Consider the following 48862-nt stretch of genomic DNA (forward strand, 5'->3'; position numbering starts at 1 on the left):
CCGCGGCAGGAGCCGCCCAGAAGCGTCCCGGAGCGCCAAGCCTGAGTGCTCGGCGGCGATGGCGGTGATCGCCGGCCTTGGTCTGCGCGCAGCGGCGTGCCCTGCCCGGTAGTCCTGGTTCGATGTGGGGGGAGCTCGCTCTGGCGGCGACTGTCGCCCTTGGTCTGCGCGCCGCGGCGTGTCCTGGCCGGTGGTCCCTGTTCGATGTGGGGGGAGCTCGCTCCCCCCACGGCCCCCCAGGAGCGCCTGTGCCATCGTGCTGGGGGAGCCGCGGGTGCACCAGGACACGCTCCCCCCACGGCCCCCCAAGAGCGCATGTGCCATGGCCCGGGGGATTCCGCTACCACGGCCTCCCAGGAGCGCCTGCGCCATGGCGGGGCGGATCCCAAGAAGACAAGGGATGTCCCGGTGAGCAGCGCCCTTTATGCGGGGTTGACCGGCGGTATGGGATACCTGAGGCTGCAATCGAAGCGTTACTCACCGGACATTGAGGGTGTTGCAGCCGTGGGTTACCCTGCCCTTCTCCGACGGTATCGGGTGGTCTGCCCGGCTCGTCGGTCGGTCGCGCCGAGCGTCGTCCGGGTAGGGCGCGCCTGATCGACCAGGTTAGGAAGGACCGTCATGGCCACCACGTCATGGGACCTTCAGGTCGGCTGGCAGTACCGGGCCGCCTGCAAGGGACTACAGTCGCACCTGTTCTTCGCGCCGAACCACCTCGAGCGCAAGGACGAGCGGCTCACGCGCGAGCGAGCAGCGAAAGCCATCTGCCACGAGTGCCCCGTGCTCGCCGAGTGCCGCGAGTACGCGCTCCTGGTCCGCGAGCCGCACGGGATCTGGGGCGGCCTCAACGAGTACGAGCGACGCCAGCTCCTGAACCGTCGCGCGGGCTGAGCCCGGACGTCGACGGGGGCCGGGTCGCAGCGACCCGGCCCCCGTCGACGTCCGGTAGCCTTCGACCGTCCGCGCCCGTCGCGAAGGAACCCCCCGAGGACCAGGGCGGGCGCGGGACCACCTCACGTGACGAGGGGACCACCTCACGTGACGAGGAGATCACCTCGCGTGACGACAAGGAGCGCCGATGACCAAGTGGGAGTACGTCACCGTCCCCCTGCTGCCCCACAGCACCAAGCAGATCCTTGACAACTGGGGCGAGGACGGCTGGGAGCTCGTCGCGGTGCACACCGCCGAAGTGGGCGGCATGCTCGCCTTCTTCAAGCGCCCCAAGGGCTGACCCGCCGGCGTCAGCAGCGGCCGCGGCCGGGCGACCCGAGGTCACGGCCACTCCACCCCGCCCACCGCACCTCCCTCCGCGTTCAGGCAGCGCAGCGTGCCGTCAACATCTGAGCCCAGGTCGCTGTCCCATGTCCGGCCGCTTCGATAGCGTGTCCGGCATGGATCTGGATGCGGCGTTCGCCAGCCTTCGGGGCCTCGCGCCCAGGGCGGTGCAGCAGGACATGGCCAGGGCGGTCGCCGCGGCGCTCGACGAGCGGGCGCCGCTGCTGGTGCACGCGCCGACCGGGGTGGGCAAGTCGCTCGGCTACCTCGTCCCCGTGGTGGCCGCCGGCCGGCGCGCGATCGTGGCCACCGCCACCAAGGCGCTGCAGGCCCAGCTCGTCGAGCGCGACCTGCCCCGCCTGGCCGACGCCTTCGGCACCACTTCCGCCCTGCTCATGGGGCGAGGAAACTACCTGTGCCTGAGCAGGGCGGATGGCCTGGTGGCGGCGACCCGGCTGGCCGCCACCGCGCAGGAGGAGGCCGCTCTGGAGCTGGTCGACTGGGCGCTCGAGTCGGAGACAGGCAGCCGCCTGGACGCACCGCCCGGAGTGCGGGACGACGTCTGGGACCTCGTCTCCACCTCTGGCGAGGACTGCCCGGGACAGAAGGGGTGCGCCTTCCACCAGCGCTGCTTCGCCGAACGAGCTCGCGAGCGGGCCCGCGACGTCGACGTGGTGGTCACCAACCACCATCTGCTCTTGCTCGAGCTCGAGCTGCGCCAGCTCTCGGACGCGCCAGGGGTGATGCTCCCCGAGGCCGACGTGGTCGTGGTCGACGAGGCCCACCGGCTGGCCGCGCACGCGGCCGACCTCTACGGCGTCTCAGTGACCGCCACCCGGGTTTCCAGGGCCGGGGCGGCCGCCGACGCCGTGGCCAAGGCGGCCGGGGTGCGTTCCGACTGGGCCAGGCGGCTGCGCGCGAGCTGGGAGCGCCACGCCGGCGAGCTGCGTCCCGGCGCCGTCGTGCCCGGCTCCCGGGCCTGGCTCGGCCTCGGTCGGGCCCTCGCCCCGGTCCTGCGTGAAGCCGAGGAGGCCCGGAGCTCCCTCAAGGACCTGAGCGGCCTCGACGAGGAGCTGCAGGGCGGCCTCCACGCGGCCAGGCGCCGCCTGCACGGCCTCTGCCGCGACCTCACGCGCCTGATGGAGCCCGAGCCGGGCCCCGGCCGGGACGACGGCGACCCCGACGCCGAGCCGGGTGACGGCTCGACCGGGAAGCCGGGTGACGGCCAGGCCGGCCGTGACGGCCGGGTCCGGTCCGGTGCGGGCGACCAGGGTGGGCCACGCGACGAGCCCGCGCGGGAGCTGGCGGTCTGGGTCGAGGAGCGGCGGGACGGGGGGCGGGCCATCAGGTCGGCGCTGGTCGAGCCCGGGCCGGTCCTGCAGGCGGTGCTCTGGGCCCGGGTGCCGGCGACCGTCGCCTGCTCGGCGACCCTGGCCGTGGCCGGCAGCCTGGACGCGGCCCGGGCCGCCCTCGGGGTGGCGGACGCGGCCGGGCTGGTGGCCGAGTCCCCGTTCGACTTCCGGCGCAACGCCCTGCTCTACGTCCCCGGCTCCGTGCCGGCACCGTCCAGCGACCGCTTCCAGGCCGCCGCCGAGCAGGAGCTGCGCGGCCTGGTCGAGTCGTCAAGCGGCCGGGCCCTGGTCCTGTGCACGTCGTGGCGGGCGGTCGAGAGCTTCGCGGCCGCTCTCGCCGACCTCCCCTACGAGCTGCTGGTCCAGGGCGACGACACGCCAGCCCGGCTCGCCGCCCGCTTCCGCGACGAGGTCGCGAGCGTGCTGGTGGCCACCCGCACGTTCTTCGAGGGCGTGGACGTGCCCGGACCGAGCCTGTCGCTGCTGGTGCTCGACCGGCTGCCGTTCCCGCGGCCCGACGACCCCCTGCTGTCCGAGCGGGGCCGCCGGGTCGAGCGACAGGGAGGTTCGCGGTTCTCGGCCGTGTGGCTGCCGGAGGCGGTCGTCTCGCTGCAGCAGGCACTGGGCCGCCTGGTGCGCTCGGAGTCGGACCGGGGCGTGATGGCCGTGCTCGACCGGCGCCTGGCCGACGCCGCCTACGGCGCGACCCTGCTCGCGAGCCTGCCCCCGGCCCCCCTGACCCGCTCGCCCGCGGACGTGCGAGCGTTCTTCGCGGCAGGAGCGGGGCGGTAGGCTTGGCCCCCGCCCGCAGGCCCCGCCCCTGGCCCACCCGCCCGCAGGCCCCCGCCCGAAGGAGCCGCCATGCCAACCCCCGAAGAGCGACTCGAGGAGCTCGGCATCACCCTGCCCGAGCCGGTCCCGCCGGTCGCAGCCTACGTTCCCTGCGTCCGCACCGGCGACCTCGTGTACGTCTCCGGCCAGGTGCCCCTCGTGGACGGTCGGCCCGGCTGGACGGGCCGGCTCGGCGCGGGCGACCTCACCCTCGACGACGGGGTCCAGGCCGCCCGGCGCTGCGCAATCAACGTCGTGGCAGCGCTCAAGCAGGAGCTGGGCGACCTCTCCCGGGTGCGCCGGGTGGTCAAGGTGAACGGGTACGTGGCGAGCGACCCCGGCTTCACCGACCAGCCGAAGGTCGTCAACGGGGCCAGCCTGCTGTTCGGCGAGGTGTTCGGCGACGCCGGCCGCCACGCCCGGGCCGCGGTCGGCGTGGCCGCCCTCCCCCTGGGCGTCCCCGTCGAGGTAGAGGCGATCGTGGAGGTCGCGGGCGGGTAGGGCGGCGCTGTCGCACCCGTGGGCGAGACTCGTCCGGGTCGCCGGGCTGGTGGCTTGAACGGTCCGGATGCGGGGGACAACTACACAGAAGGCGGCCACAGCAACACAGAAGGCGGCTACAGCGAAGGTGGCGGACCCCACGCCACCACGGGAAGGGAGCCGCGCCGTGCGGGTGCGACCAGCGGTCAGGCCGGCGACCGGCCCGGGACGACAGGCGCTGGTACCGAGGCGGCACCGCCACCGCGACCGGCGCCTGGCCTGGGCCCTCGTGCTGGTCCTTGTGCCTGCTCTGGTCCTGGGCGCCTGCGACGGCGGGCAGCTCGGCGGCGCCTTGGGCGGTGACGGCCCGGGCGCGGCCGGCCCGCCACCGTCCGGGTCCTCCACCAGGCCGCCGCGCGACGCCCAGCGCGCCACCGTGCTCAGGGTCGTGGACGGCGACACCGTCGAGCTGCGGGGCACCGGCAAGGGGCCGCTGCGCTCGGGGTTCAAGACCACGGTCCGCCTGCTCGAGGTGGACACCCCCGAGACCAAGCTCGGGGTCGAGTGCTACGGGCCGGAGGCGGCCGCCTTCACCAAGAAGCTGCTGGCGCCCGGGTCCACCGTGCTCGTCTCGCCTGACCGGGAGCTCCGCGACCGCTACGGGCGGACGCTGCTCTACGTGTGGACCGCCAAGGGTGTGTTCGCCAACCAGGAGCTGATCCGCACCGGCCATGCGACCGCGGTCCTCTACAAGCCGAACGACCGCTACATCGGCCTCATGCGCCGGACCGAGGCGGCCGCCAAGGCGAAGAAGCTCGGCCTGTGGGGCCGGTGCGGCGGCAACGCCCCCAACCGCCCGAGGGGCGGGTCGGCGGGGACTGGCGCGCGCACCCAGCCGAGCGGCCCCGGGCAGGCCGCCCCCAGCGGCAGGAACACCTGCCCCGCCTCCCACCCGGTCAAGGGCAACATCGGCGAGAACGGCAAGATCTACCACGTGCCGGGGAGCAGGGACTACGCGCGCACCAACCCGGAGCTGTGCTTCGCCGACGAGGCGGCCGCCAAGGCGGCCGGCTTCCGCCGGGCCGGGTAGCTCGGCTTCGCCGACGAGGCAGCCGCCGAAGCCGCCGGCTTCCGCCAAGCCGGGTAGCGGGCTAGCCTGCGGTGCCGGGGCGCCCACCAGCCGGGGAGGGCGCGGGCGGGTCCGACGGAGCGGTGGACATGGACGGGACCGGTGGGCCGAGGGGCGCGGGGCCGCTACGCCGCTTCGCGCTCGCCCTTGCGTGCCTGACCAGGATCCCGGGGCCGCGGCTGGAGGTCGGCCCGGGCGACCTGCGCCGGGCGTCGCCCCTGTTCCCGGCCGTCGGGCTGGTGGTCGCCGGGCTCGGCGTGGCCGTCCGGGCCGCGGTCGCGCCGGTCTGGGGCGGCGCGGTCGCGACCATCCTGGCCGTGGCCGCAATGATCGCGGTCACCGGCGCGCTCCACGAGGACGGGCTGGCCGACTCGGCCGACGGCCTGTGGGGCGGGACCGACCCGGCCGGGCGCCTGGCGATCATGCGCGACAGCCGGCTTGGCACCTACGGCATCGTCGCCCTGGGCACCGTCCTCGCTCTGCGCACCGCGCTGCTGCTGCCGCTCGGCCTGGCCGACTTCGCCCGCGCCGCCGTCTGCGGCCACGTGCTGGCCCGCGCCTCGGCCCTGCTCGTCGCCCGGGTCCTGCCGCCCGCCGCGGCCGGCAGCGGCGCCGAGATCGCCGGGCCGCTCGGCCCCGGCGAGGTGCTGACCGCCTCGGCGGTGGTGGCCGCGACCCTGGCCGCCGCGGCCGGGCCCTGGGCCCCGGTCCCGCTCGCGGCCGGCCTGGCCGCCTGCCTGGCCTGCATCCGGCTGTTCCGCCGCCGCCTGGGCGGCTTCACCGGCGACAGCCTGGGCGCGGCCAACCAGCTGGTCGAGCTGGTCACCGTGGCGGCGGTCGCCGCCCTGGCCCGCGCCGGTCTCCTCTGACGCCGGCGCCGGGACGAGTCGATCCGGACGGCGACGGGCGGCGGCCGGCGGCAGGGCCCGGTCAGGCCGACAGCGTCTCGACCAGCAGCTCCTCGAGCCAGCCGAGGTAGGCAAGCAGGTGCATGGCGGGCGCGGACGGGGCGGACTCGTCGACGTGCCCGTCGAAGTCGTCCTCGATGCCCAGGCGCACCCCGAGAGCAAGGCGCAGGTCGTTCAGCACGCCCAGCCATGCCATCGCCTCCTCCTCGCTGAGGTCGACCGTCCAGCGCCGCCTGCTGACCGAGCCGCGCGCGAGGCTGCTGGTCATCAGGTCGAGGTTGGCGAGCTTGGCGCTCAGCAGGTCGTCGTGGACGAGGGTGTGGTACTCCTCCTCCCGCTCGCGGTCGCCCGCGTCCCGGTAGGCGGGCGGGAACAGCCGCGCGGTGACCGGGTCGGGCTGTCCGCCCGAAAGCTGCTCGGCGGTGAGGACGCCGCGGAGCTGGTCGGGCAGGTTGCGCAGGACCTGGGCCTCCTGCGGGCTCAGCCTGACCCGGACGCGGCCGCCGACCCGTTTGAACGCGCCGGCCACTCAACGGTCCTTCTGCATCGTGGCCCACAGCCCGTGACCGTGGAGCCGGAAGACGTCGAACTCGGCCTTCTCGCGCGGCCCGCTCGACACCACCGCCTTCCCCTTGTGGTGGACGTCCAGCATCAGGCTGGTGGCCTTCTCCTTGGAGTAGCCGAACAGCTTCTGGAACACGAAGACCACGTAGGACATCAGGTTGATCGGGTCGTTCCAGACGATCACGATCCACGGGATGTCCGGGTCGACGATCTCGTCGTGCTCTTCGGTGCGCTCGCGCACCGGTGCGGTCGTGCTCATGCCGGTATGGTCGCAAATCTGGCTGTGGAGTGGGAGCAGGGGGAGCCAGCCCGAGCACCGACGAGGTCATCCGCTCCATCGCCTCGCAGGTCGCAGCGGAGTGGGGGCAGAGGGAGCCGGCCCGAGCACCGGGCGCGTGCCGCGGCGCGGGCGCGGGGCCCACGGTAGGATCGGCAACGTGAGCAGCGCGGGCGATGGCAGCATGGGGATCGTCGGGGGTGGCGTCCTCGGCTTGGCCGTGGCCAGGCACCTGGCGCTGACCAGGCCGGGGCTCGCGGTGACCGTGCTCGAGAAGGAGGCCCAGGTCGGGCTGCACCAGACCGGCCGGAACAGCGGGGTCGCCCATGCCGGGGTCTACTACGAGCCGGGCTCGCTCAAGGCCCGGCTCTGCCGCCGGGGCATCGAGCTGCTGCGGGGCTACTGCCAGGACAACGGCGTGCCGTACGAGGAGTGCGGCAAGGTGATCGTCGCCGTCGACGCCGGGGAGCTGCCGCGCCTCGAGCGGATCGCGGAGCGCGCCGCCGCCAACGGCGTCCCCGGCATCCGCAGGCTGGACGCTGGCGAGCTGCGCGAGGTCGAGCCGCACGCCCGGGGCGTGGCCGCGCTCCACTCGCCGAAGACCGCGATCGTGGACTTCGCCGCCTACGCGCGGGCGCTGGCCAAGGAGGTGGAGGCCGCCGGGGGGCAGATCCGCACCGCGACCGAGGTGCGCGCCATCGAGCAGCGGGCGGGGGCCGTCCGGGTCGAGACGACCGACGCCGAGGTCCTCGAGCTGGGGCGGCTGGTGGTCTGCGCCGGCCTGCACGCCGACCGGGTCGCGGCGCTCAGCGGCGACGACGCCGACCCGCGGATCGTCCCCTTCCGGGGCGACTACTACCTGCTGCGGCCGGAGCGGCGCCACCTCGTGCGCGGCCTGATCTACCCGGTGCCCGACCCCAGGTACCCGTTCCTCGGCATCCATCTGACCCGGCGCATCGACGGCGAGGTCCTGGTCGGTCCCAACGCCGTCCTCGCCTTCGCCCGGGAGGGGTACCGCCTGTCCACGGTCGACCGCCGTGACCTGTGGCAGACGCTCGCCTGGCCGGGGTTCCGGACCATGGCCAGGCGGCACTGGCGCACCGGCGCGCGGGAGCTCTGGCACTCGGTGAGCCGCGCCGCGTTCGTAGGCGAGGCGCGCCGGTACGTGCCCGAGCTGCGCCCGGCCGACGTGGTCCGGGGACCGTCCGGGGTGCGGGCCCAGGCCGTGGCCCGCGACGGCGCCTTGGTCGACGACTTCCGGATCACCGCCCGAGGCCGGGTCGTGAACATCCGCAACGCCCCGTCGCCCGCGGCCACGTCGTCGCTGGCCATCGCCGAGGCAATCTGCGAGCGCCTGTAGCCCAAAGCCCGGGGCGGGCGGCCTTCCCCCGGAGCGGGCGGCAGGCCCCGCCGGCCGGGGGCCCGCCGGCCCGGGGGCCCGCCGCCCCGCCGCCCCGGGGCCCGCCGGCACCCGGGCCCGCCGGCCCGGGCGTGGAGCTAGCCGGGGGTGGCCAGGCGGCGGTGGTCGCCCTGCCGGACGGTGATCCCGCTGCGGTCGAGGTGCTCCAGCAGGGGGATGGCGGTCTTCCGGGTCGTGCCCATCGCCTCCTTCGCCTCGGCGGCGGTGAACGGCCGGTCGCCCGGGAACGTCCTGCGCAGGGACCCGACCGCCTGGGTGAGCGCCTCGGCGCCCACGTGCAGGCCGGGGCCGACGTTCACCAGGACACCGAGGCGGACCAGGGCGGCGAGCATGCGCCGGTCGGCGCCGAGGGCGGCCAGCTGGTCGTCGCTCAGCACGGTCACCCCGCCGGCGGCCAGGGCCACCTCGACCGCGGCGCGGACCGCCCGCTGACCAGGGTCGAGCCGCACGCCATGGCCGGGGAGCCGCACGGCCGGCCCGTCGACGACCAGCCGCCCGGAGGCGACCAGGGCCTCGACGACCTCGGCCCCGCCCGCCTTCCAGGCCGCCTCCGCGCCCCCGAGCGCGCGGGCCGGCGCCGCACCCCGCGCGGCGAGGCGGGCCAGCTCGGCCGGCATGCCCGGGACGAGCGGCTCGGCCCGGTGGTGGGCGGCGACCGCTTCGAGCACGTCCTGCCGCGCCCGCTGCCAGGCCTCGGGTGCCCAGGCCACCGCCCGGCCGCGCACCAAGCGGCCGTCCTCGGCCGCGGCAGCCAGCTGCGCGGCGAGCGCCGGCTCCCCGGCGCCGGCGAGGGCGGGCAGCTCGCCCCGGCTGGCCAGCCCCCGCTCGGCCAGCACCCGCTCGAGCAGCCCGGCCCGGCCAGCCGCCTCGCGGGCCTCCAGCTCCTCGGCCCGGCGCACCCGCCCGGCCGTGCCATGCACCCCGGGGAGCGGGAACGGGTCGAGAACCCGTCCGCCGCCCACGGTCTCGTCGCGGCCGCTGTCGCGCAGCACCAGCGGCTCGAACACGTCGAGCACGAGCTCGCGCTCCAGGTGGAGGCGGACGAGGCCGTCCTCGCCGGGCCGGATCTCGTGGGCGTCCAGGGGCTGCAGGCGCACGGCCGTCTCGGCCGCGCCGGCGTAGAGCAGGTAGGCGCCCTTGGGCCGGAGCGGCGCGGGAGCCCCGGCCAGGCAGCGGAGGCGGCAGTCGGCCGCGCGGGTCGGCGCCCACTGCCGGGGCAGCACGAGCACGTCGCCGCGGGCCACGTCCCCGGTGGCCACGCCGGCCAGGTTGACGGCCAGGCGCCGGGCGGGGGCGGCCCGCTGGAGCGGTCTCCCGTGCCCCTGGAGACCGCGGATCCGCACCTCCCGGCGGGCCGGCAGCAGCACCGCGCGGCTGTCGGCGGCCAGCGTGCCGCCGGAGAGGGTGCCGGTCACCACCGTGCCGCTGCCCCGGATCGAGAACACCCGGTCGACCGGGAGCCGCGGCCGGCCCCGGTCCGGCGGGTCGGGGGTGCGGTCGAGGGCCCGGTCCAGCTCGGTCCGGAGCTGGTCGAGTCCCGAGCCCAGCGGCGCCGCCGTGGCCACCACGGGCGCGCCGGCGAGCGTGGTGCCGGCCAGCCGCCCGGCCACCTCCCGGGCCACCCGGTCCCGGGTGGCCGCGTCGACCAGGTCCACCTTGGTGAGCGCGACCACGCCGGTGGCCACGCCGAGCAGGTCCAGGATGGCGAGGTGCTCAGCCGACTGCGGGCGCCAGCCCTCGCTCGCGTCGACCACGAACAGGGCGCAGTCCACCCCGCCCACGCCGGCCAGCATGTTGTGGACGAAGCGCTCGTGGCCGGGCACGTCCACGAAGCCGACTTCGCGGCCGGACGGCAGGGTGGTCCAGGCGAAGCCGAGGTCGATCGTCATGCCCCGGGCCTTCTCCTCGTCCAGCCGGTCCGGGTCGGTACCGGTGAGCGCCAGCACGAGCGCCGACTTGCCGTGGTCGACGTGCCCGGCGGTCCCGACGACATGCGCCATCAGCGAACCCGTCCCCTGCCGGGGCCGCCCACCCCGCCGCTCGGACCCATGGCGCCTTCTCTTCCAGCCGGTCCTGAAGCCCCTGCGGTCCAGGGGCCCCCCACCTCGCCGCTCCCGCCCGCCTCGCCGTTCCCGCCCCCGGTGTCCTCGTCCGGCCCGGGGGTGGCCGCGCCTGGGCCCGCATCTGCGGCGCCTTCACCAGGCCTGGGGGTGGCCGGGCCTGGGCCCTGCCGGAGGGCGGCGGCAAGGGCGGCGGCAAGGGCGGCGGCGACCAGCTCGTCGGCGTCGGGGGGGACCGTGCGCAGGTCGACCACGACCCGGCTGCGCTCGGCACGGGCGATCACCGGGAGGTCGCCGCCCCGCAGGCGGGCCAGGACGGCCTCCACCGGCACCGGGGTCGGGTCGACCTCCACCAGCACGCTGGGCAGGCCCTCGCCGGGCAGGCTCCCGCCCCCGGCCACGCTGGCGCCTTCCCGCAGACAGGCCGGTGGCCCGAGCCGCGCGGCCAGGGCGGCGGCCCGCGGCCGCAGGTCGTCGGGCCCGAGGGTCAGCGCACGCCAGACCGGCAGCTCGTCCCGGAGGCCCCTGGCGTGCGCCTCCAGGGTTGCCTCGAGCGCGGCCACGGTGAGCTTGTCGGCCCGCACGGCCCGGGCCACCGGGTCCTTCGACAGGCGCTGCACCAGGTCGGCCCGGCCCGCGACCAGCCCGGCCTGCGGGCCGCCGAGCAGCTTGTCACCCGAGAAGAGCACGAGGTCGGTCCCTGCGGACAGGCTGCCGGCCACCGACGGCTCGGCCCCGAACGACCCGGCCAGCAGCCCCGACCCGAGGTCATGCAGCAGCGGCAGACCGTGCTCGTGGGCCAGGGCGGCCACCTCGGCCAGCGCCGGGCTGGCGGTGAAGCCGACCACACGGTAGTTGGAGGGGTGCACCACCAGCACGCAGCCGGTGCGCTCACCCAGGGCCCGGGCGTAGTCGGCCAGGTGGGTGCGGTTGGTGGTGCCCACCTCGACCAGCGTCACCCCGGCCGCCTCCATGACCGACGGGAGCCGGAACTCGCCGCCGATCTCGATCAGCTCGCCCCGCGAGACGACCACCTCGCGGCCGCGGGCGAGCGCGTGGAGCGCGAGGAGCAGGGCGCCGGCCGCGTTGTTGACCACCAGGCCGCCCTCGGCGCCGGTGACCTCCCGGAGAAGCGCCGTGGCGGCCGCGCCCCGGTGTCCCCGGGTCCCCGCGGCGAGGTCGTACTCGACGGTGGCGTAGCCAGCGGCCTCGGCCACCGCGGCCCTGGCCGCCTCGGACAGCGGCGCCCGGCCCAGGTTGGTGTGCAGCACCACCCCGGTCGCGTTGATCACCGCGCGTGTCCGGCCCCGGGAGAGCGCCTCGACCGCGCCCGTCACCCGAGCGGCCAGCTCGTCCATGCCCGGCACGCGCTCGCCGGCGGCGGCTGCCTGCCTGCTGGCGTCGAGCGTGCGACGCACCGCGCCCAGGACCCGGGCCCGGCCCCAGGTCGCGGCGCAGGCCGCCACCTTGGGGTGTTCGAGGAGCGTGTCGACGCCGGGCACGGCGCGGCGGGGGTCGGAGGCCATGGCCCATTCTGTGCCACCATCGGACCGGACGCAGGCCAAAACGGCGTGGTGCGGCTTGGAGCTGGCTTGGAGCTGGCCTGGTAACGGCCGGGTAAGCGGCCGGAAACGGCCGGGTACGCCTTGGGGAGCATGCGCGTACGACCGGTTCTGCCGGGTGCAAACCAGGCTAACCCAGTCATCCGCTGCCATTTTGCTCAGTCGTATTAATAGGTGAAACCCCTTCGAGCTCGTCCCTCCGGGCAGGTGAGTTGTCGAGACGCGAGATATTTGCGTACAGTTCTCGTGGCAAGAAGCTTCCCCCATCTTGTGTCTCGAATAGTGAGATCGGCATGATGTCAGCGCACGACGCAATGCCCAATGCACGACTCCGCCGCCAGCGGCGCCAACGGGGATGGTCCTTGCAGCGGGTGGCGGAAGAGCTACAGAAATTGTGTGAGCTCGAGGGCCGTCGCGTGGGTGTGACCGCCAGCATGGTCGGCAAGTGGGAACGGGGGTTCAAGCGGCCCAGCCCGTTCTACCAGGAGAAGTTGTGCGCGCTCTACGGCCTGTCGGCCGAGCAGCTCGGGTTGGTGGATGACGCAGAGCAGGCGTTACCGGCGTGGTCCCTCGATCGCGACACGCTGGCTGAGACCCTTGAGTCGTGGAGACATGACGTGGAACGCCGAGCCTTCCTTCGCCACATGACCAGCGTCGCCGGGGTCGCCGCGCTCGCGCCGGCGCTCGATACGGTGGGAGCCGAGCCGCATGAGCGGCTCGCCCGGGCGCTGGACCGACCCAGCCGGGTCGACGACGCCACCATGGGGCACCTGGAGACGGTCATCAGCGAGTGCCGTCGCCTCGACGACCGCATCGGCTCGCGCGACCTGCAGGGTCCGGTCACCGGCCACCTGCAGCTCATCACCTCCCTGCTGCAGGGCTCGCAGTCCGGGCCGGTGCACCGCCGGCTGTGCACCGCAGCGGCCCAGGTCGCCCAGCTCGCCGGCTGGCTCGCCTTCGACATGAACGATCACCGGGCCGCCAGGCGGTACTACGAGGTCGCGCTCAGGGCCGCCCAGGAGGCAGGGGACCGCGCCTTGGCCGCCTACGTGCTCGGCTGCATGAGCGTGGTCGCCACCTACGGCCAGGACGCCTACGCCGGCCTCCAGCTCGCTCTCGAGGCGCAGAACAGGGGGAGAGGGTCGGTGACGGCGACCACGCTCGCCTGGCTCTGCCGGGTCGAGGCGCTCGCCCTGGCGACCCTCGGCGAGGCGGGGCCCTGCGCCTCGGCCCTCGACCGGGCCGAGGCCGCCATCGCCCAGGCGTCGTCGGCGTCCGACCCGCCCTGGATCTACCATTTCGACCGCTCCCAGCTCGCCGGGCAGAAGGGCGCCTGCTACGTGCGGCTGCACCGGCCGCACGACGCGCAGGCGTCCCTCGGCGAGGCGCTCACGACGCTGAGCACGGAATTCGTGCGCGACCGGTCGCTGCACCTGACCCATCTGGCGAGCGCGTACGCCCAGCAGGGGGAGATCGAGGAGGCGTGCCGCCTGGCCGGCGACTCCTTGACCAACGCCATGTACACGGGATCGGCCCGCGAATTGCGGCGCATCCACGAGTTCCGCCGTGACCTCGACCGGTGGAACGGGACGGCGGCGGTGAAAAACCTGGACGCGCAGCTGCTCCTGGCCTAGCGTCTACGTAGCAATTCCCATTCCTAATTGCTCAGTCATTCCGAGGCAGCCGCCTTGCTCCATCGTGTCTAGAACAGGTGTCTCGCGCTGACCAGAAAGGAATAGTCAGCCGCACCCACCAGCGGGAGCGGCTCAGGCCGGGCGCGCCCGCTCGGTTCGCTGGGCCCGCGGGGTGTGCAGGGCGTGCAGAAGGGCCGGCACCTCGGGAAGCGGCAGGTCGATCCCGCGGATCCAGCGCGTCGCCCCTCCGGCCGAGTGCCGGCTCGGCACCGCCAGCACGTACCCTCCGCGCCCATGCCAGTGGAGGTGGCTGCGGGAGGCGGACCCGGACCCGGTGTGGCCCGGCACGGCCGCGTCGCCGAACCCCGTCGGGCGTACGAAGTAGTGCCAGCGGCCGCTGCCGGTGCGCGCCACCGGGCCCGCCGGGGTGATGCCCTGGGGGAACCTGTACGACTGGCCGGCCGGGCCGGCGACGTCCAGGACGTCGAACATCACCCCGGTGGCGAGCCCGATGTTGGCCTCGGGGCGGCGCAGCCAGCAACGCTCGATCCGGGCGGCGTCGGTGGTGGCCTCCTCGAGCCAGCGCTGGGAGAGCGGGTGCTCTCCAGGGTGGAGGCAGCCGAGCTGCTGGCACGAGCATTCGAGGCTGCTCCAGCGGCCGCGCTGCCAGTTGTTGGCAGGATGGTGGCAGGGGAAGACCGGGATGCCCCGCTCGGCGTAGTCGAGGGCCGCTCTGAGCAGGCTGTTGGTCATGCGCAGCTTCATCCCGATCCCTTTCATCGCGCCCCCCGAGGCTCACCGTTGCGCGAAGCCTGCAACGTGAAGCCTGCAACATGCGGAACCGCAGCAGGGGACCATGCTCCGCCGCGACGGCGAAAGAGTCTTTACGGGTCCCGGGGATGTCCCTTGCGGTATCCGGTTATGTACCGCAAACCGCTATACCAGGGCGAACCTGCCTGACGGGCGGCGCCAGGGCGTCAAGTACCATGCCTGCCATGCAAGGAGCGCCGAAGAGGACCCCGGTCGTTCCGGCTCGCCCCGCCGCCACCGTGGTCGTGCTGCGCGACGGGCCGACGGGGCTCGAGGTGTACCTGCAGCGGCGCACGATGACGATGGGGTTCGCAGCTGGGCTCTGGGTCTTCCCGGGGGGCCGGGTGGACCGGGTCGACCAGGACCCGGCCGTCGACGCGACCTGGTCGGGCCCTGGCCCAGAGGCATGGGCGGCCCGCCTCGGCCTCGGCCGTTCCGAGGCACGGGGGACGGTGGTGGCCGCCTGCCGGGAATGCCTGGAGGAGGCCGGGGTCCTGCTCGCCGACCGCGCACCCGAGCCCGCCGCGCTGGACGCGGCCCGGCGGCAGCTGCTCGCCGGCCGGCAGGGGCTTGGCGCCGTGCTCGCCGGCCTCGGGGTGCGTCTGGACACCAGCCGGCTGCGCTACTGGGCCTGGTGGGTGACGCCGGAGGCCGAGACCCGCCGCTACGACACGCGCTTCTTCGTGGCCGGGCTGCCCAGGGGCGCCACCGTGACCGTCCACGGCCTGGAGGCCGAGCGCGGGCACTGGCTCCCGGTGGCGTCGGCCGTGGCCGAGCCGGTGCGCATGCTGCCGCCGACCTGGTGCACGCTGCGCGAGCTGACCGCCTTCTCGTCGGTGGCCGAGGTGCTGGCGGCGGCCGACGCACGGGTGATCGAGCGCACCCTTCCCCTCTGGGCCGGCGACGCCGTGGTGCTTCCTTCGGGCGAGCGCATCCGCCTGCCGCCGCTGGGCCAGCGTGCCCCCGAGCCGCCTGGAGCGCGCGAGGCCCGACTGCCCCAGGTCCCCTCGCCCGAGGCGGGCAAGGCTCTCTCACCCGAGGCGGGTCAGGCTCCCTCTTCCCAGGCTTCCCAGGCGGGCGAGGCTCCCTCGCCCCAAGCGTCCCAGGCTCCCTCGTCCGAGGCGGACGAGGGAGCCTCGCCCCAGGTGACGTTGCCCGAGGCGGGCGAGGGTCGGGGTGGGCGGCCGTGACCGGTGCCGTCGAGCGGTGGAGCGAGCGGGTCACCCGGATCCTCGCCCCCAACCCGTCGCCGATGACGCTCGAGGGAACCAACACCTACGTCGTGAGCGAGCCGGACGCCGGAGAGGTAGTGGTGATCGACCCTGGCCCGCCCGATGCCCACCACGCGCAGCGGGTGCTGCGGGCGTGCGAGGGCCGCCTGGTCGAGCTCGTGCTGCTCACCCACACCCACGTCGACCACGCCGAGGGGGCCCGGGCGTTCGCCGAGCGGGCCGGCGCCCCGCTGGCCGCGCTCGCCCCGGCCTGGTCGACGCCTCGCGCCCCAGCCCTGGTCGCTGGCCGGCCGCTGGCCGCTGGGAGCTTGGGCCTGGTACCAGTACCGACTCCCGGCCACGCCCCGGACCACTGCTGCTACCTGCTCGGCACCGAGCAGGCGATGTTCACCGGCGACCACGTGCTCGGCCGCGGGTCCACCGTGGTCGACTGGCCGGAGGGGGACATGAGCGACTACCTGCGCTCGCTGTCCATCCTGCTCGACTACGACCTGGAGCGGCTCTACCCGGGGCACGGGCCACTGGTGCCCGACGCCGCCAGCAAGATCGACGAGTACATCGCCCACCGGCGCGCGCGCGAGCGCCAGGTCCTGGCCGCGCTCGCCGCGGGCGACCGGACCCCGGCCGAGATCGTCGCCCGGGTCTACGCCGAGGTCGAGCCCGTGCTCCACCCGGCCGCCGAGCGCTCGGTCCGGGCCCACCTGGCCAAGCTCGTCCGCGAGGGCCGCGCCCTGGCTGACGGCGACCGCTTCGCCCGCGCCCCCTGAGCGTGCATGTCCCGCGGTCGCACATCCACCGGTAGTCCTCGTTCGATGTGGGGGGAGCTCGCTCTGGCGGCGACCGTCGCCCTTGGTCTGCGCGCAGCGGCGTGTCCTGACCGGCAGTCCTCGGTCGATGTGGGGGGAGCTCGCTCCCCCCACGGCCCCCCAAGAGCGCCTGTGCCAGCTTCCCGGGGAGCCGCGGGTGCACCAGGACACGCTCCCCCCACGGCCCCCCAAGAGCGCCTGTGCCAGCTTCCCGGGGAGCCGCGGGTGCACCAGGACACGCTCCCCCCACGGCCCCCCAAGAGCGCCGGTGCCATGGTCGGGTGGATCCCACCGCCACCGGCCCCCCAACAGCGCCGGTGCCACAGCCGGGCGGACCGGCCGGCGCCACGCGGGCTGCCAGGGGCTTCATAGCCAATTTGCAGTAGACCACCTCTCCTCGTTTAAGGTAGTCGCCCTGCGCTTCGGTCCCCCAACCGAGCGCAGGGCAACCGACCCCCCAGCCAGGGAGGCGCTCTTGCCCGTCCGCGCCCGCACCCTCGCCCTGCTGATCGCGCTGCTCGCGGTCGCATCCCTGCTCGCCCTGGCCGCCGCGGCCGACGACAAGCGGACCGACCTGTCCCAGACCCAGCGGGAGCTCGGCCGGGTCGAAGCCGTGCTGCGTGACGCCCGCGCCGACTCGGCGGCGGTCGCCTCGGCGCTGGCCGAGGCGGACCGGTCCGTGGCCGGGGCCAGGGGCCGGCTGGATGTGGCCAGGGAGCGCCTGGCAGCGGCACGCCAGAGCAGCGTGCAGGCGGCCAGGTTCGCGGCCAGGGTAGAGGCCGAGCTGGCCGACCTCCGGGCCGGGCTGGCCGAGCGGGCTCGCGGCGCCTACATGACCGGCGGCTCGGGCGACCTCGCCGTGCTGGTCGACCCCGACCACCTGCCTGAGCTGCTGGACCGGGCCACAACCCTCGACTACATCGCCCAGTCGGGCAGTGACGCGCTCAGCCGCCTGCGAGGGGTGCAGCGGCAGTCCGAGGAGCTGCACGAGCGGGCGCTCCAGGTGGAGCGGGCGCGCCGAGCGGCTGGTGAGGCGGTGGCCAGGGAGGTCGCCGACCTGGAGCGGGTCCAGGCGGTGCGCGCCCGCGCCAAGCAGGCGCTGGACGGCAGGATCGCCTGGCTGGCGGGCCAGGCCGTCGCCCTGCGCTCCCGCTCGGCCGAGCTGCGGCGCCTGATCCGGCAGGAGGAGGCGGAGCGGGCACGCCAGGCGGCCGAGCGGCGGGCTGGCGGCACCCAGCGATCTGAGGTCCGGGAGCAGCCGGTGGGACGGGGTCCGGGGGGCCGCTGCGACCTGTCGGGCACCTCGGCGGCCGAGCGCTGGATCATCATGCACGAGTCCGGCGGCGACCCGACGGCCGACAACCCCACCTCGACCGCGTTCGGTCTCGGCCAGCTCCTGCTCGGCAACCGTATCCTCTACCTGGGCGTCGACTACGCCACCACCGACTGCGGCAAGCAGCTCAAGGCCTTCCGCAGCTACGTCCGCGACCGCTACGGCACCGCCGAGGCAGCCAAGGCCTTCTGGCAGTCCCACGGCTGGTACTGAGCGCGGTCCGTATCGCCTCCAGCGTGCGAGGCCCCCATGGCCTGCAGCGCGTGAGGCCCCACAGCCTGCAACGTGCGAGGCCCACTCGCCCGCACGTCCGAGGCGCCGCTGCCTGCAGCGCGTGAGGCTGGCGCTGCCTGCAGCGCGTGAGGCCCGCGCTGCCTGAAGCGCGTGAGGCCCGCGCCGCCTGAAGCGCGCCAGGCTCGAGCTCCCATGGCGAACCGGCAGATAATGACCCGGTCGCAGCTCATGGCGCCCTGGTGATCAGGGCCTCGGCGTAGAGGGCCGCATAGGTGCGGGCCGCGGCCTGCCGGCCGAACCGGGCGACGGCCGCTCTGCGGGCGGCCACGGCCAGGCCGGCGGCCGCCAGCGGATCGGCGAGCACGCCCTCCAGGGCGCGGGCCAGGGCAGTCGGGTCCCCGGGCGGGAAGGTCCGGCCGGTCTGGCCGTCGCGGACGACGTCGAGCAGGCCGCCGGAGGCCGCCGCGATCACCGGGGCGCCGGCGAGCTGCCCCTCGACCGCCACCAGACCGAGGCCCTCGTCCCGACCTGGCACGATTAGCGCGGCCGCTCGCCGGTAGCGGTCAGCGAGCTCCCGCTGGGGCAGATGCGCCTCCCAGGTGACCCGTGCGGCCACGCCCAGGTCGGCGGCCAAGCGCCGGAGCCTGGCCTGGGCCGGCCCGCTGCCCACCACCCGGAGCGACCGGCCGGCGGCGGGACCGTCCATCCGGGCCAGGGCGCGCAAAGCGGTGTCGAGATCCTTCTGCTCGTCCAGCCGACCCACGAACAGGAGCTCGGTGCGGGCCTGGTCGCCCGGGGTGAACATGGTGTCGTCGACTGGCATGGGCGCCACCCGGATGCGGTCGGCGACGTCGGGAGCGAAGCCGGCCGCGGTGTCGGCCAGCCAGGTCGACACCGCGGTGACCACCGCCGACGCGCGCAGGACCCTGGCGCAGGCGGCCCTGGCCGCGGGGCGGGAGCGGGCGAGCCGGACGTCGGTCCCGTGCAGGGTCGTGACCAGCGGTCGCCGGCGCGAGGCGAGGGCCTGCAGGCCGCCTGGAAACCACCAGTGGGCGTGCACCAGGTCGGCGGCGCCACCGGCCCGGCGCACGGCCAGTGCGCCGGCCCCGACCAGCCCCGCCAGCGCGAGCGCGCCGCCCGGGCTGGCCGCCCGGGTGTGCATGGTCCCGGCATAGGCGAGGGTCTCGGCCCGCCGCGGGGCGTAGCGGTAGCGGCGCACGGCGATGCCGGCCAGGCGCTCCCTGGCGGCCAGCCCGGGCCCCGACGGGGCCACCGCCTGTACCTCGACGCCGTCTTCGGCCAGCGCGGTGGCCAGCCCGAGCAGGAAGTGCCCAGCCATGTCCTGCTCGGAGCGGGGGAAGGCATGGGCCACGAAGACGGCCCGGGTTGGCCCGGTCATGGGCGCGATGTTCGTACGGGCCCGCGGCGCGGGCAAGCCACACGGGCGGTGCCGGGCCGGTCTTGAGCTCATTCAGGAGTACCGGGCCTACTCGCGCGCGGCCTGGCGCAGGTCGGCCAGGCGGACCAGCAGCTCCGACCGGGCCGTCTCCAGCTCGGCGAGCGGGGCGTCCATCGCCTGGTCGACCTCGCGGGCGACGGCCCGGTCGAGGTCGCGGGTGAGCCGGTCGGCCCACTTCCGGCCCTGCCGGCGGGCGCTGGCGTGAAGCAGCCGGGCCAGCAGCCAGCCGCCGGCCAGGCTGCCGACCACCAGCAGCAGCGGCACCGGGACGTTGCGGAAGGTGGGCAGGTCGGGCAGGTCGGCCCGGGCCCGGCCGGCCAGGTACAGGGTCGCATACCACAGCACGCCGGTCAGGAACGCCGCGGTGGCGAGCGTCTGCACCACCCCGACCAGCGGCCACAGCCAGGAGTGGGGCGGGCGGGCGTGCTCGACCCCGGCCCTGGCGACCGCTTCGTCCACCGCGTCGCCGAGGCGCTCCTCCAGCCGGTCGGGCTTGGCCAGGGCCATGACGTCGGCTCGCAGGCCGGGCGGCGCCGCCACCGCCGCCTGGCGCAGCAGGTCGTGGACAGGGTTGACGGTCCGGCTGAGCGAGGCGCGTCCCCGCCAGCCGCGTGCGTAGGCGACCGGGTCGATGGACCGCGCCGACGCCGCACCCGCCTCCCTGCCCCCGCGCAGCCGGGCGATGCCGGCCATGGCCCGCCCGACCGGACCGGCGCCGCTGGCCTGCGCCTCGGTCCGGGTGCGGCGCTGGCAGGCTCGGCGCACCCCGGCCACGTCGACCGCGCCCCGGGCCGCCGCGACCGCCCGCTGGTGCGCCGCGTCGCGGGTCCGCTCGTCGACCAGCGGCCGGTTGGCGCCCTCGCCGTCCAGGCCGGCCCGCCGGCCGAGCTCGGCACCGGCCGCCGTGCAGTCGGCCGCCACCCGGTCGGCAACGATCGACTTGGCCTGCATGCGCGCTGACAGCCAGGTGCGCAGGGCGTCCAGCTCGCCGGTGCCGGCGCCGTTCGGCGGCGTGGCCGAGACCGCGAACACCGGGCGGCCGGTGATGCCGTCTTCGGCCAGCGTGCGCCGGACGTCGGCGACCAGCTCGGCCACGGCGCCGGGGCCGCCGATGACGTCCTGCCGGTTGACCACGAACACCGCCCGCTCGGCGTGGTGGGCGAGCGGGCGCAGGTAGTCCTCGTGCAGCACGCGGTCGTTGTACTTCTCCGGGTCGAGCACCCAGCAGACCGCATCGACCCTGGGGAGCACCTCGTCGACCCGGGCCCGGTGGGCGCGCTCGACCGAATCGTAGTCGGGCAGGTCGAGCAGGCAGAGGTCGGCGAACGAGGGGTCGTGGTGGCTCACCACCCGCTCGACCCCCACCCAGCGCAGGAGCGGCCCGAGCTCACCCGCGGCGTCGGCGGGCACCCAGGCGACCGGCTCGTCGGTCACCGGGCGGACCGGCCCCGGCCGGCTCACCTCGTGCCCGGCCAGCGCGTTCAGCAGGCTCGACTTGCCCGCCCCGGTCCCGCCGGCCAGTGCCAGCACGAACGCGGTGCCCGGGAACCCGAGCCGGGTCCGGGCCGACTCGACCACCTGCCTGGCCCCGCTCGCGTCCAGCCCGAGCCGCTCGGCTGCCTCGGCGACCCGCTCCAGCGCCACCAGGCACTGCCCGAGGTCCCTGGTCACCTGGGCTCCCGCCGTCCCTCGGCCGGGCGCCCCTCGGCCGGGCGCCCCTCGGCCCGGTGCCCCTTGGCCTGGTGCCCCTCGGCCCGGTCGCCGGCGTCCGGGACGCCCAGCTCGGCCAGGAGGCGCTCGGCTTCGACCACGACGAGGGCAGCCGCGGCGCGGAGGTCGTTCGGGCCGGCGACGAGCTGCGGCTCCAGCAGGTCGAGGAAGCGCCGGGCGTCGGTGTCCAGGGCGCTGCGCAGCGTCGAGCGCAGGTCGCGCTCGGCCCCCCTGACGATGTCGGCCACGGCCGCCTCGCCAATCAGGGCCTCGAGCAGCTTCTGGTTCACGACCGCGGTGCCTCCGGCGATGGCCAGCTCGCCGCCGGTGAGCCCGGCGCTGTGGGCGAAGACCGCCAGCATGGCGATCACGCCGATCGCGTTGACTCCGAGGGAGGTGGCGAACGCGAACGCGCGCCGGTTCTGGCCGCGCTCCTCGACCACTGTAGTCAGGCGGCCGAGCCAGGCGGCCAGCAGCTCGCGAGCCTGAGCCTCGAGCCCCTCGCCGTGGCCCCAGAGGTCGGGCCGGTCCGCGAGCAGCAGCGACCCCGCCGACCCGCCCGCAAAGGTACCGGCGGGCGCGGCGGCCCACTCGGCGGCGGCGTGGCCCGCGGCCGCGTCGGCGTGCCGCACCAGCGCCGCCACCAGCTCCTCGAACGCCTGCTCCTTGGCCTGCCTGAGCGGCCCCTCGGTCGCCCCGGGGGCCTGGAACCGGCGGGCGAACCAGGATCGGACCCGCCCGACGCCGCTCGAGAGCCAGCGCGACACGTCGCCGAGGCCCACGAACTCCTGCCAGGCGCGCATCACCTCGCCGCGCAGGAAGTCCCCGCCAGCCAGGCGGTCGTTGAGCTTGCCCGCCTCCTCGGCGTAGGCGCGCGTCACCGGGCTGCGCAGGGCCGCGGCCCGCTGCTCGTCGAGCTCGAGGTCGCGCGCGACCTGCTCGACCGACGCGGGCAGGCCGGTCAGGGCGCCCCGCAGGGCGGTCGCCTTGACCGCCGCCAGGGCCTGGGTGTCGCGGCCGAGCTCGACCAGGGCCTGGCGCACCGGCTCGACCGCAGCCGCGGTGAGCCCGTCGGTGCCCTCGTCCCGGGCGCCCTCCTCGACCCCGAGGAACGGCAGCTCGCCGTCCGGGCCGGCCTGGCCCAGGCCGGCCTCCTCGAACCGGCGGCGGGAGTCGGCCATCACCGCCGCGCGGTCCGGCTCGTTCCTGGGCAGGCGGTTCACGACCACCATGAGCGGCACCCCGCGGGCCTGGGCCCGGTGCAGGAACTCCCAGGGGACGAGGTCGGCGTAGCGCTGGGCGGTGGTGATGAACAGGCAGACGTCGGCGGCCTGGAGCAGCTCGTCGGCGGTCATCCGGTTGGCCGCCTCCACCGAGTCGAGGTCGGGGGCGTCGACCAGCGCGATCTCCGGGAAGGCGCCGCTGTGGACCGCGAGCTCCAGGCGGTCGGCGTCGGCCAGAGCGGCGAGCACCTTGCCGCCCATGAACGCGTCGACCTGGCCGGGCGCTAGCAGCACGACCGGCCGCATGGTGGTGGGCCGGACCACCCCGCTCGGGCTGACCGGGTGGCGGGCGAGCCCGTTCAGCAGCGAGGACTTCCCGGCCCCGGTCGAGCCGAGCACCACCACCACCAAGGGCGCTTCGAGGTCGTGGACGCGCGGCAGGAGGTAATGGTCGAGGTGCCAGACGAGCCGGCGGCGGCGCTCGACGAAGCCGTCGTCCGGGCCGGGCGCGCGCAGGCTGGCCGCGGCCAGCCCGTCGCCGAGCCCGGCCAGGGCGCGCTGCAAGGCGAAGGTGTCGACGGTCGGCATCGTGCCCTTCCCACTACCCACTGGAAGCGCCGCCGACGCAGCGCTCCAGCCAGCCCGTTGCCGAGGCTCAACGTAGGGTCGCGGGGCTTGCCGCTGTTGTCCAGCGATACCAGCAGGAGCGGTTCGGGCAGCGTGCGCATGTCGTCTTCCTCCAGTAGCGATCCCGCTCCCCTCGCAGCGCTCGCCGATCGCGCGATCGGAGGGCCGGGCATGGTCGAATGGGGCGATGGTCGCGCCCAAGGGAACCTTCACCGACTGGCACTGGCTGGCCGGAGCCGGCTCCACCAGCCTCGAGTGGAGCCTCACGGTCCTGCACGACCCCGGGCGGACCACCTACTTCTGGGCCCACCAGTGGAGCTTCGCCGGCGGGGACGTCGGCTACTTCGGGCTCCAGGCCCACGACCTGCGCGACGACGGCAGCGTCGGCAGGCTCGCGGTGTTCTCGATCTGGGCCGCGGTCGGCTGCGCCGACAATCCCACCTGCCACTCCGGCACCGAGGGCGCGCCGTTCTGGACCTGCCGCCTGGCCTACGAGTGGGTGACCGGCCGCGAGTACCGGCTGCGGGTGGCGAGCCGGCGGCCCGGCTGGTGGAGCGCGACCGTCTCCGACCTGGACACGGGGGCCGAGACCCTGGTCGGCAGCATCCGGGTGCCGGCCCGCTGGGGCGGCGTGGGCGGCTTCGGCTCCTCGTCGACCTGGACCGAGTTCTACGGCGCCAACGTCCCCGGCGGGCTGGCCTCGTGCGACCTCGTGCCCTACAGCAAGGTGCGGTTCGGCAAGCCGACGATGGACGGCGGCACGGTGGCGCCCCACGGCCACCGCAACCGGCTCGGCCCCGGCGAGTGCGCCAACTCTGCGGTCGCCGACGAGCCGGCCGGCGTCGTCCACGAGATGGGCATCCCCGGGGCAGGGGCCCGGGGCCTGCCCGCTCCACAGGCGGGAGCCGCGCGGGCCCGTCGGCGCTGGTGGTCACGGCGCCGGTAGGCCGCTGCCGGGGCCGGTGGGCCGCTGCGGGGCCGGTGGGCCGCTGCGGGATGCACCGTCGGGCGGGTCCGGGCGCGTGACGTATCAAGGGCCGGGAGAGCGGCTCTTCCTCCTGGGAGGTGTTGATGATGACGCTCTGGGAGGAGCTGGGCGGCCGGACGTGGAGGGAGCGCGAGGCGCAGCCGCCGGCCGACCGGAAGGCGCCTCGCCACCGCCGGACGGCGCGACGCCGGCTGGTTCGACGTCCACCATCGGTGGCGCCGCCCCGCGATTCGTGACCCGTTCGTAGGCAGCGTGCTGCTGTTTGCGTTTCCGCTGGTGAACAGCCTGACAAGGCACGCCGTTTTGGCTGCCTCCCAGCAGGTGCAGGGCTTCTGAGCTGCGCAGCTCGGCGGCGGTCCCGGCCCGCGGTCAGGACGCGGCCAGCTCGCCGCTGGGGTAGCGGGCGGCCAGGTCGCCGGTGCCGAGCCGGGACAGGATGCGGATGGGGGGATTGTACGGCTGCCCGGGGTCCCTGGGCAGGAACGCGAGCTGCAGGTCGCACCAAGACAGCCGCAGCGCCTCGGCGTTGGTGGGCGTCGCGAGCACGAACTGCACCCGCTCGTTGAGGGCGTGCATCAGCTCGGCCAGGTGGTCGATGTTGGTCGAGTCAAGGTGGGCGATGTGCTCGTCCATGAGCAGCAGGTCGGCCCTGCCCGCCGACCCCATGGTGGCGAGCAGCAGGAGGATCGCGATCTTGGCACGCTGGCCTCCCGAGTGGGCGGCATCCCGGTAGGAGCGCTTGCGCTCGCCGGTCCGGTGTGCGATCAGCACGTCGACGCCGTACTCCCCGGGCCGGTCGCCGGTGACCAGGCGCAGCTCGCCGTCGGTGCGCGCGATCCGGCAGATGCGCGCGAACTCGTCGCTCAGCCCGCGGATCACCCGCTGGACGCGCGCCTCGTAGCGGCGGCGGGACTCCTCCAGCCCGGCTTCGAACGCCACCATGTCGCGCCTGCGCTCGCCGGCCGCCCGGTCGGCCTCGCGGACGGCGTCCGCCTGGGCGTCCCGCTGGGCCAGGACCCCTGGGTCGCGCGCCTCCGGCCCGAAGCGTTCGTCCGCCACCTGCGCGGTCAGCCAGTCGATGTCGTGCAGCAGCGACTCGGTGCCCGGCAGCGCGCCGGCCTCGACCACCAGCCGTTGCTCGGAGGTGAGCGACCGGCCGGCCAGCTCGGCCTCGAGCCGGGCCACCCGGCTCTCCTGCTCGGCCAGGCGGGGCAGGTTCCTGGCCAGCCTGGCCTCGACGTTGGTCTCGCGCTCGCGGGCCATGGCCAGCTCGGCGCCTGCCGCCCCGAGCCGCTCTGCCACCGCGCGCAGCTCGTGCCGGAGCTGCACGGGCCGGTCGGCCAGGGAGGGCCGCCGCGCCTGGGCCTCGCGGAGCTCGCCGCCGGTGGAGTCCCGGCCCTCGAGCCCGGCTGGGACCGCGCGCACCGCCTCGAGCACCCAGCTCGCCCGTTGCCAGGCGGCCCGGAGCTTCGGGATGCGGGCGTCGAGTTCCTCGAGCTCCTCGGTGAGCCGGCTCACCTCGGCCCTGGCCACGGACAGGCGCCGCTCGCGGGCCAGCTGCCCCAGCACGGGCAGGTCCGGCGCCTGCCGGCGGGTGAGGCTGTCGCCGTAGCGCATGCCGTCGGGCGCGACCGCGGCATGGCCCCGGGAGGCCAAGCCATGCGCCTGCTTGGCGTCATGGGCCGACCAGGCGTCGGCCCGCTCGAGCAGCAGGCCGAGCTCGACCGGGGCCACCACCTCGGCCAGGGCGCCGGTCGGGTCGCCGGCACCGGCCCGCACCACGCCACCCCGGTAGCCGGTCTCGAGCGCGAGCGCGGTGGCGTCGCGGTAGGCGTCCGACGGCACCATCAGTGCCCACAGGGCGTCGCCGAGGGCAGCCTCGGCCCGCACCCTGGTCGCCTCGTCGGCGCCGCCATCGTTCAGGTCGACGACGTCGGCGACCAGGGTCGCCTCGATCCCCGCGGCCCGCAGGCGGTCCTGGAACGCCTCCACCTCCGGCGGCGCCGGGAGGCGGCCCTGCCGCAGCATCCCGACCTCGGTCTCCCGCCTGGCCAGGGCGGCGGCCGCCGCCTCGCGCCTGGCCCGGGCCGCGGCCAGGACGGCCTCGGCCGAGGCGGCGGCCGCCCCGGCCTGCTGCCGGCTCCGGTCGCCGGCCAGGCTGCGCGTGCGCGCCGCGGCCGCCTGGGCCTCGGTGCCCTTCACGTCCATTGAGGCGATCCGGAGGTCGAGGCCGCGCAGGGCGGTCTCCGCCTCGTCGAGCTCGCGCTCGAGCGTGGCCGCCTGGTCGGTGAGCCCCTGGACGGTCGCCTGCAGCCTGGATATCTGCTCGGCCAGGGCCGCAAGCGTGGCCCGGTCGCCGTTGACGACCCGACCCTGCCGGTCCTGGCGGGCGCGCTCGGCCTCGACCTCGTCGGCGAGGTCGCGGTACTCGGCCGCCGGCCTCGCGACCAGGCGCAGGTGGTCGAGCTGGTCGCGGAGACCGGCCCACTCCCGGTGGCGGCGGGCCAGGTGGTCGAGCGTGGCCAGGCGGTCCAGCTCCGCCTTGTGCTGCTCCATGGCGGCCAGGTAGGCGGCTCGGGCGCCCTCCCAGCGGTCGCGCCCGGCGTGCAGCGTCTCGTAGGTGTCGCGCTCGCCGGCCAGCTCGAGGAGCCGGCGGAGCATGCCGGCCGGCCGTTCCTCGACGATCCGGTCGATGGCGCCCTGGGGGAGGGCGAGCACCGCGCGCAGCGCCTGGGTCACCCCGGTCCGCTCCAGCAGATCGTCGTAGAGCCGGGGCCCGAGCCACTCCTCGACCGGGTTTGCGTCGGCGAAGTCGCGCAGGTCGGACTCGATTGGCCGGCCCCAGCGGACCAGGCCGGGCAGGACCCGGTAGCGGCGCTCGTCCGCGGTGACCAGGCAGACGACGCTGACCCGCTCGGCGTCCTCGAAGTCGGTCCCGGCCGAGGCGAACAGGCGCCCCCCGCCGGCCGCCGGGAGGACCGGGTTGGCGAACGTCGCCCGCAGCCAGGCCCGGTCGGCTGGTGCCCCGCTCGGGCCGCCGTCGAAGATGTACCGGGCCGAGGTCCGCCCGGGCGCGAAGCCGGTGATCCCGAGGAGCAGCTTGATCGCGTCCAGGAAGCATGTCTTGCCCGAGCCGTTGGGGCCGGTCGCCACGGTGACCCCGTCGGTCAGCAAGGGGACGGGGTCAGGCCGGAGCGAGCCCCAGTTGACGAACTGGACCTCCTCAATCCTGGGCAACCGGGTCCCCGTCCCCTCGGAGCTCGTCCGCCCGCCGTCGCAGGTAGGCGAGCCGCTGGTGGCGTGTGAGCAGGGTTCGGGCCTGTTCGGCGGTGGCCGGGTGCTCGAAGGTGCCCAGCAGGGGGCCGGCGCGGAGCAGCCCGTCCCGCTGGGTCAGGAACCCGCACTGCTTGAGCCGGTCGACCAGGTCGTCGAGCTGGTCCCGGCCGAGCCGGCCGTCGAACTGCTCGGCCAGGTCGTCGGGGTCCAGGACGGCGCCGTCGCCAGCGTCGGGGTCCACGCCGTCCGGGGCCGCGCGGGCGCGCTCGGCGGGCAGGAAACGCAGGTGGAGCCAGCAGGCGGCCAGCACCGCGAGCTCGGTCTGGCCCAGGCGGAGCACCGGCTCGTGGCCCTCCAGGTCGGGCAGGGGGCCGGCCAGCCGGGCCACCCAGCGGTCGGAGTCCACCGAGTAGGCCAGCTCGCAGCCGGCCTCGGTCAGCCGGCGGCGCACCTCGGCGCGCACCTCGTCGCTGGACAGCTCCGGCACCGCGGCCGCGGGCACCGACCCGACCAGCAGCACCCGGCACAGCTCGTCTGCGTTCACCGGGCCGCTCCCCTGGTCGACCGGGCCGCTCCCCTGGTGCACCGGGCCGCTCCCCTGGTGCACCGGCGCGCGCCCCTGGTGCACCGGGACACCCCTGCGAGGTTCCTCGGACCTCTCCGGGGCGTCATGGGGCCAGCTCCTCGCCGGCTGGGCGGCGGACGAGCGTCCGGGAGACCGCGGCGACCTCGTCGTGGCCGACGGCGTCGAGCGCGGGGCTGGCGTGCAGTTCGGCCCGGAGGGTGCCGTCGCCGCCGGGGCCGTGCCGGGACCAGGCCTCGACCACCGCGGCCATGCGGCCGGTCGCCTCCGCCCACGAGCCGCCAACCACCCACTCGGTCAGGACCGCCTCGCCTCTGCCAGCCAGCCACTCGAGCGCCTGGGCGGCGAGCGTGGTGAAGTCCGGGATGTCCTCGGGCGGCTCCATCGGGAGAGAGACCGGCTCGGGGATGGGGACAGGCAGCGGGTCGGGCCGGCCCAGGTGCTCGTCCAGCGCGGCGAGCGCTGCGCCCGGGTGGGTAGGGGCGACCGCGGGCGGCGGGCTGGCCTCGCCGGCCAGTGCGGCCAGGGTCGCCAGGTCGGAGGCGGCGACCAGGCCGCGCAGGCTGCGCCGGTCGCTCCTGGGCCCCCGGCGCACCTTGTCGTCCGCCTTGCCCGACAGGGTGGCGACCACCTCGTCGGTCAGGGTCTCGAGGCGGCTGAGCGCGGCGACCGCCCGTTCCCAGGCGTCGGCCAGCCCGCCTGCGCCCGTGAACAGCTCGGCGTGCTGCTGTAGGAGCGCGGCCATGTCGGCTGCGTGGATGCGTGCGTTCGCGGCCACCTCCAGCAAGGCTTCCTCCTGGCCGTTGGCGATGCGCCGCTCGATCGCGTCGAGGTCGCGCTCCAGCACGCCGGCCGCGGCCAGGAACGGGCCGAACGCTGCCTCGTCGGGCGCGCCGGCAGCCCTGGCCAGGGTCACGGTGGCGGCGAGCACCCTGACGATACGGTCGTGCTCGAACTGGGGTGCGGACAGCGCCGAGCAGACGGCCGCGACCACGTGGGCCTCGTCGGACAGGCGCCAGGCTCCCGCGCCGTCCGGGGCGGGCAGGAGCAGGCCCGTACCTGCCAGCTCGCCGACCACCCGGGCAGTCGACTCAGCCTCCAGCCACGGGACGGCCTCCTTGGCGTCGTGGAGCCGCCAGCTCGCTTCCGGCTGCTGTGCGAGCGCGCACAGCACGGCGAGCTTGTAGCGCTCGTGATCGGGTCCGACCAGTGCGGCGAACGGGCCGAGCAGCGGCAGGGCGCGATCGACGCCCGCCGGCGGGGTTGCCTCCTCGGGCTGCATGGCGGCAGGCTGCCATGGCTCGCCGACGCCGACAGCCAGGTCGGCAGGACCGGGCAGGTCGGCGGGACGCCCAGATGGGTCCAGCCATGCCTCTACCGCCATGGCAGGACCGTACACGACGCCGCCGGACAACGAACTACGCATCTATTCGCAGAGGGCGTGCGTAGCCATGCTGGCAGGTCAGCCGCGGTTCCGGGCGAACACGCAGGATCCTAGGAACGAGACTTCACTTCCGAATCGTTGTAGGGCAGACTGTCCGCTGCAACTAGGCAACCGCGCCAAGAACGAACGTCGCCCCCGGCTCTCCCCCTTCCCCTCGTAAGGAGCCGGTCCGGCGTCGGTGACCGGTCCTCACGGACCAGCCCACAGCTGGGCGGTCCGACCGTTCTGCGGAGGCACCAATCGCAGACTGAACGGGGGCCGTCTTGCAGGCCACAGACATCGCGGCGCCGACCGCGCAGAAGACCTCGACCCCGGCGCCACCCAGGCGGCGCGTGGGATCCCGGTTCTCGTTGCCGCACCTGGTCACGCTGCTGGCCGGACTGCTCGCCATGCTGCTGGTGTTCGCCGTGCTGCGCGGAGACGAGGCCACCTCCCGGGTCGCAGTGGCGGCCCGCGAGGTTCGGGCCGGAGCGCCGCTCGCCCGCTCGGCGCTGCGCTTCACCGACCTGCGCGCGCCGGGCACCATCGCTGAGCAGCTCATCGGTCCTGAGTCGCTGGCCAGGCTCGAGGGGTGGATCGCCACCCGGACGATTGCCCCCGGCGACCTGGTGACTCGCGGGGACTTCCGGCCGCCGGCGGCAGTCGCCCAGCAGCGCGCCATGAGCGTGCCGGTGGACCCGGCCCATGCCGTGGGCGGCGCGCTCGAGGCCGGCGACCGGGTCGACGTGATCCGGGTCCTTGACAGCGGGCAGGCCGTGTTCGTGGTGGCCGGAGCCCAGGTGCTCAGCGTGAACCGGCCCGACCCGTCGACCATCGGGCCGGCGGGCGCATACAGCCTCACGCTCGCCGTCTCCAGCCAGGACGCGTTGCGGCTGGCCGCGGCCATCCGTAGCGAGAAGTTCGAGGTGATCCGCTCGACCGGGACCGGCCGAGCCCCGGTCGGTGTGCCCCCGGACCAGTCCGGCGCCGTCCCATCGCGGGGCTTCGGCACGGGCCAGGGCCAGCCCGGTGGCGCTGGCGGGCAGGGGACCACGGGCGCGGGGCAGGGGCAGGGTCAGGGTCAGCCTGGCGGCGCCGGCGGACAGGGGACCGCCGGCGCGGGCACAGGTCAGGGTCAGGGCCAACCGGGCGGCACGCCCACACAGGGCACCCAGGGGCCGGCGGGGACTGGCTGACCATGGGCGTGGTCGAGATCGCGATCGGGGTCTCCCACCGGCCGTGGGCCCAGGACCTGTTCCAGTACGTGGCCGACCACGGCGGCGCGGCCGTGCGCAAGCGGGTGCTCGCCGACGAGGACGCCCTCGAGGAGGACTACGCGGTGCTCGTGGTCGACGACACCGCCAGCGTCCTCACCCCCCGCGTCGTCGGCGAGCTGCACCGGCGCGGCCGCCGGGTGCTCGCGGTGCATGCGGCCGGCGACTACCGCGCCCCTGAGACGCTCCGGGGCCTCGGGGTCGACGCCACCGTCGAGGACGACGCCGCGCCCGAGCGGTTCGTCGACCTCATCGTGAGCCTGGCGCCGGACGGCGCCAGGACCGCCGACCCGGCCAGCGTGGACGACGCGTTCGCGCGGATCACCCGCGAGCTGGGCGACGACCTGCCGCCCGAGGCCGATCCCACGGAGCGGCGCGACCCAGGCCGCGGCTGGGTGACGGTCGTGCTGGCCGTCACCGGCGGCTGCGGCGCGACCGAGGTCGCCCTGGCCCTGACCGCCGCCCTGGAGCGCCGGGGCGAGCGTGCCGTGCTCGTCGACGCCGACGAGGTCGCGCCCTGCCTGGCCCAGCGGACCGGTCTGGCGCTGGTGCCGAACATCCGCAACGCCGTGGACGCCGTGGCGCAGCACGTGGGCAGCCTCGAAGAGGCGCTCTCCCCGCTGCCCGGTTCAGGGCCTGAGGTACTCTGCGGGCTGACCAGCCCGGGCGACTGGGCCAACGTCCGCCCCGGCCAGGTCGCCGACGTGATCGCGGAGCTGGCCCACGTCTGCCGGCAGGTGGTGGTCAACGCCGGGCCGCGGGCCGAGGACGTGACCGCGGTGAACGGCCTGGCCCGCTACGGGATCACCCGGCTCATGCTGGCGACCGCCGACCAGGTCGTGCTGGTCGGCGCGCCGACCCCGGTCGGGGTGGCCAGGCTGCTCGACTGGATCGTGCGCTTCAAGGCGGTGAACCAGGACAAGCCCATCCACGTCGTGCTCAACCGGGCCCAGCGCGGCGCCTACCGGCGGGGCGAGCTGGCTCGCGAGGTCTTCCGGTCGTTCGTGCCCGCCTCCTTCCATGTGATCCAGGCCGACCGGCGGGTGGAGGAGGCGGCCTGGAACGGCCGGCTCGTGACGGGGGGGCCGTTCGCCAGGGCCGTGGCCGAGCTGGCCGAGGAGCTGCCCCGGACGCCTGTGCCGGTCCGGCCGAGCCGCGCCCGGCGCTCCGGGCCCGGGTTGCGCGGAGGCCGCCGGTGACCTCGGCTCAGGCTCCACGGAGGCCGCCGGTGACCTCGGCGGGCGCACCGGCAGCCTCCCAAACCAGGACGGCGCGCCAATGAGCCCAGGCGAGCGGGCGAGCGCCTACGACCAGATCAGGCACACCGTGCTGCGCTGGATCGAGGACCAGAAGGTCGACCCCACCAGCGAGCCCGAGATCCAGGAGCGGACCGCCGAGGCGATCCGGCAGTGGCAGCGCAGCGCAGCCGCGAGCGAGCGCCGCGGCCTCGGCGACGTGGAGGCCATCGCCAACCGGGTGGTCCGCTCGATCACCGGCTTCGGTGCCCTCGACGAGCTGTTCCGCGTTCCCGGCATCGAGGAGATCGAGATCGAAGGCGACCTCGTCATGTACATCGACGCCAGCGGCAGGCGGAAGACGCTGGTGGCGCCGACCACCGCGGAGGAGAACCGGCAGGCGGTCGACCGGCTGCTCGCCGCCACCCAGCGCCACCTCGACACCCAGAGCCCGCTGGTGCACGCGCGGGTGCTCGACGGCCGGGCCCGCCTCTCCGGGGCGATCCCGCCGGTGTCCGACAAGCTGTCGGCCACGGTCCGCTTCCACCAACTCCGCAACGAGTCGTTGTCGACCATGGTGCGCCGCGGGTCGCTGACCGTGCCGGCGGCCGGGTTCCTGTGGGCGGTCGCCCAGACGCGGCTCTCGGTGGTGATCTCCGGGCCGCCGTTCGCGGGCAAGACCTCGATGCTCGGCGCCCTGCTGGCCGCGGTCCCGCCCCAGCGCCGCATCCGGGTGTGCGAGGACACCCGCGAGCTGGTCGACGAGCGGCCCACCATCTCCTACCTGGAGGCCAGGGCCAAGTCGCTCGCCGGTGAGGGCGAGATCACCCTGCGCGACCTCATCAAGTTCGTGCTCAAGATGCGCCCCGACTACATCGTGGTCGGCGAGGTGCTCGGGGCGGAGGCGTTCGAGATCGTCCGGGCGGTGAACGCGGGCTGCGGGTTCGCCTGCACGGTGCACGCCAACTCGGCCCGCGACGCGCTCACCGCGCTGGTCAACGCCGCCATCATGGCCGGCGAGAACGTCAAGGCGGCCGACGTCCGCGAGGTGTTCGCCTCCTCGATCAAGTACGTCATGCACCTGGAGGTCGCCGAGCGCGCGACCATGGGGGGCGGCCAGGGCCTGCTCCGCCAGACCCGCGAGATCATCGAGCTGGTCCCGAGCCTGCACGACAACTTCAGCCACGAGGTGCTGTTCGAGCGGCGTGCCCTTGGCTACCCGCTCGAGTGGACCGGGACCTTCCCGCACCACGCCGAGGTCATCGACCGCAGCCTGCCCGAGGGGCTGACGATCGCCGGCATCCTCGAAGGGCGCGTGTCACCGTTCGAGCTGGGCCTGGTCGGCACCGAGCGGAAGCGCGAGGTGGCCCCGTGAGCCAGAGGGGTCCGGGAAACCCCCGGAGGGGTCCGGGGACCCCCGAAGGGGTGCCCCGGTCGGTGGGGAGGGGTCCGGGGACCCCCGCAGGGGTGCCCCGGTGGACCAAGGGGGTGCCTCGGTGAGACTGGCCGCCGCCCTCGTCGCCGGGGTGTTCGCCTACCTTGCCGCCGGGCTGCTGCTCGGCGTCTCGCCGATCCGGCGGCTCGGGGCCAGGCCGGCCCCGGCGAGGCGGGTGAGCGCCCGCCAGCTCTGGCTCAACCAGGCCGGCGTGCGGCTCACCCCGCGCCAGTTCTACCTCGGCTCGCTCGGCGTGGGGCTCGGCGCCTTCGTGCTCCTCGGCTCGATCGCCTCGACCCCGGTGGTCGCCCTGATCCCGGCCGTCGCCCTCGGCAGCCTGCCCGGCGCCTTCTTCGCCCGCCAGCGCGCCACCCGGCTGCGCACGGTCCAGCTCGCCTGGCCGGACGCGATCCGCGAGCTGATCGGCTCGATCTCGGCCGGGATGTCGCTCGAGCGGGCGCTGATCGGGCTGGCCACGGGCGGGCCAGAGCCGATCCGGGTGGCGTTCGCCCGGTTCCCCACCCTGGCCCGCACGCTCGGCACCGTGGCAGCGCTCGAGGTCGTCAAGGAGGAGCTCGCCCACCCCACCTCCGACCGCGTGATCGAGGTGCTGATCCTGGCCCAGCGGCGCGGCGGCCAGGTGGTCACGAGCATCCTCGAGGAGCTGACCGACGCGACCACCGACGACCTCAACCTCCAGGAGGAGATCAAGACCAACGCGCTCGAGGGCAAGCTCAACGCCCGCATCGTGTTCGTGCTCCCCTGGTTCGTGCTGCTCCTGCTGACCACCCGCGGTGGTCCGTTCCAGGACTTCTACCGGTCCCCCGCCGGCCTCGTAGTGGTGGTGGCTGCTGCGGCCTGGAGCCTGGTCGGGCTCTGGCTGGTCGGCAAGCTGTCGCGGATGCGGGGCGAGCAGCGGGTGTTCGGGTCCGCCTCCGCCGCAACCCCCGACCAGGCTGGGAGGCGGTGACGCCGTGCTGAACGGGGTCTTGGACGGCCGGGTGGTGCTGGCCGCGCTGCTCACCGGCTCCGTCGTGGCCCGGGTGGTGGCCCTGATCGTGCGGCCCCCGGCCCGGCTCGCCCCGCGCGTGCGTCCGTACACGATCGCGAGCCGGACCGAGCTGGGCGGCAGCGCCGACGTGCTGGCCCTGGCCGACCCGGGCACCACCTTCCGCGACTCGACCCTGGTGCGGCTGTTCGAACCGCTCGTGCGCCGGCTCGTCGAGCTGATGGGCGGCGTGCTCGACCGGGGCGGTGACGAGCGGCTGCTGCTGCGCCTGCGCCAGGCCGGGGCCCTCATGGACGTTCCCGAGGGGCGCCGGGCCATCCAGTATCGCGTCCAGCTCCTCACCTCGGCCGCCCTCTACACCACCCTCGGGCTCGTGGTCGGGCTGGCCGTCTGGCACTCGGCCGCGCCCATGCTCCTGATGGGCCTGCTCGGGCTCGTGCTCGGGCTGGCCAGGCCCCGCGGGCGCCTGGACCGGATCATCGCCCGCCGGCGCGAGCAGATGCGGGTCGAGCTGTACACGATCAACCATCTCCTGGCCATGAACGTCCGGGTCGGCGGCGGGGTCATCCAGGCCCTGCAGCGGGTGGTCGAACGCGGCCGAGGCTCGGTGGTGGAGGAGCTGGCCGAGGTGCTGCGGGCCCACCGCAGCGGCGTGCGCATCAGCGCGGCCCTGACCCGGGCCGCCGTGCAGACCCCGGAGCCGCACGCGGCCCGGACCTACCGGATCCTGGCCACCAGCGCCGAGCACGGCTCCGACCTGGCCAAGGGGCTGATGGACATGAGCCGCGACCTGCGCAGCCAGCGGCGCGAGGACCTGCGCCGGATGGCGACCAGGCAGCGGGCGGCCGTGATCGTCCCGATCGTGGTGATCCTCGCGCCGATCCTGCTCGTGTTCGTGGCCGCGCCGCTGCCGTCGATCATCTTCGGCGGGCTGGGGGGGCGATGAAGGTCTCAGGGACCAGGCAAGAAAGGAAAGGAACCGCACCATGCTGCTTCGTTGCTACCTGGCGCTCCTGTCGGCGGGCGAGCGCGCGCTCGGGGTCGCCCGTGGCCGGCCGGGCGCGGGCGAGCGGGGGTTCTCGACCGCCGAGGGCCTCGCCGGCGCCGCCCTTGCCGTCATCGCGCTCGTGGCCATCTGGGGCGCGCTCAAGGCGCTCGGCATGGACATCGTCGACTGGATGCGGGCGCAGATCATCAAGTAGCCGAGGGAGTCCGAACGGAGAGCGACGCGAGATGCCAACGATCCCCGACCGCGTCCGGGCGCACGGCTTCGTGACTGCCCAGTTCGTCGTCGTGGTCGCCTTGTCGCTGGTGTTCTTCGTGATCGTGTGCAACGCCATCGTCTACATGTACGGGCGGGGGGTCGTGCGGGCCGCCCTCGAGGAGGGCGTGCGCGCGGCCAGCCCGGCCGGCAGCTCGATCGCCGCCTGCCAGCGGGCTGCCGGCGACACCATGCGCAGCCTGCTCGGGGGCCGGATGGGCGCGCAGGTCCGCATCACCTGCGCGCTCGCTGGTGACGAGGTGCGGGCGACCGCCGTGGGCCGGTTCGAGGGCTGGCTCCCGGGCGTGCCCGACTTCCCGTTCCGGAACGAGGCGACCGCGGTGAAGGAGCGCCTGCCATGACCCGCTCCTGGCGTGTTTCCCGCTCCTGGCGTGTTTCCCGGTCCCGGCTCGTTGCTCGGCCGGCCAGCGCGGGCTACGCCGCGGCCGAGTTCGTGCTGGGCATCTGCCTGATCGTGGTGCCCGTCACGCTGCTGGTGCTGTCGCTGCCGGTCTGGTCGGAGCGGCAGTCGATGGCCCAGCGCGCGGCCGACGAGAGCGCCCGCACGGTGGTGCTTGCCCCGTCCTGGGCAGAGGGGATGCTCGCCGGCCGCCGGGTCGTGGCCGAGGTGTCCCGCAACTACGGCCTGCCCCCCGGCGCCCTGCGGGTCGAGTTCGAGGGCGCCCTCCAGCGCGGGGCCACCGTGACCAGCCGGGTCACCGTCACCATGCCGGTCCTCGCCATCCCGCTCGTCGGCCGGGCCGCGGCCTGGAGCTGGACCGCCGTCCACGTCGAGCACGTGGATAGTTACCGGAGTCTCTGACAGATGTCGCCGGCAACTCATCAACCGGCGGTCCTCTGTCGAGGTGAGGGAGCTCGCTCTGGCGTGGCGTGCCCTGACCGCAGCCCTCGTTCGATGTGGGGGGAGCACGCTCCCCCCACGGCCCCCCAAGAGCGCCGGTGTCATCGTGCCGGGGCGCCGCGGGTGCACCAGGACACGCTCCCCCCACGGCCCCCCAACAGCGCCTGCGCGACGGTCAGGCGGATCCCGTCGCTCACACGGCGCCGGCCCAGCAGTCAGCCGGATGACCGCGAGCGCGGCTCGGTCACGATCTGGCTGCTCGGGCTCGCGGTGATGCTGCTGTTCCTGGGCGGCCTCAGCCTCGACCTGTGGCGCGCGTTCACCGAGCGGCAGGCGCTCGCCAACGCGGTCGACGCCGCTGCCATCGCAGGCGCCTCCGGCATCGACGAGCCGCTGTTCCGCTCGTCGGGCACGCTTGCCCTGTCGCCGCCGCGGGCCGAGCAGCTCGCCTGGGGCAACCTGCGCGCGCAGCCGGTCGGCCGCCGCCTCACGGCCGCCCAGGTGCAGGCCACCCCGGCCCAGATCGAGGTCGTGGCGAGCACGACCGTCGACTTCACCCTGCTCCGGGTGCTGCTCCCGGGCGACGAGCCCTTCAAGGTCACCGCCCACGCGGTCTCGGTCCCGGTCGAGGCGGGGGCATGAGCCGGTCCCGCCTGGCCGCCGGCATCGCCGTCCTGGTCGTGCTCGCCGCCGTCCTGGTCCTCGTGCTGCTGAACCGGGACGGCAGCGACCAGCCCGCCCCGGCCACAGTCGCCGCCGCCTCGACCACCCCGCCCACCACCCAGGCGACACCGCCCCCCACGACCGGCGGCGAGAACTGGCTCGCGATCATGCGCCAGCTCATGGCCTACCGGCACTCGCTGTTCACCGACCCCCGTCCGGAGCTGCTCGGGGAGGTTTACGACCGGCGCTGCCCCTGCTACGGACAGGACTTCAAGGAGCTGACCGACCTCAAGCGCCGCGGCCTTCACTACGACGACCAGGGCGTCCAGGTCCAGAGCGCCAAGCTCGTCGGCAAGGCGAGGGACCCGAGCAAGCCGGTGGTCGCCGTCGAGGTCGTGACCCGCCAGCTTCCCCAAACGCTCGTCGACGCCCAGGGCAAGGTCGTCCGGGAGCTTCCCGAAACGGGTCCCACCAAGACGATCTACAACCTGATCCGGGGCGCGGACGGACGCTGGCGGGCATACCTCATCTACCGAGGGCTCACCCGAGGAGACTCCCCATGACTAGGCATGCTGCCTCGAAGTGGAACGCCGTGACGGCGGGTGCCCTGCTGGCGCTGGCGACGCTGGTGGCGTGGCCGACGCCAGCGCGAGCCGAGTCGGAGCCGGGCGGGCTGTCCCCGGGCGCGCTCTGGGTGCACGCGCGTCTGGGCCAGCCTGCGGGCAGCGGCAGTGGCGGCGGACCCCGCACCGGCTGGGCATTGCGCTACGAAAAACTCGGGGACGTGCGGGACTGCATCGTGGTGCCGCTGGGCGCCACCGCCGCCACCCGCCCGTGGTTCGGCGCCGACGGCAATCCGGTGGCGGTCAGGATCGTCATCGTCGACCGCCAGACCGGCGCCGAGATCGGGCTCCCAGGGTCGGGCTGCCTGAACCCGGGAGACCTGGTGCAGATTCCCACCCAGGGCGAGATCCTCGACGCCTTGCGGAGCCGCGGCATTCCGGTCCCGATTGCGAGCCTCAGCCCCGGCACCAGGGGACTCACCGGGCTGCAGACCTGGTTCTGGTTCGACGGGCCCGGCCAGGCCGATGTCGGCGTGAGCATCAGGGGATTCAGCGTCGCGGCTCAGGCGAAGGCCACCACATATCACTGGTCCACCGGTGATGGTGGCTCATACCTTACCGGCGAGAAGGGTGCTGACAGAGCGCCCGCGGCAACGCATATTTATGACCGGAAGGGTTCGTACGCAGTCAGCCTCGACATGACGTGGGTGGGCGGGTACACATGGAGTGGATTCGGTGACGCAGGGGCGGGGGACCTCGGTCCGGTGACCTTGGAAGGGGCGCCGCAGCCGTACCCCGTGAATGAGGTGCGAAGTGTCCTTCAATAGCTTCGACCCGCTGGGCGAGGGGGACGAGCGCGAGTGGCTGCGCTCCAGGCCGCCGCGCTCGAACCTGCGCCGCTTCTGGTTCGTCGCCGTCGTGCTCGTCGTGGTGCTGCTCGGCCTCTGGTGGATCGTGTTTCGGGGGTTGCTCCAGGGTGACAAGCTCAGCAAGATCCCGTCGGGCACCACCGCCGTGGCGCCCGCCCAGCCGAGCTTCTCAGACACCGACCAGCAGGTGATCGCCGGCGCCCAGCGCGCCCTACAGGCCTGGGGCGAGTTCGCGGTCACCGGCGACCTGGCAACCCTCGACGACACGTTCTGGAAGCAGGGGCTCCAGTACCAGCAGCTCGCCAAGGAGGCTCCGGCCATCCGCAAGCGCGGCGCCGGGCCGCCGCCGTACCAGTTCACGCTCACGCCCAAGCAGGTGCTTCCCGGGCCGAGCGGCCAACGCATCGTTCGTGGCAGCGTGCGGATGAGCCGGGCGGGCGAGCCGACCCGGTCGTTCCAGTGGGACATCTATATGCAGCGATCCCCCGGGAGCGGCAACCAGCCTTGGCGGCTGTGGACTGTCGACGCCACCCGCACCTGAGCGCTGCCCTGCGCTGACCGGTCGGCTCAGCGCTCCCGTCGGCCCACGGGCGGGAGGCGGATCAGCTCGCCCGGGAAGATCAGGTCCGGGTCGCCGGACCGCAGCTCGGCCCGGTTGGCCTCGACCACCTCGAGCCAGTACCTGGCCACCTCGCGTTCGGGCAGCGTGCCGGCGTCCCGCCCGGTGGCCTGGGCCAGCCGGTCCCGAGCGATCACCCAGAGGTTGTCACCGGGCCGGACGCGGTGGACGTCTGGCCGGGACGGCGGGGTCTGTGGACCGGGCTGGCCCGGTCCGGTGCCGGGCCGGTGTGCTTCAGGCGGCCCCGCCGGGCGCGGCGTGTACGTCGGCGGGGGCACCGTGGTCGAGGGCGGGGCCGCCTGCCCGGCCAGCCGGGGGACGTAGCCTGGCGCGCCGGACCCGGCCGGTTCGGGCTGGTGCCCGGACGGGGCTGCCTCGCCCCGCTGCCCGGTGGGGGATCCCTCGCCCCGCTGCCCGGTGGGGGATCCCTCGCCCCGCTGCCCGGCCGGGGATCCCTCGCCCCGCTGCCTGACGGGGTCGTGGAAGGCGACCACGGGCCCGGCCCTCCTCGGCCCGAGGGCGGCCGGGCCAAGCAGCGCGGCGTTGGCGCCCCCGCTCACCAGGGAGGTGGCCAGGGTAAGGGCCAGGGCCTGGTCGGCCACGCGGCGCAGGGCGGGGAGGGTGACCCACCCGGCGGCGCGGATCGCGGCCGGGACGCGGGTGAGGCGTGCCAGTACGTACAGGCTGGTGCTCGCGAGCAGCCACCAGGCGGCGGCCAGGGCGACCAGGCGGGCGACGGCCGCGATCACGTCCTCCGGTGCGGCCGCCTGCAGCCACGAGCCCAGGTCGCCGAGGGGGATGCGCAGCCAGGGCAGCGCGCCGAGCCGGTGAAGGACGACCACGGCGCCGACCTCGAAGGCGAGCAGCGCGGCGAACGCGCTCGTCCTACGCAGCGCAGCGGATCGGTTGGCCAGCATCGCCCGTCCTGCCCTCATGCACCCGGGACCGGCGGGAGGCTCGAACAAGACGATGAGTCTGATTTGTGAGAAATTCGCTGTCAAACGCGGTCCGCATGCATTGGTGCACCGGGGCCGGGGCGCATACCCTCCTGCGCGGTGGACGATGCCCGACCAGGAGAGAGAGGCGATCTGCGTGCGTGTGGCCATGCTCACCCGTGAGTACCCGCCAGAGGTCTACGGTGGCGCCGGTGTGCACGTCGAGTACCTGGCGCGCGACCTGGCCTACCTGGTCGACCTCGAGGTGCACTGCTTCGGGCAGCCGAGGCCGGAGCCGCCCGAGGGCAAGCCCACGGTGACCGCCTACCCGTCTTGGGACGCCCTGGCCGGGCCCGCCCGCCACCTGAGCGCCCTGCGCACCCTCTCCACCGACCTGGTCATCGCCGCCGGGGTCGAGGGGGCCGACCTGGTGCACAGCCACACCTGGTACGCCAACATGGCCGGCCACATGGCCAAGCTCCTGTACGGCATCCCGCACGTGGTCACCGTGCACAGCCTGGAGCCGCTGCGCCCGTGGAAGGCCGAGCAGCTCGGCGGCGGCTACGCCCTGTCCCGCTTCTGCGAGCAGACCGCCCTGACCGCGGCGGACGCGGTCGTGGCGGTGTCCGGCGGCATGGCCCGCGACATCATGGCCTGCTACCCCTCGATCGACCCGGAGCGGATCCGGGTGATCCACAACGGCATCGACCCGACCCAGTATCAGCCTGACCGCGGCACCGACGTGCTGGAGCGCTACGGCGTCGACCCCAGCCGCCCCTCGGTGGTGTTCGTGGGTCGCATCACCCGCCAGAAGGGCGTGCCCTACCTGCTCGACGCCGCGCTCGCCTTCGACCCTTCCGCGCAGCTCGTGCTCTGCGCCGGGGCGCCCGACACCCCCGAGATCGGGCGCGAGGTCGCCGAGAAGGTACAGCGGGTGGCGGCCGAACGCGGCAACATCATCTGGATCGAGAAGATGCTGGAGCGCCGCGAGGTCGTCCAGCTCCTCACCCACGCCACGGTGTTCGTCTGCCCGTCGGTGTACGAGCCCCTCGGGATCGTCAACCTGGAGGCGATGGCCTGCGAGACGGCGGTGGTGGCCACCGACACGGGCGGCATCCCGGAGGTGGTCGCCGATGGCGTCACCGGCCTGCTGGTGCCGTTCCAGGGCAGCGGCGGCGCGCCCGACGACCCCGAGCGCTTCGCCGCCGACTTCGCCGAGCGGGTCAACCGGCTGCTCGCCGACCCGGCCCAGGCCGAGCGCTTCGGCAGGGCCGGACGCCAGCGGGCGCTCGACGAGTTCAGCTGGCCCGCGATCGCCGGCCAGACCCAGCGGCTGTACGCCGAGCTGGTACAGGCGCCACCGCCGCCGGCCGCCGAGGCCAGGTGACCGTCGCCAGTCGACCAGGCCGGGTGACCGTCGCCAGTCGGCCAGGCCAGGTGATGGCCGCCGGTCATCGAGGCCAGGTGACCGCCGCCGGCCGTCAGGCCGTCCCGGCCGCGAGCCACTCGGCGATGAGCCTGCCGATCTCGGGGCCCCTGTCCTCCTGGAGATAGTGGCCGGCACCGGCGACAGGCAGGGGCGGGGGCCGGCCGAGCGCCGAGGCCAGGGCCTCGCCAGCGGCGATCGGAAGTGCCCGGTCCTCCTCGCCCCAGAGCAGGAGCATGGGGCGCCGGTCCTGGCAAAGGGCGGCGAAAGTGCGCCGACCCGCCTCGGCGCCCGGCGCGTCTGGGGAGAGCGGGAGCATCGCGGGGAACGCCTTCGCGCCCGCCTTGGCGGCCTGCTTCGGGAACGGCGCCTCGTAGGCGGCGGCCACGTCGTCGCCGGGGTCGCGGGCGCAGCCTCGGCGCACGAGCAGGCCGATCGGCAGGTCCTCGGTGCGGGCGACGAACGCGGCGAAGCGATGCCAGGCCTCGCTCATCGGCTGGTGGCCGGTGAACACCCCGGTGTCCATGGCGACGATCCTTGCGACCCGGTCGGGATGCTCGACCGCCAGGCGCAGGCCGATCGGACCGCCCCAGTCATGTGCGACCAGGGTGGCGGCGCGCAGGTCGAGCTCCTCGAACAGCGAGACGGTCAGCTCCGTATGGCGGTCGTAGCTGTACCAGGACTGGCTCAGCGGCTTGTCGGAGCGACCGAACCCGGCCAGGTCGGGGACGATGCAGCGGTAGCCCGCGTCGCGCACCGGCGGGACGACCCTCCGCCACAGGAACGACCAGGTCGGCTCGCCGTGCAGGAAGACCACTGGGGAGCCCTCGCCCTCGTCGAGATGGGCGAGCCGCAGGCCGCCGGCCTGCCGGTAGCGCGGCTGGAACCCGAAGTCGGGGAGGCCCTCGAAGCGCTCCTCCGGGGTGCGGAATACCTCGGTCACGGCTGCTCCCTGGGTGCGCGACCTGCTCCGGCTCCTGCACCCGCAGGGTAGCGCCCTTGTCGCGCCGATCGTCGATAATCCTGGCCGCCGCTCGGGCAGCGACGGACGTGGGCCCCGCTCGGGCAGCGACGGAGGCGGGCGCGGCGACTGGAGGGAACCGGGTGACGGTGGGTGGCGAGCTTGCTCCGCGGGTGAACCGGGCGCGGCGAGTCATGCTCACCGCCACCTCTTCGATCAAGCCGCCACCTTCCGCGCTGGCTGTTCTTGCGGCCGTTCCGGCCTGGTGGGCACGCCGAGTTGCCGCTCACGGCATCGATCCAGAAGCCGCGCCGGTCTGGGACAGCGTCGATGCGGCACCCCCGTTCGACCTCTCGGCCCTGGCGGATGTGGGTGCGCGCGAAGACCTGTGGGAGGCCTCCCCCGAGGCACTCGGCGACGCTTACGTATGCGCCCTCGACGCCAAGGCGCGTGCCGAGACGGGCCGGCACTACACGCCCGCCGTGCTCGCCGCGGCCATGTGGCAGCAGACCCTCGAGACCCTTGGCGGCGACGCTGGTGGCCTGGTCCTGGACCTGGCCTGCGGCACCGGTGCGCTTCTGGTGCCCCCGCTGCGGACCTGGGTCGCCGAGCGCGGAGGCATGCAGGCAGAGTTGGCGCTCAGCGCGGTCACCTCCGTGGTCGCCGGGTGCGATCTGGACGAGACGGCGGTGTGGCTCGGCAACGTCCTGCTCGCGGCTGAACTGCTGCCGTTGTGGGCGCGGGTGCCACCAGAGCGCAGGCGGGCCCTGCCAGCGGTGCTCACCACCGGGGATGGGCTGCAGCGGGCGGTGAAGGCTCGCGTCGTGATCATGAATCCGCCGTACGGGCGGGTGCGACTCGCGCCGGACGAGCGAGCCCGGTGGTCCCACGCGGTCTACGGGCACGCCAACAGGTACGGGCTGTTCATGGCCGGGGCCGTGGACCAAGTGGAGGAAGGCGGGGTCGTCACCGCGCTGGTGCCCGCCGGTTGGCTCGGCGGCTCGTACTTTCAGCGGCTTCGTTCGTTCCTTGCCGAACGCGCACCGCTGACCCGGGTCGGGTTCGTGGGCGACCGCTCAGGGGTGTTCGCCACGGGCGTATTGCAGGAGACACTGGTCGCTTCGTTCACCTCTGGCGCACCAGCCGATCGACCGGTGTCCTGCGAGCGCATCGTCGTCGGTGACGACCGGGCACACCGGCAACCGATGGGCTTGGGCCGCATCCCGGACCGGCCAGACCTCCCCTGGCTCCTTCCCCGAGACCCGACCGACACGCCGCTGGTCGACGCCGCAGCCGCGATGCCCGCCCGCCTCTCCGACTACGGCTGGGTCGCGAGCACGGGACCGCTCGTGTGGAACCGCCACCGCCCGCAGCTCTCCCGATACCCTGGCGAGGGCTTGGTACGGGTGGTCTGGGCAGCCGACCTTGACGGCGGGCGACTGCATCAGGATCCCGCCCGCGATGACCTGCGGTACTGCCTGATCCGCAACGAGAAGGACGAGCGGTTCCTCGTCTTGGGCTCTCCCGCCGTGCTGGTCCCGCGGACGACCGCGCCGGAACAGCCACGCCGGCTGCTCGGCACCGAGCTCGACCGGTCAGCGCTCGAACGGTGGGGTGGCCGGGTCGTCGTCGAGAACCACGTGAACGTTCTCACCTGCACGCGACCGGACAGCCCTCTGACCCCCGGCCTACTGGTGGCACTGCTCGGGTCAGAAGCCCTCGACCGGCTCTACCGCTGCCTCACGGGCAGCGTCGCGGTGTCGGCGTACGAGCTCGCGGCGCTGCCGATGCCCGATGCCGACACCTTGCGGCGATGGCAGCGGCACGATGCCGGACAACTCGGCGGGGAGATCGAAGCGCATTACGCGGGAGCCCCACGATGAGCCTGCCCCAGTTACTGGCCGACCGGAACGCTTACCACGAGCGGCTGCACCGGATCCTCCCCGCCTCCCTCACCGGCACGACCGCGACCGCGAACGATGCCGCGGCGGCCGCCGCATTCGTCTTCATGTACGTCGGCGCCGTCGACCGGCGCAATGCCATCCGGCCGACGACCATCATCTGGATGAGCGATGCGATCGCTTCCCATCGCTCGGACGAGCAGCGGGTGGCCTATCATGCCGCCGCGACGCGCTCCGAGCGTGCTGTCAAGCAGCTCTGCGAGCAGTGGGGGATCTCCCATGCTCCCTGGTACGCGACCAACAGCCGGGAGCAGCTACGGGACGAGACCATCAGAGGATGGATCGACAACGGCGCGGTCCTGGTCGGCAGCGACATCGGGACCACCTCCCCAGGTGCCCGCTATACGTTCGCGTCGGGCTTCGCCGCCCTCTTCGATCCAGGTCTGGACGGCGATACCCTCGCATCAGCGATCGTCGAGTGGCAGCGGCACCACCTCACCCCCACCGGACGCGCGCGCGCCGCTCGCGCCCGACAGACGGCGCAGTCACAGGCCGGTGTTGTCGTGAACCTTCCCGGCGGTGGGACCCGTCTCCTGCACACGGGGAAAGCGAGCCTCATCCTCAAGGGCGTCATCGAGGATTTCACCGCCTCCCTGTCGGATCCCGCGGTGGTGTTCATCTCCCAGTCCGGCGAGAAGGTCAATGTAGTTGACCGGGCTTTGCTGGACCACCTGGGTCTCTCCGTCGACGTGCAGCGCCTGCTTCCCGACTGCCTGATCGCAGACCTCGCGGAGGACCGAGACGAGCTCTGGTTCGTCGAGGTCGTCTATGTCTATTCGGACGGACCGATCACCGAGGAGCGCAGAGCCGCCTTTGTCGCGTGGGCCACCGGGCATGGGCTCCGTGAAGCCCAGTGCCGGTTCCTCACCGCGTTCGAGTCGCGGACCAGCCGCATCTTCAAGAACAGACTCCCGCTCATCGCTCGGGGCACCTTCGTATGGTTCCTCGATGAGCCGGATGGGCTGCTCGCCTGGGGCGACCTTCCAAGCCGCTGAGGGTCTCAGCCGGGAAGCTTGCGGTTGGCGGCGTGGCCTGGGTCCGTGGCGATGCCGTCGAAGAGGGCGTCGACCAGGCGTTCGGGCAGGTCGAGTTCGAAGGTCGGGTTGCCGCCGGAGACGATGATCCGGTAGATGAAGGGGCCGACGACCATGTCGACCAGCAGGTCGAGGTCGACGTCGTCGCGGATCTCGCCCCGCTCGACGCCACGCCGGAGCACCTCGCAGATGACCCGGCGGCGCGGCGCGACCAGGTTGCGGTGGTAGGCGGCGTGCAGCTCGGGGTGCTTGGCCGCCTCGCTCATCAGCTTGGGCATGAGCTGGGTGGCGCGGTGGGAGATGGCGGCCGGCAGGACCTGGCGCCCGAGGGCGATCAGGTCGTCGCGGGCGCTGCCCGTGTCGACGTCGGCGAACAGCATCTTCAGGTGGCCGACGGCGTCGACCACGAGGTCCTCCTTGGACGACCAGCGCCGGTAGATGGTGGCCTTGCCGACCCCGGCCCTGGCCGCCACCGCCTCCATGCTCATGCCCTGGAAGCCGTCCTCGACGAGCAGCTCGAGGGCGGCCTCCAGGATGGCCCCGTGGGCCCGGGCGCTTCTGGGTCGCCCGGGCCCACGGGCCGCGTCGGTGGTGCTCATGCACCTATCATCATGCCTTGCTGAGTTCCGCGTCGCGCTCGCCGGTGTCGGCGTCAGGGTCCATCGGGTGGACCGGGACCGCCCGGGGGTTCGGTGGGCCGGGCCGGCGGCGTGGGCCAGCTCGGCGGCGCGGGCCGGCAGGAAGCAGAGGGAGACGAGCCCACGCCGGCCTTGGCCAGCGGGCAGGGCGCCCAGTTCCGTTCGTTCGAGACGGAGGCTACGCGGCCCGCCGTACCAGCTTGGGGTAGGCCGACAGCCCTGGATGCGTCGCTTTGAGCTCGTCCGCCGCCCGCTTGGCCCGGTCATAGGACGGGTACGTGCCGGCGCAGACCGCGTAGGGCGTGTTCAGCGACGGGTACTCCGTCCTGGCCAGCACGCGCGCGGCGACCCCCTGCGACTGCAGCTGCGCCGCCCGCGCCCGGGCGTCCTGGATGGACGAAGGGCTGGCCAGCACCACGGTGTAGAAGTTCGCGGGAACCGGCGCCGTCGTCTGGGGCGCCGTCAGGGTCGTGGTCGCCTCGGGCTGGTCGGAGCTGGAGGCGGGGAAGCTGATCCCGAGGATCCCCCCGACGATGAGTCCGAAGACCGTGCCCACGGCCAGCAGCGCGGGCCCCGGGCGAGGCCAGCGGGTCTCGTACATGGGCAGAAAGCTACCGCCCGGCGCCGCGGACCTCAAATCCCCCGGGCTGGTCAGCCGGAGCCCGGGGCTGGTCAGCCGGAGCCCCGGGCTGGTCAGCCGGAGCCCCCTGCCTCAACGGCCTCCAGCTCGGCCTTGCGGAGCTCGCCCCGGCGGATCTTGCCGGTCAGGGTCTTGGGCAGGTCGTCGACGAACTGGACCCGGCGCGGGTAGGCGTAGGCGGCCAGCCGGTTGCGCACGTGCTCCTGCAGCTCCTTGGCGAGCGCGTCGTCGCCCTCCTGGCCGGGGTTGAGGCGCACGAACGCCTTGACAACGTTGCCGCGCCGCTCGTCCGGGCTGGCGACCACCGCCGACTCGGCCACCGCCGGATGCTCGAGCAGGCAGCTCTCCACCTCGAACGGGCCGATCCGGTAGCCGGCCGAGATGATCACGTCGTCGGCCCGCCCCTCGTACCAGACGTAGCCGTCGGCATCCCGGCGGGCGGTGTCCTTGGTGTGGAACCACTCGCCCCCGAAGACCTCCTCGGAGTCGGCCGGCCGGTTCCAGTACCCGAGCGGGTAGTGGGGGTTCGACCGCGCCCGCAGGCAGATCTCGCCCGCCTCGCCCTGTGGCACCGGCTGCTCGTCCTCGTCGAGGATGGCCACGTCCCAGCCGGGCAGGGGCAGGCCCATGGAGCCGGGCCGAACCTCCACGGTGGGGAAGTTGCCGCACAGCGGGTAGCTCTCGGACAGGCCGTAGTAGTCGAGCACCGGGCAGCCCACCGTGCGACTCCACCACGCGATCGCCTCGGGGTTCAGCGGCTCCCCGGCCGAGCAGGCCAGCCGCAGGTTGAACGCGAGCTTGTCGGCCTCGGGTACCCCCCGCATGGCCCGGATGGCGGTCGGGGTGGTGAACAGGTTGCCCACGCCATGCTCGGCGATGAGCCGCAGCGCCTTGCCGGGGTCGAAGCCGCCCTTGCGGCCGTGCACGAACGTCTCCACCCCGAGGCGCCAGGGCCCGAGGATGCCGGGCACGATGCCGGCGATCCAGGCCCACTCGCCGGTCGAGTGGAACAGCTCACCGGGCCGGACGTCGTGGCAGAACTGGAACTCCTCGTGCCCGAGCAGGTACCGGTGGGCGTGGAGGATGCCCTTGGCCAGGCCGGTCGTGCCCGACGTGTAGTAGAGCTGGGCCGGGGTCTCCGGATCGGTCCGCGGGGTGTCGAACCGGTCAGAGGCGGCCCGGGTGAGTCCCTCGAAGCTCGACGGCCCGGTGCCGCCGACCACCACGACCCGCTCGACCGAGGGCGCCCTGGCCGCCAGCGCCTCCACCCGGTCCCGGTGGTCGGCCGAGGTGACCAGGACCTTGGCCTGCGCGTCGTTGAGCCGGTGGACGATGCCGTCGTCGCCGTAGAGCACGCTCATGGCGAGCAGGATCGCCTCGGCCTTGTAGGTGGCGAGGAAGGTGGCGGCGATCTCGGGCGAGGCCGGGGCCATGACCGCGACCCGGTCGCCCTTGCCGACCCCGAGCACGCGCAGGGCGTTGGCCACCCGGTTGGTGAGCGCCTGCACGTCCCCGAAGGTCCAGCGCTCGTCGCGCCCGTCGTCGGAGACGAACCGCATGGCGGGCCGGTCGGGCTCGTGCTTGTCGAGCACGTCGGTGGCCAGGTTGTAGGTGGCCGGCACCTCCCACCTGAAGGCCGCGGTCATCTCCTCGTAGGTGCCGGGACGATGGGTGCGGTAGTCGCGCATGCTTCCTCCCCGCGGTCCGATGCCGACCCGTGCGTCGTACCCACGGATTGGCGGCCCAGTCCTGGTGAAACCTACACTGGACCCACTGGACCGCTAGGCGGGCCGACGGGCCGTGAAGTTGCCGGGCCGTCGGAGTTGCTTGTCCAAGACGGATGCTCCCGGGCAACGGCGCCTGGACTGGATGCTGTGCGACCCTGGGGAGGGACTCTTCCATGACTCGGATCGGCGTGCTCACCGGCGGGGGGGACGTCCCCGGCCTGAACCCGTGCATCAAGACGCTCGTCTACGGCGCGGTCGACCGCGGCTACGAGGTGCTCGGCCTGCGCCGCGGCTGGGCCGGCCTGCTCGACTACGACCTGGACGCTGGCGAGCCGCAGCGGCACTGCGTCCAGCCGCTCTGGAAGAACGACGTGCGCACCATCGACCGCACCGGCGGCACCTTCCTGCACACCAGCCGGACCAACCCGGGCAGGGTCAAGCCGCACGACGTGCCGGAGTTCCTCGAGGGCCAGGGCAAGGGCGATCCCGAGGGGCCGTTCGACTTCACCGACCACGTGCTGCGGGTGGTCGAGCGGCTCGGCATCGATTGGCTG

The 48862-nt window shown here is 74.4% G+C and carries 44 protein-coding genes; 28 read left to right on the top strand and 16 right to left on the bottom strand.

Features of this window, described 5'->3' with window-relative positions; genetic code table 11:
- Positions 1 to 621: 621 nt before the first annotated feature.
- The 6 genes from VG276_09680 to cobS all read left to right on the top strand — a co-directional run bounded on the left by VG276_09680 (position 622) and on the right by cobS (position 5936).
- The gene (locus tag VG276_09680; GenBank protein ID HEV8649654.1) at positions 622 to 891 is read left to right on the top strand and encodes a WhiB family transcriptional regulator; all 270 of its coding nucleotides are present in this window, start codon (positions 622 to 624) and stop codon (positions 889 to 891) included.
- A gap of 187 nt (positions 892 to 1078) precedes the next feature.
- Entirely contained in the window at positions 1079 to 1231 is a 153-nt protein-coding gene (locus VG276_09685; protein HEV8649655.1) for a hypothetical protein, read from the top strand.
- A 160-nt stretch (positions 1232 to 1391) separates the two neighbouring features.
- A complete protein-coding gene (locus VG276_09690; protein ID HEV8649656.1) occupies positions 1392 to 3419 on the top strand; it encodes an ATP-dependent DNA helicase in 2028 nt (675 codons plus the stop codon).
- Between the two features lie 69 nt (positions 3420 to 3488).
- The gene (locus tag VG276_09695; GenBank protein HEV8649657.1) at positions 3489 to 3959 is read left to right on the top strand and encodes a RidA family protein; all 471 of its coding nucleotides are present in this window, start codon (positions 3489 to 3491) and stop codon (positions 3957 to 3959) included.
- Positions 3960 to 4125: 166 nt separating this feature from the next.
- On the top strand, positions 4126 to 5028 hold the full coding sequence (locus tag VG276_09700) for a thermonuclease family protein (GenBank protein HEV8649658.1): 903 nt from the start codon (positions 4126 to 4128) through the stop codon (positions 5026 to 5028).
- A 128-nt stretch (positions 5029 to 5156) separates the two neighbouring features.
- Positions 5157 to 5936 (top strand): adenosylcobinamide-GDP ribazoletransferase, encoded by a 780-nt coding sequence (gene cobS / locus VG276_09705; protein HEV8649659.1) that lies wholly within the window; start codon positions 5157 to 5159, stop codon positions 5934 to 5936.
- A 61-nt stretch (positions 5937 to 5997) separates the two neighbouring features.
- On the opposite strand, the gene VG276_09710 is transcribed toward cobS, so the two are convergent.
- Complete coding sequence (locus VG276_09710) at positions 5998 to 6504, bottom strand: DUF2017 family protein (protein HEV8649660.1); 507 nt, start codon at positions 6502 to 6504, stop codon at positions 5998 to 6000.
- On the bottom strand, positions 6505 to 6798 hold the full coding sequence (gene clpS / locus VG276_09715) for an ATP-dependent Clp protease adapter ClpS (GenBank protein HEV8649661.1): 294 nt from the start codon (positions 6796 to 6798) through the stop codon (positions 6505 to 6507).
- 202 nt (positions 6799 to 7000) lie between these two features.
- Between clpS and lhgO the strand changes: the two genes are divergently transcribed.
- Positions 7001 to 8176 carry an L-2-hydroxyglutarate oxidase gene (gene lhgO, locus VG276_09720; GenBank protein ID HEV8649662.1) on the top strand — a complete coding sequence of 392 codons (1176 nt, stop codon included), beginning with the start codon at positions 7001 to 7003 and terminating at the stop codon, positions 8174 to 8176.
- A 137-nt stretch (positions 8177 to 8313) separates the two neighbouring features.
- Here the strand turns inward: lhgO and selB are convergent, their stop codons facing one another.
- Both selB and selA read right to left on the bottom strand, forming a co-directional pair.
- Positions 8314 to 10236: a selenocysteine-specific translation elongation factor gene (gene selB, locus VG276_09725; protein HEV8649663.1), complete on the bottom strand. Its 1923-nt coding sequence runs from the start codon at positions 10234 to 10236 to the stop codon at positions 8314 to 8316.
- Positions 10236 to 11822, bottom strand: coding sequence for an L-seryl-tRNA(Sec) selenium transferase (gene selA, locus VG276_09730; GenBank protein HEV8649664.1), 1587 nt, complete (start codon positions 11820 to 11822; stop codon positions 10236 to 10238). Before selA ends, selB begins: the two co-directional genes overlap by 1 nt.
- A 350-nt stretch (positions 11823 to 12172) precedes the next feature.
- Between selA and VG276_09735 the strand changes: the two genes are divergently transcribed.
- Complete coding sequence (locus VG276_09735; protein HEV8649665.1) at positions 12173 to 13492, top strand: helix-turn-helix transcriptional regulator; 1320 nt, start codon at positions 12173 to 12175, stop codon at positions 13490 to 13492.
- Positions 13493 to 13624: 132 nt separating this feature from the next.
- On the opposite strand, the gene VG276_09740 is transcribed toward VG276_09735, so the two are convergent.
- Entirely contained in the window at positions 13625 to 14257 is a 633-nt protein-coding gene (locus tag VG276_09740) for a bifunctional DNA primase/polymerase (GenBank protein HEV8649666.1), read from the bottom strand.
- 230 nt (positions 14258 to 14487) lie between these two features.
- Between VG276_09740 and VG276_09745 the strand changes: the two genes are divergently transcribed.
- The 3 genes from VG276_09745 (at position 14488) to VG276_09755 (ending at position 17886) form a co-directional block, all read left to right on the top strand.
- Positions 14488 to 15492, top strand: a complete 1005-nt coding sequence (locus VG276_09745) for an NUDIX hydrolase (protein HEV8649667.1) — start codon at positions 14488 to 14490, stop codon at positions 15490 to 15492.
- Positions 15489 to 16301 (top strand): MBL fold metallo-hydrolase, encoded by an 813-nt coding sequence (locus VG276_09750; protein ID HEV8649668.1) that lies wholly within the window; start codon positions 15489 to 15491, stop codon positions 16299 to 16301. Before VG276_09745 ends, VG276_09750 begins: the two co-directional genes overlap by 4 nt.
- A 514-nt stretch (positions 16302 to 16815) precedes the next feature.
- Entirely contained in the window at positions 16816 to 17886 is a 1071-nt protein-coding gene (locus VG276_09755; protein HEV8649669.1) for a hypothetical protein, read from the top strand.
- Between the two features lie 247 nt (positions 17887 to 18133).
- On the opposite strand, the gene VG276_09760 is transcribed toward VG276_09755, so the two are convergent.
- The 3 genes from VG276_09760 to VG276_09770 all read right to left on the bottom strand — a co-directional run bounded on the left by VG276_09760 (position 18134) and on the right by VG276_09770 (position 22887).
- Positions 18134 to 19306 carry a glycosyltransferase gene (locus tag VG276_09760; protein ID HEV8649670.1) on the bottom strand — a complete coding sequence of 391 codons (1173 nt, stop codon included), beginning with the start codon at positions 19304 to 19306 and terminating at the stop codon, positions 18134 to 18136.
- Positions 19307 to 19393: 87 nt separating this feature from the next.
- The gene (locus VG276_09765) at positions 19394 to 21037 is read right to left on the bottom strand and encodes a GTPase (GenBank protein HEV8649671.1); all 1644 of its coding nucleotides are present in this window, start codon (positions 21035 to 21037) and stop codon (positions 19394 to 19396) included.
- On the bottom strand, positions 21034 to 22887 hold the full coding sequence (locus VG276_09770) for a dynamin family protein (GenBank protein ID HEV8649672.1): 1854 nt from the start codon (positions 22885 to 22887) through the stop codon (positions 21034 to 21036). Before VG276_09770 ends, VG276_09765 begins: the two co-directional genes overlap by 4 nt.
- Positions 22888 to 23113: 226 nt before the next feature.
- On the opposite strand from VG276_09770, the gene VG276_09775 reads away from it, so the two are divergent.
- The gene (locus tag VG276_09775; GenBank protein HEV8649673.1) at positions 23114 to 23872 is read left to right on the top strand and encodes a hypothetical protein; all 759 of its coding nucleotides are present in this window, start codon (positions 23114 to 23116) and stop codon (positions 23870 to 23872) included.
- Positions 23873 to 24283: 411 nt separating this feature from the next.
- Here the strand turns inward: VG276_09775 and VG276_09780 are convergent, their stop codons facing one another.
- The 3 genes from VG276_09780 to VG276_09790 form a co-directional block, all read right to left on the bottom strand.
- Positions 24284 to 27151 (bottom strand): ATP-binding protein, encoded by a 2868-nt coding sequence (locus VG276_09780; GenBank protein ID HEV8649674.1) that lies wholly within the window; start codon positions 27149 to 27151, stop codon positions 24284 to 24286.
- The gene (locus tag VG276_09785; protein ID HEV8649675.1) at positions 27138 to 27734 is read right to left on the bottom strand and encodes a hypothetical protein; all 597 of its coding nucleotides are present in this window, start codon (positions 27732 to 27734) and stop codon (positions 27138 to 27140) included. Before VG276_09785 ends, VG276_09780 begins: the two co-directional genes overlap by 14 nt.
- Before the next feature lie 124 nt (positions 27735 to 27858).
- Complete coding sequence (locus tag VG276_09790; protein HEV8649676.1) at positions 27859 to 29157, bottom strand: hypothetical protein; 1299 nt, start codon at positions 29155 to 29157, stop codon at positions 27859 to 27861.
- Positions 29158 to 29480: 323 nt separating this feature from the next.
- Here VG276_09790 and cpaB point away from each other — a divergent pair, with 323 nt between their 5' ends.
- The 12 genes from cpaB to VG276_09850 all read left to right on the top strand — a co-directional run bounded on the left by cpaB (position 29481) and on the right by VG276_09850 (position 38908).
- Positions 29481 to 30392 carry a Flp pilus assembly protein CpaB gene (cpaB, locus tag VG276_09795; GenBank protein HEV8649677.1) on the top strand — a complete coding sequence of 304 codons (912 nt, stop codon included), beginning with the start codon at positions 29481 to 29483 and terminating at the stop codon, positions 30390 to 30392.
- Positions 30393 to 30394: 2 nt separating this feature from the next.
- A complete protein-coding gene (locus VG276_09800; protein ID HEV8649678.1) occupies positions 30395 to 31669 on the top strand; it encodes a hypothetical protein in 1275 nt (424 codons plus the stop codon).
- Between the two features lie 79 nt (positions 31670 to 31748).
- Complete coding sequence (locus VG276_09805; protein ID HEV8649679.1) at positions 31749 to 33080, top strand: ATPase, T2SS/T4P/T4SS family; 1332 nt, start codon at positions 31749 to 31751, stop codon at positions 33078 to 33080.
- Between the two features lie 121 nt (positions 33081 to 33201).
- On the top strand, positions 33202 to 34110 hold the full coding sequence (locus tag VG276_09810) for a type II secretion system F family protein (GenBank protein ID HEV8649680.1): 909 nt from the start codon (positions 33202 to 33204) through the stop codon (positions 34108 to 34110).
- A 4-nt stretch (positions 34111 to 34114) separates the two neighbouring features.
- Complete coding sequence (locus tag VG276_09815; GenBank protein HEV8649681.1) at positions 34115 to 35095, top strand: type II secretion system F family protein; 981 nt, start codon at positions 34115 to 34117, stop codon at positions 35093 to 35095.
- 40 nt (positions 35096 to 35135) lie between these two features.
- A complete protein-coding gene (locus tag VG276_09820; protein ID HEV8649682.1) occupies positions 35136 to 35351 on the top strand; it encodes a hypothetical protein in 216 nt (71 codons plus the stop codon).
- Between the two features lie 31 nt (positions 35352 to 35382).
- On the top strand, positions 35383 to 35772 hold the full coding sequence (locus VG276_09825) for a hypothetical protein (protein HEV8649683.1): 390 nt from the start codon (positions 35383 to 35385) through the stop codon (positions 35770 to 35772).
- A complete protein-coding gene (locus tag VG276_09830; GenBank protein HEV8649684.1) occupies positions 35769 to 36233 on the top strand; it encodes a hypothetical protein in 465 nt (154 codons plus the stop codon). The genes VG276_09825 and VG276_09830 overlap by 4 nt, the downstream gene beginning before the upstream one ends.
- Before the next feature lie 162 nt (positions 36234 to 36395).
- Positions 36396 to 36914: a pilus assembly protein TadG-related protein gene (locus VG276_09835; protein ID HEV8649685.1), complete on the top strand. Its 519-nt coding sequence runs from the start codon at positions 36396 to 36398 to the stop codon at positions 36912 to 36914.
- Positions 36911 to 37498, top strand: a complete 588-nt coding sequence (locus VG276_09840; GenBank protein HEV8649686.1) for a hypothetical protein — start codon at positions 36911 to 36913, stop codon at positions 37496 to 37498. Before VG276_09835 ends, VG276_09840 begins: the two co-directional genes overlap by 4 nt.
- Positions 37495 to 38325 (top strand): PKD domain-containing protein, encoded by an 831-nt coding sequence (locus VG276_09845; protein HEV8649687.1) that lies wholly within the window; start codon positions 37495 to 37497, stop codon positions 38323 to 38325. The genes VG276_09840 and VG276_09845 overlap by 4 nt, the downstream gene beginning before the upstream one ends.
- Complete coding sequence (locus VG276_09850) at positions 38312 to 38908, top strand: hypothetical protein (protein ID HEV8649688.1); 597 nt, start codon at positions 38312 to 38314, stop codon at positions 38906 to 38908. Before VG276_09845 ends, VG276_09850 begins: the two co-directional genes overlap by 14 nt.
- A gap of 26 nt (positions 38909 to 38934) precedes the next feature.
- Here VG276_09850 and VG276_09855 read toward each other — a convergent pair whose 3' ends face one another.
- Positions 38935 to 39903 (bottom strand): hypothetical protein, encoded by a 969-nt coding sequence (locus VG276_09855; GenBank protein HEV8649689.1) that lies wholly within the window; start codon positions 39901 to 39903, stop codon positions 38935 to 38937.
- Positions 39904 to 40048: 145 nt separating this feature from the next.
- On the opposite strand from VG276_09855, the gene glgA reads away from it, so the two are divergent.
- Positions 40049 to 41308 (top strand): glycogen synthase, encoded by a 1260-nt coding sequence (gene glgA, locus VG276_09860; protein ID HEV8649690.1) that lies wholly within the window; start codon positions 40049 to 40051, stop codon positions 41306 to 41308.
- A gap of 94 nt (positions 41309 to 41402) precedes the next feature.
- On the opposite strand, the gene VG276_09865 is transcribed toward glgA, so the two are convergent.
- Entirely contained in the window at positions 41403 to 42290 is an 888-nt protein-coding gene (locus VG276_09865; GenBank protein ID HEV8649691.1) for a haloalkane dehalogenase, read from the bottom strand.
- Positions 42291 to 42451: 161 nt separating this feature from the next.
- Here VG276_09865 and VG276_09870 point away from each other — a divergent pair, with 161 nt between their 5' ends.
- The gene (locus VG276_09870) at positions 42452 to 44191 is read left to right on the top strand and encodes an N-6 DNA methylase (GenBank protein ID HEV8649692.1); all 1740 of its coding nucleotides are present in this window, start codon (positions 42452 to 42454) and stop codon (positions 44189 to 44191) included.
- Positions 44188 to 45264, top strand: coding sequence for a BsuBI/PstI family type II restriction endonuclease (locus VG276_09875; GenBank protein HEV8649693.1), 1077 nt, complete (start codon positions 44188 to 44190; stop codon positions 45262 to 45264). The genes VG276_09870 and VG276_09875 overlap by 4 nt, the downstream gene beginning before the upstream one ends.
- A 5-nt stretch (positions 45265 to 45269) precedes the next feature.
- Here the strand turns inward: VG276_09875 and VG276_09880 are convergent, their stop codons facing one another.
- The 3 genes from VG276_09880 to VG276_09890 all read right to left on the bottom strand — a co-directional run bounded on the left by VG276_09880 (position 45270) and on the right by VG276_09890 (position 48269).
- Positions 45270 to 45902, bottom strand: coding sequence for a TetR/AcrR family transcriptional regulator (locus VG276_09880; GenBank protein HEV8649694.1), 633 nt, complete (start codon positions 45900 to 45902; stop codon positions 45270 to 45272).
- Positions 45903 to 46119: 217 nt separating this feature from the next.
- On the bottom strand, positions 46120 to 46542 hold the full coding sequence (locus VG276_09885) for an SPOR domain-containing protein (protein ID HEV8649695.1): 423 nt from the start codon (positions 46540 to 46542) through the stop codon (positions 46120 to 46122).
- A 92-nt stretch (positions 46543 to 46634) separates the two neighbouring features.
- On the bottom strand, positions 46635 to 48269 hold the full coding sequence (locus VG276_09890) for an acyl-CoA synthetase (protein ID HEV8649696.1): 1635 nt from the start codon (positions 48267 to 48269) through the stop codon (positions 46635 to 46637).
- A gap of 212 nt (positions 48270 to 48481) precedes the next feature.
- Between VG276_09890 and VG276_09895 the strand changes: the two genes are divergently transcribed.
- On the top strand, positions 48482 to 48862 hold a 381-nt coding region (locus VG276_09895), incomplete at its 3' end, for a 6-phosphofructokinase (protein HEV8649697.1).

Source organism: Actinomycetes bacterium, from assembly GCA_036000965.1.
Classification (GTDB): domain Bacteria; phylum Actinomycetota; class CALGFH01; order CALGFH01; family CALGFH01; genus DASYUT01.

Bases quoted from the DNA above. Each gene is read 5' to 3' on its own strand.
- VG276_09680 (HEV8649654.1), top strand. From the start codon at position 622: ATGGCCACCACGTCATGGGACCTTCAGGTCGGCTGGCAGTACCGGGCC.
- VG276_09685 (HEV8649655.1), top strand. From the start codon at position 1,079: ATGACCAAGTGGGAGTACGTCACCGTCCCCCTGCTGCCCCACAGCACC.
- VG276_09690 (HEV8649656.1), top strand. From the start codon at position 1,392: ATGGATCTGGATGCGGCGTTCGCCAGCCTTCGGGGCCTCGCGCCCAGG.
- VG276_09695 (HEV8649657.1), top strand. From the start codon at position 3,489: ATGCCAACCCCCGAAGAGCGACTCGAGGAGCTCGGCATCACCCTGCCC.
- cobS (HEV8649659.1), top strand. From the start codon at position 5,157: ATGGACGGGACCGGTGGGCCGAGGGGCGCGGGGCCGCTACGCCGCTTC.
- clpS (HEV8649661.1), bottom strand. From the start codon at position 6,798: ATGAGCACGACCGCACCGGTGCGCGAGCGCACCGAAGAGCACGACGAG.
- lhgO (HEV8649662.1), top strand. From the start codon at position 7,001: ATGGGGATCGTCGGGGGTGGCGTCCTCGGCTTGGCCGTGGCCAGGCAC.
- selB (HEV8649663.1), bottom strand. From the start codon at position 10,236: ATGGCGCATGTCGTCGGGACCGCCGGGCACGTCGACCACGGCAAGTCG.
- selA (HEV8649664.1), bottom strand. From the start codon at position 11,822: ATGGCCTCCGACCCCCGCCGCGCCGTGCCCGGCGTCGACACGCTCCTC.
- VG276_09735 (HEV8649665.1), top strand. From the start codon at position 12,173: ATGCCCAATGCACGACTCCGCCGCCAGCGGCGCCAACGGGGATGGTCC.
- VG276_09740 (HEV8649666.1), bottom strand. From the start codon at position 14,257: ATGAAGCTGCGCATGACCAACAGCCTGCTCAGAGCGGCCCTCGACTAC.
- VG276_09745 (HEV8649667.1), top strand. From the start codon at position 14,488: ATGCAAGGAGCGCCGAAGAGGACCCCGGTCGTTCCGGCTCGCCCCGCC.
- VG276_09760 (HEV8649670.1), bottom strand. From the start codon at position 19,306: ATGACCGGGCCAACCCGGGCCGTCTTCGTGGCCCATGCCTTCCCCCGC.
- VG276_09770 (HEV8649672.1), bottom strand. From the start codon at position 22,887: ATGCCGACCGTCGACACCTTCGCCTTGCAGCGCGCCCTGGCCGGGCTC.
- VG276_09775 (HEV8649673.1), top strand. From the start codon at position 23,114: ATGGTCGCGCCCAAGGGAACCTTCACCGACTGGCACTGGCTGGCCGGA.
- VG276_09790 (HEV8649676.1), bottom strand. From the start codon at position 29,157: ATGGCGGTAGAGGCATGGCTGGACCCATCTGGGCGTCCCGCCGACCTG.
- VG276_09800 (HEV8649678.1), top strand. From the start codon at position 30,395: ATGGGCGTGGTCGAGATCGCGATCGGGGTCTCCCACCGGCCGTGGGCC.
- VG276_09805 (HEV8649679.1), top strand. From the start codon at position 31,749: ATGAGCCCAGGCGAGCGGGCGAGCGCCTACGACCAGATCAGGCACACC.
- VG276_09820 (HEV8649682.1), top strand. From the start codon at position 35,136: ATGCTGCTTCGTTGCTACCTGGCGCTCCTGTCGGCGGGCGAGCGCGCG.
- VG276_09825 (HEV8649683.1), top strand. From the start codon at position 35,383: ATGCCAACGATCCCCGACCGCGTCCGGGCGCACGGCTTCGTGACTGCC.
- VG276_09830 (HEV8649684.1), top strand. From the start codon at position 35,769: ATGACCCGCTCCTGGCGTGTTTCCCGCTCCTGGCGTGTTTCCCGGTCC.
- VG276_09840 (HEV8649686.1), top strand. From the start codon at position 36,911: ATGAGCCGGTCCCGCCTGGCCGCCGGCATCGCCGTCCTGGTCGTGCTC.
- VG276_09845 (HEV8649687.1), top strand. From the start codon at position 37,495: ATGACTAGGCATGCTGCCTCGAAGTGGAACGCCGTGACGGCGGGTGCC.
- VG276_09855 (HEV8649689.1), bottom strand. From the start codon at position 39,903: ATGCTGGCCAACCGATCCGCTGCGCTGCGTAGGACGAGCGCGTTCGCC.
- glgA (HEV8649690.1), top strand. From the start codon at position 40,049: ATGCCCGACCAGGAGAGAGAGGCGATCTGCGTGCGTGTGGCCATGCTC.
- VG276_09875 (HEV8649693.1), top strand. From the start codon at position 44,188: ATGAGCCTGCCCCAGTTACTGGCCGACCGGAACGCTTACCACGAGCGG.
- VG276_09880 (HEV8649694.1), bottom strand. From the start codon at position 45,902: ATGAGCACCACCGACGCGGCCCGTGGGCCCGGGCGACCCAGAAGCGCC.
- VG276_09885 (HEV8649695.1), bottom strand. From the start codon at position 46,542: ATGTACGAGACCCGCTGGCCTCGCCCGGGGCCCGCGCTGCTGGCCGTG.
- VG276_09890 (HEV8649696.1), bottom strand. From the start codon at position 48,269: ATGCGCGACTACCGCACCCATCGTCCCGGCACCTACGAGGAGATGACC.